60 protein-coding genes and 1 tRNA gene (2 of these 61 only partly in view) are annotated in these 55856 nt (G+C 58.5%); 34 read left to right on the forward strand and 27 right to left on the reverse strand.

What is annotated here, in order from left to right; translation table 11 throughout:
* Positions 1 to 491, reverse strand: the start of a protein-coding gene (locus tag GTF44_RS15260) for a HupE/UreJ family protein (RefSeq protein WP_171560253.1). The gene continues 658 nt to the left of window position 1, outside the view; the window shows 491 of its 1149 coding nt (coding positions 1-491); it begins with the start codon at positions 489 to 491; its stop codon lies beyond the left edge, outside the window.
* Here GTF44_RS15260 and GTF44_RS15265 point away from each other — a divergent pair.
* The 4 genes from GTF44_RS15265 (at position 490) to GTF44_RS15280 (ending at position 4093) form a co-directional block, all read left to right on the forward strand.
* On the forward strand, positions 490 to 1293 hold the full coding sequence (locus GTF44_RS15265) for a DUF4198 domain-containing protein (RefSeq protein ID WP_171560251.1): 804 nt from the start codon (positions 490 to 492) through the stop codon (positions 1291 to 1293). The genes GTF44_RS15260 and GTF44_RS15265 overlap by 2 nt on opposite strands.
* A 61-nt stretch (positions 1294 to 1354) precedes the next feature.
* Positions 1355 to 1960: a 3-isopropylmalate dehydratase small subunit gene (gene leuD, locus GTF44_RS15270; RefSeq protein WP_171560249.1), complete on the forward strand. Its 606-nt coding sequence runs from the start codon at positions 1355 to 1357 to the stop codon at positions 1958 to 1960.
* Positions 1961 to 2216: 256 nt separating this feature from the next.
* On the forward strand, positions 2217 to 3056 hold the full coding sequence (locus GTF44_RS15275; RefSeq protein WP_171560571.1) for a hypothetical protein: 840 nt from the start codon (positions 2217 to 2219) through the stop codon (positions 3054 to 3056).
* Between the two features lie 98 nt (positions 3057 to 3154).
* Complete coding sequence (locus tag GTF44_RS15280) at positions 3155 to 4093, forward strand: endonuclease/exonuclease/phosphatase family protein (protein WP_253261230.1); 939 nt, start codon at positions 3155 to 3157, stop codon at positions 4091 to 4093.
* Here the strand turns inward: GTF44_RS15280 and GTF44_RS15285 are convergent.
* Positions 4082 to 4945, reverse strand: coding sequence for an epimerase (locus GTF44_RS15285; RefSeq protein WP_171560247.1), 864 nt, complete (start codon positions 4943 to 4945; stop codon positions 4082 to 4084). The two genes, GTF44_RS15280 and GTF44_RS15285, sit on opposite strands and share 12 nt — an antisense overlap.
* Before the next feature lie 247 nt (positions 4946 to 5192).
* On the opposite strand from GTF44_RS15285, the gene leuB reads away from it, so the two are divergent.
* The 3 genes from leuB to GTF44_RS15300 all read left to right on the forward strand — a co-directional run bounded on the left by leuB (position 5193) and on the right by GTF44_RS15300 (position 7553).
* Positions 5193 to 6299 carry a 3-isopropylmalate dehydrogenase gene (gene leuB, locus GTF44_RS15290; protein WP_171560245.1) on the forward strand — a complete coding sequence of 369 codons (1107 nt, stop codon included), beginning with the start codon at positions 5193 to 5195 and terminating at the stop codon, positions 6297 to 6299.
* A 75-nt stretch (positions 6300 to 6374) separates the two neighbouring features.
* Positions 6375 to 7367, forward strand: coding sequence for a DMT family transporter (locus tag GTF44_RS15295; protein WP_171560244.1), 993 nt, complete (start codon positions 6375 to 6377; stop codon positions 7365 to 7367).
* Positions 7368 to 7476: 109 nt separating this feature from the next.
* Positions 7477 to 7553, forward strand: a tRNA-Pro gene (locus GTF44_RS15300).
* Positions 7554 to 7714: 161 nt separating this feature from the next.
* Here the strand turns inward: GTF44_RS15300 and GTF44_RS15305 are convergent.
* Positions 7715 to 9139, reverse strand: a complete 1425-nt coding sequence (locus tag GTF44_RS15305; protein WP_171560241.1) for a mannose-1-phosphate guanylyltransferase/mannose-6-phosphate isomerase — start codon at positions 9137 to 9139, stop codon at positions 7715 to 7717.
* A 191-nt stretch (positions 9140 to 9330) separates the two neighbouring features.
* On the opposite strand from GTF44_RS15305, the gene GTF44_RS15310 reads away from it, so the two are divergent.
* From GTF44_RS15310 to GTF44_RS15330, 5 genes are all read left to right on the forward strand, one after another.
* The gene (locus GTF44_RS15310) at positions 9331 to 10161 is read left to right on the forward strand and encodes a flagellar motor protein MotB (protein ID WP_171560239.1); all 831 of its coding nucleotides are present in this window, start codon (positions 9331 to 9333) and stop codon (positions 10159 to 10161) included.
* Positions 10162 to 10264: 103 nt separating this feature from the next.
* On the forward strand, positions 10265 to 11575 hold the full coding sequence (locus tag GTF44_RS15315; RefSeq protein ID WP_171560237.1) for a flagellar hook protein FlgE: 1311 nt from the start codon (positions 10265 to 10267) through the stop codon (positions 11573 to 11575).
* Positions 11576 to 11599: 24 nt separating this feature from the next.
* A complete protein-coding gene (gene flgK / locus GTF44_RS15320) occupies positions 11600 to 13057 on the forward strand; it encodes a flagellar hook-associated protein FlgK (protein WP_171560236.1) in 1458 nt (485 codons plus the stop codon).
* Between the two features lie 3 nt (positions 13058 to 13060).
* Positions 13061 to 14071, forward strand: coding sequence for a flagellin (locus GTF44_RS15325; protein ID WP_171560234.1), 1011 nt, complete (start codon positions 13061 to 13063; stop codon positions 14069 to 14071).
* On the forward strand, positions 14071 to 15171 hold the full coding sequence (locus GTF44_RS15330) for a flagellar basal body P-ring protein FlgI (protein WP_253261237.1): 1101 nt from the start codon (positions 14071 to 14073) through the stop codon (positions 15169 to 15171). Before GTF44_RS15325 ends, GTF44_RS15330 begins: the two co-directional genes overlap by 1 nt.
* Before the next feature lie 110 nt (positions 15172 to 15281).
* Here the strand turns inward: GTF44_RS15330 and GTF44_RS15335 are convergent, their stop codons facing one another.
* Genes GTF44_RS15335 through fliF form a run of 5 tightly spaced genes read right to left on the reverse strand, consistent with a single transcriptional unit; the run spans position 15282 to position 19099 of the window.
* Positions 15282 to 15815, reverse strand: coding sequence for a hypothetical protein (locus GTF44_RS15335; RefSeq protein ID WP_171560230.1), 534 nt, complete (start codon positions 15813 to 15815; stop codon positions 15282 to 15284).
* Between the two features lie 14 nt (positions 15816 to 15829).
* Entirely contained in the window at positions 15830 to 16552 is a 723-nt protein-coding gene (fliP, locus tag GTF44_RS15340) for a flagellar type III secretion system pore protein FliP (protein ID WP_367383386.1), read from the reverse strand.
* Positions 16548 to 16826, reverse strand: coding sequence for a FliM/FliN family flagellar motor C-terminal domain-containing protein (locus GTF44_RS15345; protein WP_171560227.1), 279 nt, complete (start codon positions 16824 to 16826; stop codon positions 16548 to 16550). The genes fliP and GTF44_RS15345 overlap by 5 nt, the downstream gene beginning before the upstream one ends.
* A gap of 15 nt (positions 16827 to 16841) precedes the next feature.
* Entirely contained in the window at positions 16842 to 17444 is a 603-nt protein-coding gene (locus GTF44_RS15350; RefSeq protein WP_171560225.1) for a hypothetical protein, read from the reverse strand.
* Complete coding sequence (gene fliF / locus GTF44_RS15355; RefSeq protein WP_171560223.1) at positions 17444 to 19099, reverse strand: flagellar basal-body MS-ring/collar protein FliF; 1656 nt, start codon at positions 19097 to 19099, stop codon at positions 17444 to 17446. The genes GTF44_RS15350 and fliF overlap by 1 nt, the downstream gene beginning before the upstream one ends.
* A gap of 125 nt (positions 19100 to 19224) precedes the next feature.
* Between fliF and fliL the strand changes: the two genes are divergently transcribed.
* The 10 genes from fliL (at position 19225) to GTF44_RS15405 (ending at position 29024) form a co-directional block, all read left to right on the forward strand.
* Positions 19225 to 19722 (forward strand): flagellar basal body-associated protein FliL, encoded by a 498-nt coding sequence (fliL, locus tag GTF44_RS15360; protein ID WP_171560221.1) that lies wholly within the window; start codon positions 19225 to 19227, stop codon positions 19720 to 19722.
* On the forward strand, positions 19722 to 20240 hold the full coding sequence (locus GTF44_RS15365; RefSeq protein WP_171560219.1) for a hypothetical protein: 519 nt from the start codon (positions 19722 to 19724) through the stop codon (positions 20238 to 20240). The genes fliL and GTF44_RS15365 overlap by 1 nt, the downstream gene beginning before the upstream one ends.
* Positions 20237 to 20857, forward strand: a complete 621-nt coding sequence (locus tag GTF44_RS15370; RefSeq protein ID WP_171560218.1) for a MotE family protein — start codon at positions 20237 to 20239, stop codon at positions 20855 to 20857. The genes GTF44_RS15365 and GTF44_RS15370 overlap by 4 nt, the downstream gene beginning before the upstream one ends.
* Before the next feature lie 48 nt (positions 20858 to 20905).
* Positions 20906 to 21778, forward strand: coding sequence for a flagellar motor stator protein MotA (motA, locus tag GTF44_RS15375; RefSeq protein ID WP_171560216.1), 873 nt, complete (start codon positions 20906 to 20908; stop codon positions 21776 to 21778).
* Positions 21775 to 23925 carry a hypothetical protein gene (locus GTF44_RS15380; RefSeq protein ID WP_171560214.1) on the forward strand — a complete coding sequence of 717 codons (2151 nt, stop codon included), beginning with the start codon at positions 21775 to 21777 and terminating at the stop codon, positions 23923 to 23925. Before motA ends, GTF44_RS15380 begins: the two co-directional genes overlap by 4 nt.
* Positions 23926 to 24255: 330 nt before the next feature.
* Positions 24256 to 24738, forward strand: coding sequence for a transglycosylase SLT domain-containing protein (locus tag GTF44_RS15385; protein WP_253261229.1), 483 nt, complete (start codon positions 24256 to 24258; stop codon positions 24736 to 24738).
* A complete protein-coding gene (gene flhA, locus GTF44_RS15390) occupies positions 24738 to 26822 on the forward strand; it encodes a flagellar biosynthesis protein FlhA (protein WP_171560210.1) in 2085 nt (694 codons plus the stop codon). Before GTF44_RS15385 ends, flhA begins: the two co-directional genes overlap by 1 nt.
* Positions 26819 to 27595, forward strand: a complete 777-nt coding sequence (locus tag GTF44_RS15395; RefSeq protein WP_171560208.1) for a flagellar biosynthetic protein FliR — start codon at positions 26819 to 26821, stop codon at positions 27593 to 27595. Before flhA ends, GTF44_RS15395 begins: the two co-directional genes overlap by 4 nt.
* Positions 27595 to 28686 carry a flagellar type III secretion system protein FlhB gene (flhB, locus tag GTF44_RS15400; RefSeq protein WP_171560206.1) on the forward strand — a complete coding sequence of 364 codons (1092 nt, stop codon included), beginning with the start codon at positions 27595 to 27597 and terminating at the stop codon, positions 28684 to 28686. Before GTF44_RS15395 ends, flhB begins: the two co-directional genes overlap by 1 nt.
* Positions 28683 to 29024 (forward strand): hypothetical protein, encoded by a 342-nt coding sequence (locus GTF44_RS15405; protein WP_171560204.1) that lies wholly within the window; start codon positions 28683 to 28685, stop codon positions 29022 to 29024. Before flhB ends, GTF44_RS15405 begins: the two co-directional genes overlap by 4 nt.
* On the opposite strand, the gene GTF44_RS15410 is transcribed toward GTF44_RS15405, so the two are convergent.
* Genes GTF44_RS15410 through GTF44_RS15450 form a run of 9 tightly spaced genes read right to left on the reverse strand, consistent with a single transcriptional unit; the run spans position 29012 to position 33590 of the window.
* Entirely contained in the window at positions 29012 to 29515 is a 504-nt protein-coding gene (locus tag GTF44_RS15410; RefSeq protein ID WP_171560202.1) for a flagellar basal body-associated protein FliL, read from the reverse strand. The two genes, GTF44_RS15405 and GTF44_RS15410, sit on opposite strands and share 13 nt — an antisense overlap.
* A 9-nt stretch (positions 29516 to 29524) precedes the next feature.
* Positions 29525 to 30241 carry a flagellar basal body L-ring protein FlgH gene (gene flgH, locus GTF44_RS15415; RefSeq protein ID WP_171560564.1) on the reverse strand — a complete coding sequence of 239 codons (717 nt, stop codon included), beginning with the start codon at positions 30239 to 30241 and terminating at the stop codon, positions 29525 to 29527.
* A gap of 41 nt (positions 30242 to 30282) precedes the next feature.
* Positions 30283 to 30711: a flagellar basal body P-ring formation chaperone FlgA gene (flgA, locus tag GTF44_RS15420; protein WP_171560200.1), complete on the reverse strand. Its 429-nt coding sequence runs from the start codon at positions 30709 to 30711 to the stop codon at positions 30283 to 30285.
* Between the two features lies 1 nt (position 30712).
* Positions 30713 to 31498 (reverse strand): flagellar basal-body rod protein FlgG, encoded by a 786-nt coding sequence (flgG, locus tag GTF44_RS15425; RefSeq protein WP_171560199.1) that lies wholly within the window; start codon positions 31496 to 31498, stop codon positions 30713 to 30715.
* Between the two features lie 22 nt (positions 31499 to 31520).
* Entirely contained in the window at positions 31521 to 32243 is a 723-nt protein-coding gene (locus tag GTF44_RS15430) for a flagellar hook-basal body complex protein (RefSeq protein ID WP_171560197.1), read from the reverse strand.
* Complete coding sequence (locus tag GTF44_RS15435; protein WP_171560559.1) at positions 32243 to 32512, reverse strand: flagellar biosynthetic protein FliQ; 270 nt, start codon at positions 32510 to 32512, stop codon at positions 32243 to 32245. Before GTF44_RS15435 ends, GTF44_RS15430 begins: the two co-directional genes overlap by 1 nt.
* Positions 32509 to 32811, reverse strand: coding sequence for a flagellar hook-basal body complex protein FliE (gene fliE, locus GTF44_RS15440; RefSeq protein WP_171560196.1), 303 nt, complete (start codon positions 32809 to 32811; stop codon positions 32509 to 32511). The genes GTF44_RS15435 and fliE overlap by 4 nt, the downstream gene beginning before the upstream one ends.
* Positions 32812 to 32828: 17 nt before the next feature.
* The gene (flgC, locus tag GTF44_RS15445; RefSeq protein WP_171560194.1) at positions 32829 to 33218 is read right to left on the reverse strand and encodes a flagellar basal body rod protein FlgC; all 390 of its coding nucleotides are present in this window, start codon (positions 33216 to 33218) and stop codon (positions 32829 to 32831) included.
* 18 nt (positions 33219 to 33236) lie between these two features.
* Complete coding sequence (locus GTF44_RS15450) at positions 33237 to 33590, reverse strand: FlgB family protein (protein WP_171560192.1); 354 nt, start codon at positions 33588 to 33590, stop codon at positions 33237 to 33239.
* A gap of 89 nt (positions 33591 to 33679) precedes the next feature.
* Between GTF44_RS15450 and GTF44_RS15455 the strand changes: the two genes are divergently transcribed.
* Positions 33680 to 34996: a FliI/YscN family ATPase gene (locus tag GTF44_RS15455; protein WP_171560190.1), complete on the forward strand. Its 1317-nt coding sequence runs from the start codon at positions 33680 to 33682 to the stop codon at positions 34994 to 34996.
* 129 nt (positions 34997 to 35125) lie between these two features.
* On the opposite strand, the gene GTF44_RS15460 is transcribed toward GTF44_RS15455, so the two are convergent.
* From GTF44_RS15460 to GTF44_RS15490, 7 genes are all read right to left on the reverse strand, one after another.
* Positions 35126 to 35923: a DUF1217 domain-containing protein gene (locus GTF44_RS15460; protein ID WP_171560189.1), complete on the reverse strand. Its 798-nt coding sequence runs from the start codon at positions 35921 to 35923 to the stop codon at positions 35126 to 35128.
* Positions 35920 to 36324, reverse strand: a complete 405-nt coding sequence (gene flbT / locus GTF44_RS15465; protein WP_145214462.1) for a flagellar biosynthesis repressor FlbT — start codon at positions 36322 to 36324, stop codon at positions 35920 to 35922. The genes GTF44_RS15460 and flbT overlap by 4 nt, the downstream gene beginning before the upstream one ends.
* Positions 36321 to 36695 (reverse strand): flagellar biosynthesis regulator FlaF, encoded by a 375-nt coding sequence (gene flaF / locus GTF44_RS15470; protein WP_367383381.1) that lies wholly within the window; start codon positions 36693 to 36695, stop codon positions 36321 to 36323. Before flaF ends, flbT begins: the two co-directional genes overlap by 4 nt.
* 80 nt (positions 36696 to 36775) lie before the next feature.
* On the reverse strand, positions 36776 to 38341 hold the full coding sequence (locus GTF44_RS15475) for a flagellin (protein ID WP_171560187.1): 1566 nt from the start codon (positions 38339 to 38341) through the stop codon (positions 36776 to 36778).
* Positions 38342 to 38562: 221 nt separating this feature from the next.
* Positions 38563 to 38910: a hypothetical protein gene (locus GTF44_RS15480; RefSeq protein WP_171560186.1), complete on the reverse strand. Its 348-nt coding sequence runs from the start codon at positions 38908 to 38910 to the stop codon at positions 38563 to 38565.
* Positions 38907 to 39221 (reverse strand): rod-binding protein, encoded by a 315-nt coding sequence (locus GTF44_RS15485; RefSeq protein ID WP_171560183.1) that lies wholly within the window; start codon positions 39219 to 39221, stop codon positions 38907 to 38909. The genes GTF44_RS15480 and GTF44_RS15485 overlap by 4 nt, the downstream gene beginning before the upstream one ends.
* A 565-nt stretch (positions 39222 to 39786) precedes the next feature.
* On the reverse strand, positions 39787 to 39975 hold the full coding sequence (locus GTF44_RS15490) for a hypothetical protein (protein WP_171561123.1): 189 nt from the start codon (positions 39973 to 39975) through the stop codon (positions 39787 to 39789).
* Positions 39976 to 40237: 262 nt separating this feature from the next.
* Here GTF44_RS15490 and GTF44_RS15495 point away from each other — a divergent pair, with 262 nt between their 5' ends.
* Entirely contained in the window at positions 40238 to 40894 is a 657-nt protein-coding gene (locus GTF44_RS15495; protein WP_171561125.1) for a flagellar hook-length control protein FliK, read from the forward strand.
* 15 nt (positions 40895 to 40909) lie between these two features.
* Positions 40910 to 41578 carry a flagellar hook capping FlgD N-terminal domain-containing protein gene (locus GTF44_RS15500; RefSeq protein ID WP_171560180.1) on the forward strand — a complete coding sequence of 223 codons (669 nt, stop codon included), beginning with the start codon at positions 40910 to 40912 and terminating at the stop codon, positions 41576 to 41578.
* Positions 41579 to 41583: 5 nt separating this feature from the next.
* Here GTF44_RS15500 and ubiB read toward each other — a convergent pair whose 3' ends face one another.
* Together ubiB and ubiE are read right to left on the reverse strand one after the other, a co-directional pair.
* On the reverse strand, positions 41584 to 43113 hold the full coding sequence (ubiB, locus tag GTF44_RS15505; protein ID WP_171560178.1) for a 2-polyprenylphenol 6-hydroxylase: 1530 nt from the start codon (positions 43111 to 43113) through the stop codon (positions 41584 to 41586).
* Positions 43114 to 43866: a bifunctional demethylmenaquinone methyltransferase/2-methoxy-6-polyprenyl-1,4-benzoquinol methylase UbiE gene (ubiE, locus tag GTF44_RS15510; RefSeq protein ID WP_171560176.1), complete on the reverse strand. Its 753-nt coding sequence runs from the start codon at positions 43864 to 43866 to the stop codon at positions 43114 to 43116.
* Between the two features lie 90 nt (positions 43867 to 43956).
* On the opposite strand from ubiE, the gene mutM reads away from it, so the two are divergent.
* The 9 genes from mutM (at position 43957) to GTF44_RS15555 (ending at position 55520) form a co-directional block, all read left to right on the forward strand.
* Positions 43957 to 44820: a bifunctional DNA-formamidopyrimidine glycosylase/DNA-(apurinic or apyrimidinic site) lyase gene (gene mutM, locus GTF44_RS15515; RefSeq protein WP_171560174.1), complete on the forward strand. Its 864-nt coding sequence runs from the start codon at positions 43957 to 43959 to the stop codon at positions 44818 to 44820.
* Between the two features lie 67 nt (positions 44821 to 44887).
* Entirely contained in the window at positions 44888 to 45664 is a 777-nt protein-coding gene (locus GTF44_RS15520) for an enoyl-CoA hydratase (RefSeq protein WP_171560172.1), read from the forward strand.
* A 217-nt stretch (positions 45665 to 45881) separates the two neighbouring features.
* Positions 45882 to 46148 (forward strand): 30S ribosomal protein S20, encoded by a 267-nt coding sequence (rpsT, locus tag GTF44_RS15525; protein ID WP_145214431.1) that lies wholly within the window; start codon positions 45882 to 45884, stop codon positions 46146 to 46148.
* A gap of 689 nt (positions 46149 to 46837) precedes the next feature.
* Entirely contained in the window at positions 46838 to 48229 is a 1392-nt protein-coding gene (dnaA, locus tag GTF44_RS15530) for a chromosomal replication initiator protein DnaA (RefSeq protein ID WP_216365044.1), read from the forward strand.
* A gap of 133 nt (positions 48230 to 48362) precedes the next feature.
* Positions 48363 to 49481, forward strand: a complete 1119-nt coding sequence (gene dnaN, locus GTF44_RS15535; protein WP_145214424.1) for a DNA polymerase III subunit beta — start codon at positions 48363 to 48365, stop codon at positions 49479 to 49481.
* 100 nt (positions 49482 to 49581) lie between these two features.
* On the forward strand, positions 49582 to 50688 hold the full coding sequence (gene recF / locus GTF44_RS15540; protein WP_171560170.1) for a DNA replication/repair protein RecF: 1107 nt from the start codon (positions 49582 to 49584) through the stop codon (positions 50686 to 50688).
* Positions 50685 to 51311 carry a LysE family translocator gene (locus tag GTF44_RS15545; protein WP_171560168.1) on the forward strand — a complete coding sequence of 209 codons (627 nt, stop codon included), beginning with the start codon at positions 50685 to 50687 and terminating at the stop codon, positions 51309 to 51311. Before recF ends, GTF44_RS15545 begins: the two co-directional genes overlap by 4 nt.
* A gap of 72 nt (positions 51312 to 51383) precedes the next feature.
* Complete coding sequence (gyrB, locus tag GTF44_RS15550) at positions 51384 to 53801, forward strand: DNA topoisomerase (ATP-hydrolyzing) subunit B (RefSeq protein ID WP_171560167.1); 2418 nt, start codon at positions 51384 to 51386, stop codon at positions 53799 to 53801.
* Between the two features lie 264 nt (positions 53802 to 54065).
* A complete protein-coding gene (locus GTF44_RS15555) occupies positions 54066 to 55520 on the forward strand; it encodes a HAMP domain-containing sensor histidine kinase (protein ID WP_171560165.1) in 1455 nt (484 codons plus the stop codon).
* A gap of 11 nt (positions 55521 to 55531) precedes the next feature.
* Here GTF44_RS15555 and GTF44_RS15560 read toward each other — a convergent pair whose 3' ends face one another.
* Positions 55532 to 55856 carry the final stretch of a rhodanese-related sulfurtransferase gene (locus tag GTF44_RS15560; RefSeq protein WP_171560163.1) on the reverse strand. Its footprint extends 587 nt past the window's final position, so only the last 325 of its 912 coding nucleotides appear in the window; its start codon lies off the right edge, out of view; it ends in the stop codon at positions 55532 to 55534.

Here is a 55856-nt window from a genome sequence, read left to right on the forward strand (position 1 = left end):
AAAACCAAGGTGCCATAACCGGCATCCCATCCGATCTGGACCGGGGCCGACCCCTCGGGCAAATCGGCGCGGAGGATCAGCACCGAATCCCGTGGCAGCTCAACATCGCCCACGTCAGGGACAGTCATGCCGACGATCTCGGGCGACATGCGGGTCCCGCCCACATCAATCACAATGCCCCCAGAAATCCGCTCCCAGGCCGCGCGGAACGCCGCCTCTAGCGTTGCCGAGTCCTGCGCCCGCAATTGATCATAAATCGCGGCCTCGGGCGCGGCATTGGTGTCCTCCAACCCCTCCAGGTTGATCCCGGCGATCAGCGGCTCCAGCGTCAAGCGCAGGCTCATCCGCACCTCGCGCGCATCCACCTCCACGTCCGCGATGGTGGGGCGAATCTCATGTGCGCTCGCCGCAATCCCGGCCAAAAGCAGCGCCATTGACAGGATCAACGAACGCCCCAAGCTATAAGCCCACGGTAAAAGGACCTGGATCATGCGGCATCTCCTTCTTGCGCTCACCCTCGCGCTGACGCTCGGCGTGAGCAAGACCCAAGCGCATGAATTTTGGATTGAACCCGAAGGTTTTCAGATCGCACCCGACGATAACATCACCGCCTATCTCCGCGTCGGCCAGGAGTTCTCGGGCGTCACGATCTCCTATTTGCCCCGCAACTTCACCCGATTTGACGTGATGCAGGGCGACATACTGACCAATGTAGAGGGGCGTTTGGGTGACAACCCGGCGCTCGACATGGGTGGGTTTAACGACGGCTTGGCGATCATCGTGCATGAGACCACCGCCAATCGTCTGACATATGATGAGTGGGACAGCTTCCTCAGATTTGCGGCCCACAAAGATTTCGGCGATGTCGAAGCCCGGCACGATGCGCGCGGCTTACCCCGTGAAGGATTCCGCGAGAGCTATATCCGCTATGCCAAGAGCCTGGTCGCAATTGGCGATGGGGCTGGCCAAGATCGGCAGGTGGGCCTGGCGACCGAGATTGTGGCGCTGGCCAACCCCTATACTGATGACGTGAGCGCGGGCCTGCCGGTTCAAGTGCTCCTTGATGGTGCACCCCGGGTGAATGCGCAGGTGGAACTCTTCGACCGCGCTCCGGATGGAACGGTTGAGATCACCCTTCATCACACCGATGAAGCCGGCATCGCGGTTCTACCCGTCACTGCCGGGCACGAGTACCTCGCCGATGCGGTCGTGTTGGAGCCGCTCGATGCGCCCACCCCCTCCGATCCGGTTTGGCTCTCCCGATGGGCCTCGCTCACCTTCTCTGTACCGTGAGTCCCGCTTGCCCCCAACGCCGGGGCGCGGTATCTGCTCTGCGGACTAAAGGAGACGCCAGATGGATAAGTTCACAACGCTGACGGGCATCGCGGCCCCCATGCCGATGATCAATGTCGATACTGACATGATCATCCCGAAGCAGTTTCTGAAAACCATCAAGCGCTCCGGCCTCGGCGTGAACCTCTTTGACGAGATGCGTTATGACGACGATGGCAAGGAAATCCCCGATTTCGTGCTGAACCAGCCCGCCTATCGCGAGGCCGAAATTCTGGTGGCCGGCGACAATTTCGGCTGCGGCTCGTCGCGGGAACATGCGCCTTGGGCGATCAAGGATTTCGGCATCCGCTGCGTTATTGCGCCGAGCTTCGCGGACATCTTCTTCAACAACTGCTTCAAGAACGGCATCTTGCCAATCGCATTGCCGCAGGAGCAGGTCGATCTGCTAATGAAAGACGCGGAGAAGGGCGCCAATGCCCGGATGAGCGTCGATCTGGAGAGCCAGACCATCACCACATCCGAAGGCGAAGTTATCAGCTTCGAAGTGGATGCGTTCAAGAAACACTGCCTTCTGAACGGGCTGGATGATATCGGCCTGACGATGGAAAAATCCGCCTCCATCGCCAGTTTCGAAGCCAAAGCGAGCGCCGAGCGCCCCTGGGTCTGACCCCGAAGCCACTACATCTTGCGGTCGGATAATACGGCCCTGCTAGCCCTGAATGCAGGTGATGCAATCGGGCGACACCTGTTACGTGAAAACAGCCGTTTCGATTCCATGACTGGAATCAGAGGGTTGCCTCAGGATGTGAATGTGGGCAAGATTGTGGCAATCGAGGCATCCCAACGGCAGATTGGGGCAAAAACGTGGAAAAAGGGGCGCAAGAATAGGTCCCGTCCAGGTTGAGGGTTGAGTGTTGAAGGCAGTGATTTCACAGCTTGTTGGCGCTGTGGTCAGGGCGATCCTGGTGTTGGTCGTCATTTCCACGCCATCCCTGCTTATACCAGGGACAAGCGAGGAGACGACACAAATCGTCACGTTGATCGGCCTCTTCGCCGCTGTTTTCACCTTTTCCGAATACGCCTCCACTTATCCGGGCTTGATCGAATTTCGCGATGCTCAGCCGTACAATCGCGTGCGCATGGTCTCTGTTTTCATCGCCCTTTTCGCGCTCAGCGTTGTGGTCTCGGCGGGCGATGTGTCGACTCTGTCGCTGGTGATCAATGCAACCGGCTTCATCATCGCCGAGGCGCTCGATTTTCCATTTAGCCCACTGCGAGTGCTGATGGGGCAACTGCCGCCAGATGTAGACCCTCGGACTGCGGCGGAGATAGAAATTATGGCTGGCCTCTCGGCCCTGATCGGGCTCCTGACGTTGTCGATCTTTGCGATCCTGGTCAGGTTGCAACAATGGCCGAACCGACGTTCGGCCTTCAACGTCTGGATCAACTTGCCGACATTCGATCCGACAACGGGCGGCGATATCGTTACGCGGCTCCTCCGGGATGCCCGCGTTAACATAATATTAGGCTTCGCTTTGCCATACATCCTCCCGGTGCTCGCATCGGTCGGTGCTGCGCAACTGGAGATGTCGATCCTCGACTCGCCGCAAACCCTGGTCTGGACGATCACCGCATGGATGTTCCTGCCCGTCACGATGTTTATGCGCGGCATGGCCATGGGCCGGGTGGCCGACATGATCAACAGTCGACGCAAACGTCTGGTCGCCAAACTCGATCCAAACGACGGCTACGCTGCAGCCTAGCTTTTCTGTTTTTTGCAATCCTTTGGCCAAGTTCTCTCGTTGCAGAGACGCTGCGCCTTGTCGTATTTCACAGCGCGCTGTCCCACGACGGGCCGGGTTTGCTACTAGCCGACCTGGTGGATGAAGACCCTGACCCTGATATCGCGGCCACGCTGGATGTCATCGTGGCAGCCAACGCCGATATCCTTCTCATTCTGGGCATCGATTATGATGCCGAGGGGCACGCCCTCGCCGCACTCACCAACGCACTCGCTGCGCGCGAGATCTCTTACCCTCATCTGTTCTCGCGCCGCCCCAATACGGGGCGGCCCACCGGCGTCGACGTGGATGGAAATGGCCGCTTGGGTGAACCACGCGACGCCCAAGGCTATGGCCGGTTCAATGGCCAAGGCGGCATGGCACTGCTCTCACGTTTGCCGATCGAGACCGACCAAATCCGAGATTTCACAGATTTCCTCTGGGCCGACCTGCCCGAAAGCGCCGCGCCCCGGGTGTTGAGCCCCGACGCGGCGCAGGTTCTTCGCCTTGCCACCGTGGCTGCCTGGGATATCCCGCTGCGCCGAACAACCGGAGCGACTTTCCATATCCTCGCTTTCCATGCATCGCCGCCGGTGTTCGACGGGCCGGAAGACCGGAATGGCTGGCGCAACGCTGACGAATTGCGGTTCTGGCAACTTTATCTGGATGGGTGGTCGCCCAATGGTCCGGCCTTCACCGCTGAAAACTTTGCTTTGATGGGCACGCTGAATGTGGACCCGGACCGTGGTGAAGGGCATCGCGAGGTCGTGCAAACTCTCTTGGACCACCCGGCCCTACAAGACCCGGCCCCGCGAGCGCCGGATGGCCGTCTGGTCACCACCGATTGGGACGAACCAACGCCCGGCAATCTCAGGGTCGATTACATCCTTCCCGCAGCCACGCTCAACGTCACAGATAGTGGTATCCTCTGGCCAGACTCCGAGACGGCGACGCCCCCAAGATCGGCGGTCGCGGCTGCATCGGATCATCGATTGATCTGGGTCGATCTAGAGTTCTAACGCCGCTCGTATCGCGTCCTCCACGGGCGTTTGCGGCAGGTCAGGCAGCAATGTCGCAAGCGCGGTTCCATCCAGTTCATGCGGCTGGTCCCAAAGATAGCGCATCTCCAGGAGGTACCGCGCCTCGGCCCAAGACGGGCGCGCGATCTGGAGCGGCAGCCATGACATACGAGACACGGTGACCTCCCGCCCAACAGCAGCTCCGCAAGCCGTCGCCAACTCCTCACCCGTCAGCGTATACCCACCAAAGGCCAAATCCGTGAACTGGCCCAAATCCGCCCGCATCTCGGCCAAGGGCGGCAAGGCAGCGGTCATATCGGGCAGGAACGCCCAAGAATGCGGCTGATCCAGCGCCCCGGGATAGCTGAGCTTCCCCGTCGCGGCGTCCTTGGCGATGATCCGGTCGAACCAACCGGCCGAGGCCTGATTGTCGAGGAAATCTCCGCCTCTGAGCAAGATCACTTGCACATCCGCATCGCGATAGCTCTGCTCCATCTCGATCCGCAGCCGCCCAAGCCCGTTCGTTGCCCGCTGCGGCACCTCCGGCCCAACGACACGGGGCATCGCGTCGCGAAAGCCATATACATAGACATTCGCGGGCTGCATGACGGTCGCGCCACTTGCCTTCGCCGCTTCGATCACCTGCCGCGTCAACCCCGGCAAGAGCGCGGCCCATTTGCTGTATGGCGGGTTCCAACCATTGACGATCACATCCGCACCGCTTGCCGCGTTCAGAAGGTCGCCCTTCGTGCGGTCATAAAGGCGCAGGTCCCACCCGGCCTCGCGAAACGCGGCGCTGGCGTTGCGGCCAAACCGACCGGTTGCTCCAAGGATAAGCGCTGTTTGGGTCATCTGACTTCCCCAGTACCATGAACCTGCTCCACATACACCATTCGGGTGTTTTCGTGGCAGTTTCATAAACCGGACACGCGGGAGAGATCGACGATTAGATCACCGGGTTTCTCCGACAACGGCTTGGACAAGACCCAGACACCCAGCATCACCCGCGTTCTGCAGCACCTGTCACCCATGGTTTCTTGACCCTCCCGGGCGCAGCCGTTACCGCAGGGGCAGTGATTTTCCGAAGGACGCCCTGACCATGACCAACCCCTCCCTCCTGATCCTGCCCGGCGACGGCATTGGCCCCGAAGTGATGGCCGAGGTGCGCAAAATCATCGACTGGATGGGGTCAGCGCGGGGGCTGCACTTCGATGTGTCCGAAGATCTGGTCGGCGGCGCCGCCTATGACGCCCATGGCACGCCGCTGCATGGCGACACGATGGCCAAAGCCCAAGAGGTCGACGCGGTTTTGCTCGGCGCCGTCGGTGGCCCGAAATACGATGTGCTTGATTTCAGCGTGAAGCCCGAACGCGGCTTGTTGCGCCTCCGCAAAGAGATGGACCTTTTTGCAAATCTCCGCCCCGCGCAGTGTTTCGACGCCTTGGCCGATTTCAGCAGCCTGAAGAAAGACGTGGTGGCCGGGCTCGACATCATGATCGTGCGCGAACTGACCTCGGGTGTCTATTTCGGCGAGCCGCGCGGCATCCATACCGAAGGCAATGAACGCGTCGGGATCAATACGCAGCGCTACACCGAAAGCGAGATCGATCGTGTGGCGCGCGCCGCTTTTGAGCTGGCCCGCAAACGCTCCGGCAAGGTCTGCTCGATGGAGAAGGCCAATGTGATGGAGAGCGGCATCCTCTGGCGCGAGGTGGTGCAAGAGATCCATGACAAGGATTATGCGGATGTGGAGCTCAGCCACATGTATGCCGACAATGGCGCGATGCAGCTTGTCCGTGCCCCCAAACAGTTTGACGTGATCCTGACCGACAACCTGTTCGGCGATATCCTGTCCGATTGCGCCGCGATGCTGACCGGCAGTCTTGGCATGTTGCCCTCCGCGTCGCTTGGCGCCCCGATGGAGAATGGCCGCCCGAAGGCGCTTTATGAGCCGGTCCATGGCTCCGCCCCTGACATCACCGGCCAGGGCAAAGCCAATCCGATCGCCTGTATTCTCAGCTTCGCCATGGCGCTGCGCTATTCCTTCGATCAGGGGGATGAGGCGGACCGGCTGGAGAAAGCGGTCGAGGATGTCTTGGCCGATGGGCTCCGCACCGCCGATCTTCTGGGCGAAGACGGCGCGACACCGGTCAGCACCTCGGAAATGGGTGACGCAATTGTCGCGAAACTGAGCGCTTCGGTCTGAAGATCGGCCGATTTCGGGCCGCATTCCGGCTCCGGCCTTGAGATATGGCCCCGATAGAGTATCGGTAAGCCTAGTATGTCAGAGCAGAACGCCAATCTGCGCGGCGCGCTTTTCGCGCTGCTTGCCTTCGGGATATTTGCCAGCCACGACGTGGTGATTAAATATCTCGGCGGCAGCTATTCGCCGTTCCAGATCGTGTTTTTCAGCGTTCTCTTCGGCTTCCCGATTGTCACCTTCCTACTGATGCGCGACGCACGCCCCGGCAATCTGCGCCCAGTCCACCCCTGGTGGACCGCCGCCCGCACGGTCGCGGCGGTGATCACGGGTGTCTGCGCCTTCTATGCGTTCTCCACCCTCCCGCTCACCCAGGTCTATGCGATCCTCTTCGCCGCGCCTTTGTTGATCACGCTCTTGGCCATTCCGATGCTGGGCGAAAGCGTTGGTTGGCGGCGGGGCTTGGCGGTCATCGTTGGACTGGGCGGCGTGTTGGTCGTTCTGCAACCGACGACCGCGACGCTGGAACTTGGCCATGTCGCCGCACTTGCCGCAGCCTTTGGCAGTGCCTTCGCCTCGATCATCGTGCGGAAGATTGGTCGTGACGAGCGCTCCGTCGTTCTGATCCTCTACCCGATGATGGCGAATTTCGTGTTGATGGGCGCGGCACTGCCCTTTGTCTATCAACCGATGCCGCTCGTCGATATCGGCGCCTCGGCTGTGATCTCCGCCATGGCGCTGACCGCGACCGCGTGTTTGATCATCGCCTATAAGACCGGCCAAGCGGTGATCGTCGCCCCGATGCAGTATTCGCAGATCATCTGGGCCAGCCTCTTTGGCTTTTTGTTCTTCGACGAAGGGATCGACCAACCCACCTTGATCGGAACCGCGATCATCGTGGCGTCGGGGATCTACATCGTGCTTCGCGAGGGCCGCGGCGACACATCGCGGACAACACCTGTCCTGCGCACCCGCTCGCGCGCCGGAACGCCAACCGCCCCTCGAGTGGCCAACTTCCTGCCCAAAGGTCAACGCGGCCCACAGGCACCCGATCATCCAACGGAAGAAAGATAGGTTACAAAAATCCGCCCAACCTGCGTTTTCTGTAACCTGTTCATCCCCCAGACCCACACATCCCCCTCTTGCAAAGCCTCCGATCCCCCGCTATCCCGCCGAGCACGGTCGGAGTGTAGCTCAGCCTGGTAGAGCACTGTCTTCGGGAGGCAGGGGTCGGAGGTTCGAATCCTCTCACTCCGACCAAGTATTCCAGTATTTCCCTTTTGTGGCGTGAGTCATTTCAGGTGTTTTACCCCAAAAGACGTTGCCACAATACAATCGCCCAAGAAGACCTTAACGCGCCACTATCCGTAGGGCGGACAGGTTTGGGAAAGACCTTGCATCTCAGGGAAAAGCGGCCCCAATCAGTCCCGAGCATAGAGGTCATCATAGCGAATGATGTCGTCTTCGCCGAGATAGCCGCCGGTTTGCACTTCGATGAGAACCATTGGCAGTTTCCCAGGATTCTCAAGCCGATGTTTCGCGCCAACGGGCACGTAGATCGACTGGTTCTCTGAGATCAATCGCGTCTCGCCATCTAAACTGACCTTCGCGGTGCCCTCCACCACAACCCAGTGCTCGGCGCGGTGGTGGTGTGATTGCAGGCTGAGTGATCCGCCGGGATGTACGACAATGCGTTTCACGCGAAAACGTGGTCCGGTTATCAGGTTTTCGAACCAGCCCCACGGACGATGTTCGCGGGGAAATTGCTCGGCTTGCACCGCTCCTCGCGCCTTTAGAGCGCTCACCGCGTGCCGCACGTCTTGTGCCGCAGATTTCCGTCCAATCAAGACAGCATCTGACATCGCGACGGCAATGATATCGTCTAGGCCGATGCCAACCACCTCAAGACCTTCGCTGTCGGCGCGAAGCAGCGTATCGTTACAGTCAATCGCAGTGGCATTTTGGGAGCAGACATTGCCATTCTCGTCTGGCCCGGCTTCGGCCCAAACGGCGTCCCAACCGCCGAGATCAGACCAACCAATGTCCAAGAGCATCACACCCAAATTGGGCATCTTCTCCATCACAGCATAGTCGACGGAGATATCCGGCAACCGCTCCCACTCATCGGCGCCGAGCCGGGTAAAGCCGAGATCAGTTTCCGCCGTTGCAAGCGCGGCGTTAACGCCGCCAACCAACTCAGGCGCGTGCTCTTGATAGGCCGCAATCAGTGTCTCAGCCCGGGCCAGGAAAATACCGGCATTCCACAGATAGCTTCCTTCGGCGATCATCTGCGTCGCCTTCGACACCTTGGGCTTCTCCACAAAACGCAGAAGCGGGTGCGGCTGGCCTGACGCGAGATCGGCTGCCCGGTCCAACTCAAGATAGCCATAGCCGGTCTCGGGGCGGGTCGCGGGGATGCCAAAGGTGATGATTCGCCCTTGAGAAGCCGCCTCTTGTGCGGCGTTGACCGCTGCTTGAAACGCTTTGGAGTCGGGAATGGCATGATCCGATGGCACGACCAGCATCAGGGCCGATGGATCACGCGCGGCCTGCCAGAAAGCCGCTGCCAGAATAGCGGGCGCTGTATTTCGTGGAACAGGCTCCAGTAAAAGCCCGGCGGGCGCGACTTGGATCGACGCCAGATGCTCAACCGCAATGAAACGGAATGGCTCGGCTGTAACAATAATCGGCGCCGCGTATCCCGGCCCCGAAACCCGACGGGCTGCGGCCTGAAACAAGCTTTCATCGGCGATGAGCGAGGCGAATTGTTTTGGATAAGATCGGCGTGACACTGGCCAAAGCCGCGTACCGGCGCCGCCGCAGAGGATAACAGGGTGGATTATCATTCAGTTGGACCTCTCGCTGCGACGCAGCTTACGTTTCGCCCATCCAATCCGGCCTCGCAGTTGGATGCAACCAATGCGCCATATCTAAGTAGGCTTCTCCGGCGAAAGGGGAACATCCAAAGGTGGTCTCATTAAGCAGGTTTTCAGATTTCTCCGCTATCGGTCTGCCAATGCGACAGAACGAGGCCGCCATGTCCGGTCAAAACAACATCCGCCCCATCATCAAGCGCAAGCGAGTGATCGTCAAAAATGGTCACTACGGCGGCGCTTGGAAAGTGGCTTATGCGGATTTCGTAACCGCGATGATGGCGTTCTTCCTGCTCATGTGGCTCCTCAATGCAACGACGGAGCAGCAGCGCAGAGGTCTTGCGGATTACTTCAGCCCGAGTGTCCCAATCGCCCGCGTTTCGGGCGGGGGGGACGGCGCTTTCGGCGGCGACAGTGTGTTCTCTGAACGGACCGAGGCGCAAAACGGCACCGGCGCGACAGATTTGCGCCCAACCGAGGGCCGCCAAAGCATGGGCCTGCTTGGCGTCAGCCACCGTGACGAAGACGACGCGGCCCTTGCCGAGATCGAAGACGCGCTGATGGGGCAAGGCGGCGACAGTTTGGTTTCCGAGTTGACCTCGCGCCATGTCCAGACGCGATTGACGGATGTCGGCCTGATCGTCGAGATTTATGCGCGCCCCGGCGCACCGCTCTTTGATGAACAAACCGCCGCGCCAGCCGATTGGTTGATCAATTTGTCTGATGTGATCGTGAGCCTTTTCAATACGGTGAGCAATCACGTCGCAATTGACGGGCATGTCCGATCCGAACCCATCATTGTGGCCCGAGAAAGTCGTTGGACCAGTTCGATCACGCAAGCGCAAACGGTGCGCGGCTTGCTGGAAGCCGCTGGGCTATCGACCACAAGAATAGATCGGGTCACAGGCCACGCTGATCGGCAGCCGATGGCGCGCGATCCCATGGCGGTCCGCAACGACCGGATCGAGATCATCTTGCTGCGCAATCGGCTCTGACGGTCGAGAAACTAGCTCAGATTTTATCTGTTAGCCTGTCTTTAAACCGCCCCTGCCAAAACTGTTTCAAGATCAATGAATGCAGCAGAAGGGCGCATTATAAATGACAATTTCTTCATCGCTGAACGCTGGCGTCGCTGGCCTGAATGTGAATGCCACACGCCTGGCCACAATCTCTGACAATATCTCCAATGCCGGCACGTACGGCTACAGACGCGCGGTCGCGGATTTCAATTCGATGGTGGTGAACCAGGGTCAAGGCAGCTATTCGGCCGGGGGTGTCCGGGTCACCGTGGGCCGCTTGATTGAGCAACGCGGCAATTTAATCACGACGGACAATCCGACCGATTTGGCCGTCGGCGGGCGCGGCATGTTGCCGGTTACTTCCATCACATCATTGGACAACCAGAATGGTAATATGCCCGTCATGTTGGCAACAACAGGATCGTTCCGCCCGGACGCGGACGGCGTCTTGCGGACCGATACCGGTTTGGTCTTGATGGGATGGCCGGCAGCATCCGACGGCACGGTCGGCAACTTCCCTCGGGATTCCTTTGATGGTTTGGAGCCCATTCGAGTTAACAATAATCAATTCTCTGGCGACCCGACAACGCGCATGGAATTGAGCGCAAACCTGCCCGCCGCATCGACGGAAGCCGGGGCGACCGGCGACGTCCTGACGATGTCGGCGGAGTATTTCGACAATCTTGGGAAATCGCAGAGTCTCGATATCACTTTCACACCGACGGTGCCCGCCAGCGGCTCCTCACATGAATGGACAATGGAAATCCGCGACTCCGCCACCGGGGCAACACCGATTGGCGAATATACGCTGACGTTTGACAGTGCGCGCGGCAACGGCGGTAACCTGGATGCCGTGGCCTTGGTCGCGGCGGCCGCGGGTGGCGCGTACGATCCGGCAACCGGAAGCATCACGGTAAACGTTGCCGGTGGGCCGTTAGAAATCTCGATCGGCCGCCTTGGTGATCCGGACGGTCTGACACAGCTATCCGATACATTTGCACGCGCCCCGGTCGTCAAAAATGGCTCGCCGGTCGGCAACTTGACCACGGTCGAAGTCGACCTCAATGGCAATGTGAATGCAATCTACGACAGCGGTTTCACACGGGTCATCTATCAGGTTCCTGTCGTAGATGTTCCCAATCCGAATGGGCTGGTCTCACGCAGCAACCAAACCTATCAGGTCTCTTCCGCCAGCGGACCTTTCTTCCTTTGGAATGCAGGTGAGGGCCCAACGGGCGATGTTGTTGGATTTACCCGAGAAGAGTCCGCCACTGATGTTGCCGGTGAACTCACGCAGTTGATCCAAACTCAGCGGGCCTATTCATCCAACGCCAAAGTCATCCAAACCGTGGATGAGATGCTGCAAGAGACGACCAATATCAAGCGCTGATCAACTTGATCCGGAGGCCAAATCATGAGCATCTCTAACGCCCTGTCAAATGCCCTGTCGGGTTTGACCGCGACCAGTCGTGCGGCCCAAATCGTTTCGTCCAACGTCGCCAATGCGTCCACAGAGGGATATGGCGTCCGGAGGCTAGCGACCGCGGCTCAGGTGACAGGCAATCAAGGCAGCGGCGTCAGAATTGTGGGGGTGGACCGCCAGGTGAACCCCCTTTTGATCGGTGCTAGGCGGGAGTCTGACGCATCGCTCGGCCAAAATACAGTGCTGGCCAATTTCACGCGGCGCATCGAGACCGCGATCGGCACACCAGATTCCCCGTCGAGTCTCACCACTCTATTTACGGCGTTTGAGGGGAGTCTGATTTCGGCGGCAAACCGCCCCGAAAGCCAAACGCGGCTTACGGCGGTGGTCGACACCGCCGCGCGCCTAGTTAGCAAACTCAACACGCTTTCTGACACAGTTCAAACCGCTCGGTCACAAGCCGACCAAGGTATCGCCAGCGATATCATGTTCTTGAACGAGACGCTTTCGCAAATCCATGAAATCAACATCCAAATCCGTAACAACCAGGGTAGCGGACGCGGCAATGCCGCTTTACTGGACCAGCAACAGGCATTGATCGATGGGATCGCACCCCTCATTCCTCTACGTGAGCTGCGAGACAACATCGGCCAGGTTGCCCTTTATAGCGCCGACGGCTTGGCCCTTCTCGATAGTCGTCCTGCAGTCTTTGAATTTGATCGAGCAGCCGTTATGGCCCCTGACTTGACTCTAGCCAATGCAGGGCTTTCCGGCCTTCGCATGAACGGTCGTTTGCTGGATTTTGACGGCCCGTTCCCTGCGCTTCAAGGCGGCAGACTCGCTGCCCAATTCGCCCTGCGAGATGACAAAGCGATCACTGTCCAGTCCCAATTGGACGCCGTGGCCCGCGATCTGGCCGCACGGTTTGATGCACCTGGGCTCGATCCGACAATCACCGCGGGCGATCCAGGGCTCTTCACCGATGGCGGTAGCCTAGTGGATGCGGCAAACGAGGTCGGTTTGGCAGGGCGATTGGCAGTCAACGCCTCGGTTGATCCTGATCAAGGCGGTGCAGAATGGCGCTTGCGTGATGGGCTTGCCGCCGCGACCGAAGGGATCGCCGGGAACACCGCACTTTTGGACGATATGTTAGATGCATTGAGAGCGGTTACGCCTACTCAATCCGGCGGCTTTTCCGGCGCCGGTCGGAGCATGGGCACACTCGCTGCTGATATGGTCTCTCTCGCCGCTTTGGCGCGGCAGTCTGCCGAGCTTGATGAAGGTTTTGCAGCGACCCAATACACATCACTTCGCGAGGCCGAACTCCAGACCGGCGTCGATACTGATCGCGAGATGCAAGAACTCTTGGTGATTGAGCAGGCCTATGCGGCCAATGCCAAACTAATTCAAACCGTCGAAGAGATGCTCGACCAATTGATGAGGATTTAAATCATGACTCTGACATCCATCGGCGATATGGCCCAGACCTTTCACCTCCGCCATCGAACCACAGAAATCAAAAACGAGATGCTGCGCCTCACTCATGAGTTGAGTAGCGGCAAGAAGGCCGATCTAGGCGCTGCACTTGGCGGCAATCTCGCAAATCTCGCAAACGTGGAGAGCGGATTGCAACTTGCCCGCGTCTATCAGTCCGCTGCGAGTGAAGCGGCCCTTCACACCGGTGCGATGCAATCCGCACTTGAAACGATCCAAAAGCAACTCACCGAAACCGGGCCGACTTTGCTGACCGCAGCAAACACCGGTGCGCAATCCAAGATCGACAGTGTTGCCGCAGATGGCGCATCCAAATTCGACCTCGCCGTTAGTGCACTGAACAGCCGCATTTCAGGCCGCAATCTGTTTAGTGGCGATGCCCCAAATCAATCCGCCCTAATCACCGGCAAGGAAATGCTTGCGGCCTTGGAACCCTTGGTCAACGCCGCAACCAACGCCCAAGACGTCATCATGATCGTGGAGGATTGGTTTCTTGCCCCCGGGGGTGGTTTTGAAACCATAGCCTATCAAGGTGGAACCGGGCCTGCCTCAAGCTTCACTGTCGCGCCCGGAGATGTCATCAATCTGGACATCTCGGCAGCATCCACTGAGATCCGCGAAGCGCTTATCGGCTTCGCTTTGAACGGTCTGATTGGCAACAATGTCGGGCCAGGGGGAGATGCAGATCGCCGCGCCCTTCTGGAAGAAGCGGGGACTAGGATGATGACAAGCCAATCTGGAATCTCTGAGACCCGCGCGCGGATTGGGACCGCGGAAGAGAGAATTGAAATCGCACGGGTGCGCAGCGCTGCGACCGAAACAACACTCTCCATAGAGCACAACCGGATGGTCGGTGTTGATCGCCCTACCACCGCAACCGAATTGGAAGAAATCCAAATGCAACTAGAGAGCCTTCTGGTTCTGACTGCAAGGACAGCACGCCTCAATCTAACGGAGTTTCTGAGATGATGCGCGCGGTTCTCTCCGCGATCCTCGTCCTGGTCCTGGCGGTTCAGGCCGCAGCCTCCCCCATTCGGATTCGTGACCTGGTCGAGTTTGACGGCGTGCGTGGCAATGATCTGGTCGGGTATGGCTTGGTGGTCGGCCTCAACGGCACCGGAGACGGCATTCGCAACGCACCATTTACCGAAGAGATCATGGCCAACATTCTCGAACGCTTGGGTGTCAATGTAACCGGAGAACAATTCCGACCGCAAAATGTAGCGGCCGTCTTTGTCACCGCCGTCCTGCCGCCGTTCTCCCGCGCCGGCAGCCAGATCGACATCACTGTCTCCGCGATCGGCGATGCCGATAGTCTGCTTGGTGGGACGCTGGTTATGACTCCCCTCACTGCCGCAGATGGTGAGATTTATGCCGTCGCGCAAGGGACCGTGATTTCTGGTGGGGCATCAATCGAGGGCGAGGCCAGTCGCGTCGTCCAAGGTGTCCCAACCTCGGGTCAGGTGCCCGCAGGCGCTCGGGTCGAACGAGAAATCGACTTCGAATTCGGGGCACTGCAAGACATTCGGATGGCGCTCCGGACCCCCGACTTTACAACCGCCGCGCGGATCGAACGAGCGATCAATGCCGATTTCGGGCGCAATGTGGCCGTGATGTTGGATGCGGGCACGGTGTCACTCAATGTCGCGGCGACGCGGGCACAATCGCCAGCCCATATGATAAGCCGCGTAGAAAACCTTTTCGTCGAACCAGAAACACGGGCTCGGGTTGTCGTCGACCAACGCTCCGGCACGATCGTGATGGGCGAGGATGTGCGCATTTCGCGCGTTGCTGTGGCGCAAGGTAATCTCACCCTCCGAATAGAGGAACGTCCGATCGCGGTGCAGCCAAACCCCTTTGCGGAAGGGGAAACTGTTGTTGTTCCGCGCACAAATATCGACCTTGTTGAGGAACCTGGCACAGGCCTCGCGGAGGTCAGCGGAGGCACATCCCTGTCTGAGGTAGTCGCCGGCCTTAACGCCCTTGGTGTTTCGCCCCGCGATATGATCGACATCCTCAACAGCATTCAAGCTGCAGGTGCGCTTCACGCAGAATTCATCGTGAGATAACGCAAGACCAACAAGCGTAGAAACATTAAGCCGTGCTAATCTGCACAGGCTTGCTGTTTGCTTGAGCATCGCATTTAGTGGCACCCATCTGGGGACGTTGAGGCGGGCAGCTAAAGCAGCCCGATATAGCGCATCACAGCGCGCGCATGTGGTCCCGGTAAGTCTCTTAGAATCTGTGCACGCAAAGCCGTATTTTGAGACTTGAGCAAATGCGCAATGACAGCCGGATGTTCGCTCGCAATGGTAGAACGGTTTAGATTGGCCGCGAGCCGCGCGACCAGGCTTTCAGCCCCCATAGGTGACCGAATCTCATTAACCGCCTTTGTGATGTTTTTTGTTTCCAGAGTAGCTAATGGATCAATCTTCGTGGCAGTAGTGGACAACGGCTCGGCCAGGCTTGGTTCGCCACCCAGCAACCCACGTTCACGAAGCCTCTGAATCAACCGATTCCTTTGCCACGCCAGAGTGTCATCCGGCGCCTCAGCGCTCTTGACGTCGTCGGCCTCCATTTCGGGCGCACCGAAGCCGCTTTGCCTCAGTGCTTCAAACCGATCACGTCCGAGCAGTGACAGCAGCGCGCGGGCCTTCTCGGCCTTTACCATGCTCGACCGCGTCGCAAGACTTGGATCAGGGAGTTTCGGCATCAAAGCCTCCTTGGTTAGAAATAGCTTCGCACGAGCGCACCCGTGATGAGGACCCAACCATCAGCGACGACGAAGAACGCCAATTTGAAGGGCAACGAGACAATCGCTGGCGGCACCATCATCATCCCCATCGACATCAAGATGGCTGCCACGACCAAATCTATAATGAGAAATGGAAGAAAGATGAGGAAGCCGATCTGAAAGGCGCGCTCGACCTCGCTGAGCATGAAGGATGGGATCAGGATGGATGGGTCGGGGGTCGTATCGACCGGCAATTCTCGGAGCGCCATCATCCCTTGCAAGGTATCCGGGTCGACACGGGCCTCCATGAAAAGGCGAAACGGCGCATAGGCCAACGGGATGGCCTGTTCCGGGGCAATCATCCCATCGATCAGTGGGGCAATACCTTCTGCGTAGGCTTCTTGAAAAACCGGCGCCATCACAAAGTAGGTCAGGAAGAGCGCGAGGCTGACGATCAGCATATTGGGCGGTGATTGCTGTAGGCCGATGGCTTGCCGCAAGATCGATAGGACAGTGACGACAAAAGGGAAGCACGTTATCATGATCGCAAGCCCGGGGGCTAAGCTGAGCACTGTAATCAGCGCGATAATCTGAACAGCACGGGCGGTCAAAGAGTCACCGTCTCCGAAATCGAGGGAGATTTCTTGAGCGCTGGCGCCACCTGCGAAAGCGGCGATAGACCCCACTACGACAAGGCCAGCAACGAGCTGTTTAATCGGCATAGCCTGGATCCACGACCTTGGTGACACGAATCGCGAGTTGCCCCGCCTGATCGCCTTCGAGTTCGACCAACTCGCCGGTCGCCACCAATCGATCACCGACGATGACCTCCACCTCATCCTCGATGCGACTATCCAATGGTAAGATCGCGTCACGTTCCATGTTCAAAAGCTCCGAGATCGTCGGACGCGCTCGACCAACGCAGACGCGGAGATCAACAGGGACATTGCGGAGCGCCCCATTGCGAATTTCGGCACTCGTTTCGGTCATTGGGCTATCCTTATCTTAGATATCAGTCTGATCGGTGGCTGTGTCGGAGAAGTCGCGGATCGCCTCAGCAATACGAGCGCTGGCAGCATCCAAGTTGATCTCTCGCAGTTCGGTGCCGAATCGGAGCGTCACATGGCCCTCGGAATAGGAGGCGTCGGGCAGGACGGTCAGATCAACTGAGACGCTATTGGCGACAAACGTCTCCAATGTGGGGCAGATCGACGGGGCGGCAATCAACTCGCAAGATCCATCAGGCAAATCACCAAGGATTTCGTCCAGTTCCGCACGGACTGTTGGCACCAATGCTTCGGCAACAATAGCTGGCAACATTTGCTCAACTATCCCGTTGAAAAGGGGCTGAAACGCAGTCAGGACTTGAGCTCTTGCGTCGTCATACGTGAGGGTCAGATTCTTGAGCGTCTGGCTCAAGTCTTCACCGATCCGGGATCTGTTCTGTTTTTCGGCGGTGATGCAATCATCCCACCCGTTACGATACCCTTCTTTGAACGCGTCAAGCTTCAACGCCTCCAAATCCGCATCCGGCAGTTCTACCTTCACCTCAGACAAACCCTTGGAGGAGGGCGTTCCGAATTCTTCAAGCCTTAGCGCGCGTTCCATTAGGCTGGCTCCTCATCTTCTTCCATCCAACCGCGCAAAATCTCGACGGTCTCGTCTTGGCGCTCATCAATGAGTTTCCTCAGGCGATCTACCGGATCGACCAGGGGCTCGGTCGGAGCGGGCAGCGCCGGGTCCATTCTGTCGGGGAGAAGCTCGCCATCTTGCGACCGCAACGTCGCCGACTGTGGAGGCGCTTGCTCGGATCGCGCAGATGGGGCTGCGTCGTCGGCCGATGATGTGAGAGCATAAGCGGGCGCGACATCGGGCAAAGCGTTGTTAGTTTCCGACCGGGCCAGCGCAGCAACGGACTGTCCGCGTAAGATCGGGCGCACCACACCAAATGCAATCGCTAAAGCGACCGCAGCCAAGAGACCCAGATATAAAAGGCGCGCGAGATCCAATCCGGTCCAAAGGTTGGAGGTGCTGACCTCTCCGACCCCGGAGGCTGCTTCCTCCTCAAACACCATAGATTGAATTGTCACCTGGTCACCGCGCTCTGCATCGAACCCAATGGCCGATCGGACCAATTGCTCAAGCGCCGCAATTTCTTGTTCACCGCGCGGCTCAATGACTTCAAGGCCGTCCTCATTGATCCGAGGCACACCATTGACCAACACGGCAACGCTGATCCGGCGTATACCGCCCGGGCCGGTTTCAACCTCGCGCTGCATCTCCGAGACGTCAAAAGTGACTCGCTCGCGGCTCTCGCTGTTCTGACTTGATGACGTGTCTCCTTCACCTTCAGCAGCATCCCCATCCGGCAGATTAGAGGCCACCGTCACGGCTCCAGACGCGCGATCTTGTGCGGTGTTTGATCGCTCCTCGGTGTCCGTGGCGATGATGATGCGACTTTCGGGGTCGATCCGCCGTTCGACCAAAGTCTCATGTGCTGTGTTCAGATCGACACTAACCTCAACGACAGCGTTGCCTTGACCAACCCGCGCCGTCAGCAAGCGCCCGATATTTCGACGCAAATCCTCAGCGCGTCCCGCAGAATCGGCGCCGGGCATGTCCAGGCGATCCCCACCAAGGAGCTGTCCGCTATCGGCATCAATCACAGTAACGTTCTCGGGCAACAAGCCGGGAACAGAAGACGCAACAAGATAGCGCAAGGCTTCCGCATGACCGGAGCCGATCCCAACGGCGGCCGGGCGTATGGCCACAGAAGCGGTCACGTCCACACGGTCTTGAAACGGATCATTGCCAGGATTGGCCAGGTGCACGCGGGCGGCGCGAATTCGAGGGCTGGCAAGAATGGTCCGGGCCAGTTCACCTTCCTTCGCCCGCCAATAGGCGGCATCAAACATTTGCGAGGTCGTCCCGAAGCCTGAAAGCGAATCGAGCAGTTCGTAGCCGGCGGCTCCATTCGCGGGGAGACCTTCACCTGCCAAGCTCATGCGCAATTCATCGCGGTGCGCCTGATCAACGAAAATCGCGTCACCCCGCACCGAATGGGGCACACCGCGCGCCTCCAAAGCGGCGATCACCTCACCCGCGGCCGTCGGCTCTAGACCCGAATACAACAAGACGTAGCTGGGCGCGGTGGCCAAACGCGACAGGATAATAAGGGTGACAATCAGAGCCGCCACCCCACCGAGAAGAAGCGCCTTCCTCCGGGTTTCCAGCGCCATCCAATAAAGACTGAGCTGTTGCACCTGTCACCTCATCATTGCGCCATTCTGGCCCGTTCGATCTGGGTAATAGGCTTGCGGCGATTAACATTCGGTTAGTGCAGGCGAGCTAGAACAAACGGAGATCAAATCTGTAGGAGACGGACAGAATGGCCGTGTTAGCTGACCCAGATTCAACCTTGGCCCGAAAGAAACGTGGCCTGCTGATGCCGTTTCTGATTGGGCTGATTTTGGCCGCCGCCGCCGGCGGTGGCGGGTATTGGGCCGTGACCAATGGACCGCTGGCCGCAATGTTCACCCAAGCTGAGGAAGACGATCAGCCGGCCATGCGGCCCGCGGAATATGTGCCGGTCACGTTCGTTCCATTGGAGACGCTCATCGTTTCTTTAGGTTCAGAATCATCCGGTCAGCATCTGATCGTCACGGCACAGCTTGAGGTGGATCCGGCCTATGCCGATGAGGTTATGACCCTGTCGCCACGGGTTCTTGACGTGCTGAACAGTTATCTCCGCGTCGTGGAGATCGACGAACTGAGCGAGCCGACCAGCTTGCTTCGATTACGGGCCCAGATGCTGCGCCGCGTGCAAATCGTCACCGGCGAGGGCCGCGTCCGTGATCTTCTGATAACGCAATTTGTGGTGAACTGATGGATATGGCTCTGACTTTTTTGGCGGATATGTTGATGGTGGCGGCTGCGCTCGGCGCGGCGGTTTATTGTTTTGTGCTCTCCCGACGCGTGAGCAATCTAAACAGTATTGATAAGGGTCTCGGCGGTGCGATCGCTGTTCTATCGGCGCAAGTCGACGACATGAACAGAGTCCTTGAGGCCACTAAGTCCGACTCCGATATTGCCGCGGCTCGCATGGAGAGTTTGACGCATCAGGCTCGCGGCATCGCCGATAATCTGGAGACGATGATCGCCGCCTGTCATGACCTCGCCGATCCGGTCCTGGCACCAGGACCCGCGTTGCGCGGCGATGACACAATCACAACCAAGATAGATGATCTAGATCTGGCAGATGACGAGACCCAAGACTCTTCTCAGTCGGCGGCAATTCCAACACCGCTCTTTAGCACGCCGGCCCCGCAGCTGACGGAGCAAGACACTCAAGAACACCCGACTCTTTGCCATGCTGACGCAGAAATAGCGGAAGCTCAGCAATGAGCGTTCGAAAAACGAGAGGCGAGAAGCGTTGGCGGCGGCGAAGCCTGCTGCTCTTACTCTGCGGCGCATTCGGGTTGTCAGGTGTTCTGCGTCTTGGCACGCTGGAAGTGGCATGGGCGTCGACACTGGATTCAGGTGCCTCGCCGATTGCCATCGTAGATGCCGAGATGAACTGCCCGATGACGGCCCCCGTCGAGGAGGCGTTAGCCATGATCCGGGAAAGGGCTGAATTTCTCGACGCGCGCGAGGCAGAGCTTGACGGGCGTGAGCAGGCCGTCATCGCGGCACGCGCCCTCATCGAGGATCGGCTGGCGGCCCTGGAAGAGACCGAAGCACGATTGCAGGCACTTCTTGCCATGTCGGACAGCGCGGCAGAAACAGATCTGCAGCAGCTTACGCAGTTGTATGAGACCATGGATCCCGAAAGCGCTGCCCCGCTCTTCGAGCAAATGGACGTCAGCTTCGCTGCGGGCTTTCTGTCGCGAATGCGCCCTGAGGCAGGTGCCGCAATACTGGCCGAGTTACCGCCTGAGACCGCTTATTCGATCTCCGTTCTCCTTGCGACGCGAAACGCCACTGCACCTCGTTTTTCGGAGCCGGTGCCCACGGAAAATTAAACCTTCTCCCCGAAAACGGAGAAAACCCTATCACATGAGGCGCACTGCATGATTGGTTTGATCGGTATTCTCATCGTGTTTGTGACCGTGTTCGGTGGCTATATGGCGGCGGGTGGCAAAATCTCCGTCATATTGCAGTCGCTCCCCTATGAGTTGACGATGATTGGTGGAGCGGCCGTTGGCGCCTTCATCATCGCCAACAATGGCTCCGGCGCGAAACACACCCTGAAAGATATCTCTAAAGTCTTCAGGGGGCCGCATTGGCGATCTGATGATTATCGGGAGCTTTTGTGCCTCCTTTTCGAATTGATCCGTCTCGGCCGTCAGAACACGGTCGCTCTAGAGGAACATATCGAAGCTCCCGATGCGTCGGAGATTTTTGGTCGCTATCCGCGCATTCTGGCAGATCAAGAAGCAACCGATTTGATCTGCGATACGCTGCGATCCGCGTCCATGAACTATGACGACCCGCACCAGGTCGAAGAAGTATTGGAGAAGCGGCTCGAGAACAGACTGCAACACGCAATGCATCCAGCGCATGCGATGCAAACCGTGGCTGATGCGCTTCCTGCACTGGGCATCGTCGCTGCGGTATTGGGCGTGATCAAAACGATGAGCTCGATTGATCAGCCGCCGCAAATCCTCGGCGGAATGATCGGTGGCGCCCTGGTCGGGACCTTTCTTGGGGTATTCTTATCCTATGGATTTGTGGGGCCGTTTGCGACGCGGCTTAAGACAGTTGTTGAAGAAGATCATCATTTCTATGCTCTGATACGGGAAGTCTTGGTCGCCAATCTGTTCAACCATGCCACCAATATCTGCATCGAGGTGGGGCGCCAGAACACGCCAACCCACATCCGGCCAGCGTTCAACGATCTTGAAAAATCGCTAAAATCTCTAAAACAACCGGCGGCGGCATGACTCGTTTTGCGCTGATCATTGCGCTGCTTTGGGTGTTGCCAAATCATGCGATGGGTCAAGCGGTCGTGATCCGCTCCGGTGAACATGACGAGTTTACTCGCTTGGTTGTTCCAATAGGTGCAGAGCGAAGCTGGGTGCACGAGCAACAAGATCGACGTCACAAGTTGACCTTTACCCCGCCGATTCAAAACTATGACCTAAGCGACGTCTTTACGCGCATCCCTCGGAACCGTCTGGTCGATATCGGTCAATCGGATGGGCTTGAGCTAAGCCTCGCCTGTGATTGCGAGGTTCGTCTGTTTCGCTTCCGAGACCGATTTCTCGTCATCGATATCGCGGACCGCGACACCGTCAATACAAGGTCAACACCCCGAGCAATGCGACCAATCTTCCGTCCGACCATCGAGGATCAGCGCCCAATTCCGCGGAGGGCCGCCGAGCCGGTCGGTCTTCCGAGCCCCTTTGACAGGCCACAGTTGAGCTTGAGTACCGAAGAGTTGCCGCCACCTGCCGCAACAAACCCGCCGGAGATAGATGGTGCAGCGCTCAATAACGCCGCAGATCACCTCGCTGAGCAAATGGCCCGCGCCCTCGCCACCGGCCTTCTCGAAGCAGCGCCTGGACAACCCTTGTCAGCCGGAGATCCGCTTCAATCGACGACAGTTGAGCAGGCTGCCTCGGACCGGGCAAACGCATCAAATCTCGAAGAGGAGTTCATGCCTCCGGCGATCGGCACCACCGACCCCGGCCCGGCAACGCCTGGTATCGCGCTAAGGGCTGAAACCGCATTTGACACAATCCGGCAAGGACTGGGCGCAGCTATATCTGCCCAACCTCCGCTGTCTTGCGATCCAGAAACCGAGTTGGCGATTTCGACCTGGTCTAACGGTCTGGGATTTGAGCAAGAGATCGGCTGGCTCCGCGCACAGATCTATGATGATCGCGATCAACTCATCCCAGACGCTGTCATCGATTTGGCGCGTTTTTACATCTATTATGGCTTTGGTGCCGAAGCGATGTTTTGGTTGCACCAACTGCCATCAGCACCGGAAACGGAGTTGGCAATTGCCCGGTACCTGAATGAGGAGCCTGGGTCAGCCTTTTCGCCAATCGAAACGATGGCAGCCTGCAACGGAATGGAGTTGTTGTGGCGCTATTTAGATGATCCGAACACTACACAGCTAAGCACGGAAACTCTTGGACCCGTCTTTCAGGCGTTCACGCGTTTGCCACCCGAACTCCGGGACATTCTTGGCCCCGAACTGGCACGCCGCTTGCAAGAAGACGGCGAAATCGACACGGCACAAGACGTGCGCAACGCAGTTGCGCGTGGTGGTCGACTAACAGAAAGTCGGCAGATCTTGTTGGATATGGATCTGGATCAGCCCGCCGCTCCCGATCACGCAATCGCCAGTCTTGAAGAGGTGATGCACCGCGAAAGCAGCTCGATACCCGACGCCATGCTCCACTATCTCCGTGTGCACCGAGATGAAAACCGTGTTGTTCCGATCGAACAGCTCATCGCCGCAGACGCTCTTTTGCGCGAAGCCTCTGACCTGCCGGAGCAAGGCGGGTTGTGGCACGAGATGGTCTTCGCCAACGCCAGGGCGGATAGGTTGGGCCGGGCGTTGGACCTCCTTGATCAAACAAACGACACCCCCCTTGAGCAGAGTGTCTTAACGGACCTATTTGCCAGCTTTCTCCGGCGCAACGACGATGCGTCACTGATGATTTTGGCGGCGGCGCGCGCTGATCGTTGGCGCCGCCTCGCCAATACAATGCAACTGCGCCGCGAGATTGCCGGACGATTTCTCCGAGACGGATTGCCGGAGCTGGCCTTCCGGATTGCACCTAGAGGTCAACCGATCGAAGCATGGGTGGTCGACGCGCCCGACAACTCTGATCCAGAACAAGGCGAAGTTCTATCCCTTTGGCAGCGCGGCGATTGGCAATCCCTGGCGCAGACATCGACCGGCCCACACGCCGTGTTTGCAGAGCAGATCGTGGCTATAGAAGATTCGCCTTCGACGAGCGCCGACCCAAATGATCTACGCGCGATCCAAGAAACCGTGGCCGACAGCGCCGCTATCCGTGCGCTGGTAGAGGCCGCGTTGACCACGCCGCCCACGCTTTCCTCGGCTGACTAACGGATTGGTAAACTGTTCAGCCTAATCTGGTCTCCATCGACCGCCTTGCAAGAATTGCGAGCCCTCAGAATGCGCCTCATTCCTTCGTGGGGAAACCGCAGATGCCCTTTGCCAGTTGTTGTGGTGATGGCCGTTCAGGTTTTGATTTTCTTATCTCACACGTCGAATGCGTCAACCGCCACAATCGGCGGCTCCGACCAATGCGATTTAGCCGCTCGACAGTCCGCGGTTGAAACAGCGGTCCCGATCACAGTGTTGATGGCGATCTCACGAACAGAGACAGGGCGCACACGAAACGGACAGGTTTCTCCATGGCCTTGGACCGTCAATATGGAAGGCCAAGGCATCTGGTTTGAAAGCCGTGAAGAGGCCCAAACCTATATCCTTGCGCGTCACGCAGACGGCGCGCGCAACTTTGATGTCGGTTGTTTCCAGATCAATTATCGCTGGCATGGCGCACAGTTCGCCTCGATCCAGATGATGCTCGACCCGCTGACTAATGCAAGGTATGCGGCGCAGTTCTTGGCTGAACTCCACGGTGAGTTTGGCAGTTGGGAAGCCGCTGCAGGGGCATATCATTCGCGCACGGACCGTCATGCCAGGCGCTATCTAACAACCTATCGGCGCCACTACGCCGCCTTAGCCTCAGGTCAAGACGCGCGGAGCGACGTGTCCCCCTCTCGAAGACTGAACGAATCTGTCCGGGAAAACACCTTCCCACTTCTGCGCTCAAACAACCTGCCGCCGACCGGTCTTGGGTCGCTCATGCCCCAGACTGTGCAGCACGCCGGTGTGCTTCTGGAGGCCATGTAATGGCAACATTGCGGACCATTTTTCAGCCGACAATCCTGCTCGCGCTGGCCCTTATGGCGGTCATCGTGATGATGATCTTGCCCGTCCCATCCTGGATTTTGGACATCGGGCTCGCCGCGTCTTTCGGGCTGGCGATCTTGATCTTCACAGTCACCCTTTTCGTCGAGCGTCCGCTCGACTTTTCCTCGTTTCCGACGATCCTCTTGGCCTCTTTGATGCTGCGCCTGTCGCTCAATGTGTCATCGACGAAGTTGATCATTGGCGAAGGCCATACCGGCACATCCGCAGCGGGCGGCGTGATCGAAGGCTTTGCGATGTTCGTGATGGGCGGAAGCGTCGTCATGGGCCTGGTGATCTTTGGCGTTTTGTTGATCGTGAATTTCATCGTCATCAATAAGGGTGCCGCCAGGATGGCTGAGGTCGGCGCGCGTTTCGCCTTGGATGGCATGCCGGGTAAGCAGCTCGCGATTGATGCGGACATGTCAGCCGGCGCCATCGATCACACAGAGGCCAAAGAGCGCCGCGAACGCGAGCAGGCTGAAACAACTTTCTTTGGATCTCTTGATGGCGCCTCCAAATTCGTCAAAGGTGACGCGATTGCGGGCCTACTGATTACCCTTCTCAATCTGGTTATGGGCCTGATCATCGGCACCGTGATCCACGACATGCCGCTTGGGCAGGCATTTGAAACGTATTCAATCCTGACGGTTGGCGACGGGCTGGTTTCTCAAATTCCAGCTGTGATTATTGCCATCGCATCGGCATTGCTTTTGGCCCGCGGCGGCGCAACGGGCGCAACCGATAGCGCTTTGGTTGGCCAACTGGGCAAACACCCATCTGCGCTTGCCACTGTGGCGGTCTTGATGGCGGTGTTCGCCCTGGTCCCGGGGCTACCTTTCCTGCCGTTTCTGATCGGCGCCGCGGCCCTCGGGACCGCAGCGGCATTGAAATTCTCGGCAATGCGGCGCGCCTCTCGGGCCGAACCATCCCAAGGCGACAAAGCAACAGAGGCTCCGGCAGAAGAGAAGATCGGAGATGTACTCGACCTTGATGAAATCCATGTCGAATTTGCACCCGATCTGGTTAGCCTCGCGCTTGATCCTGCGACGGGGCTAGATGCGCGTATCCGCAATATGCGCGATCACGTGGCGCGCAACTTCGGCGTGATCTTACCTGAAATGCGCCTGACGGATCGAGCCGACCTATCGCCGGGCACCTATGCGATTCGTATACAAGGCGTCGAACACGCGACTGACTGGCTGGACACAAACGGCATCCTCGTTCTGAAAGGCGATGGTGACGCAACCCTGCCTCCCGGCCAGGATGTCGACGAACCGGTCTACGGCGCGCCGGCCCGTTGGGTCTCAACCGCTGATCGGGAGCAAGTAGCGCTCTTGGGCCTCACTACAGTGGCACCATCTGAGGTCTTGGCCACGCACCTGCTGGAAGTTCTCAAGCGCAACCTCTCACGCCTCTTAAGTTTCAAAGCCCTCCAGCGACAGCTCGATGCTTTCGTAACCTTAAGCGATCCTGCACGTGCAGAAGAAAACCGGCGTCTGCTGGAAGAGTTGATCCCGGACAAAGTTCCGTTGGATCTTCTGCATGCTGTTCTGCGGCTGCTACTGGCCGAACAAGTCTCAATCCGCAATCTGCCGCTCATCCTAGAAGCGATCGCCGAAATCCGCCCCGCAACGCCACAACCTGATCTAATCTGTGAACATGTCCGCCAACGCCTCGGTTTCCAGCTGATTGCCGAGTTGCGTCGTCCCGATGGCAGCCTCCCACTAATCCAACTGGCAGGTCAGTGGGAGGATGTGTTCCAACAACACCAGATGCCGGGCGAAGCAGGGCTGCCAGAGATCGCGTTGCCACCGGAGACTTTTAACAACCTCGCCAAAAGCATTGGCGACAAGGTCACCAGTGCGAGTGAGAATGGAACCTATGCCGCCGTGGTTACGTCGGCCCTCAGACGGCGATTTGTTCGAACCGTTCTTACGGCGCGTGGCATCACCAATCCCGTGCTGTCATTCGAAGAGATCGGTCTTGATGGAAAGCCAGCTTTGATGGGGCTGGCCGCGCCATGATCGCGGCCCTGGCAGATCTGTTTCCCACATTGCAAACGTGGCTGGCTTTGGTGGCTGCTGTCTTCCTCAGGGTCGGCGCGGCATTCCTTGCCCTTCCTGCCTTCGGCGAAGCATTTATCCCAGTCCGCGTCCGACTCGGTGCAGCATTGGCCTTTACCATGATCATCGCGCCAGCTCTTAGTGCCGATATGCTGGGTTTGACTCCTGGCGAGATGCCCCCTACCCGATTTTACTTCACCGAAGCCACCTCCGGCCTCTTAATCGGAATTGCGCTGCGGCTGGTGGTTCATGGCCTGCAGATCGCGGGTGTCATCGCGGCTCAAGCCACCTCGCTTTCGCAAATCATGGGTGGAGCTTTGCCAGAAGCGCAGCCGGCAATGAGCAATCTCCTCATGTTGGCCGGGCTCACGCTGGCGGTGATGTCGGGGCTACATGTCCACTTAGTTGAAACGTTCTTGCAATCTTATAGCATCTTGCCAGCAGGTGTTTTCCCCTTGGCCGGTGACACCGCAGCTTGGGGCGTTGCACGGGTCGCCGCGACATTTTCGCTGGCATTTTCGCTCGCTGCGCCGTTTCTGATCGCCTCTCTGCTCTACAATGTGGCCCTTGGCGTCATCAACAAAGCCATGCCACAGCTGATGGTGGCTTTTGTGGGTGCCCCCGCGATCACGTTTGGTGGCCTTTTCCTCCTGCTGATCACCGCGCCGTTCATTCTCCCCTTATGGTTCGCGGCCTTTGAAGCAGCGCTTTCTGATCCATTTTCTGTGCCGTAATGAACGACGACCAGCCCCCTGGCGACAAGCCATATGACCCGACGCCGAAGAAACTGGAAGAGGCGCGCCGAAAGGGAGAGATCGTGCGCTCCGCAGATCTCAACACAGCGGTGATCTATGGCGGTATGCTTTTGGGTGCGGCCCTCTTTGGGCAGACAATTGGCAGCGATCTGGGCAACCTGACAAAAGTTACCTTCGGCCAAGCAGACACCCTTGCCGCGCAGATACTGTCGCCGGGCGGCGCGAGTCTGTCTGGCGGAATGATCTCCATTACCATGACGGTCTTATTGACGATGATCGCAGTGCCGACCGGTCTCCTGATCGCCTCACTTTTCGCACAACGCGCCATACTCTTCTCGCCATCCAAGCTCGAACTGAAGCTGTCGCGTATCTCACTCATATCCAACGCAAAAAACAAATTTGGCGCCAATGGACTCTTTGAATTCGCGAAATCGAGCGCGAAACTGTTTATCTACTCTGTCCTCTTGGCGGTTTTTCTCTGGGCCCGATCTGACAAGATTTTGACCTCCATCTATGCCTCGGATGGCCAAGTCTTGGTGGCACTCGGACAACTCATTATCGAGTTTTTGGCCTTTGTTTTCCTCATCTCATTATGTGTCGGAGGCGTCGACTACCTGTGGCAATGGGCCGAGCATCAGCGCAAAAACCGGATGAGCTGGCAGGAGGTGATGGATGAAACCAAGCAAAGCGAGGGCGACCCTCATATGAAACAACAACGCCGCCAACGCGGTGTCGATCTGGCAATGAACCAGATGTTGCAAGATGTACCAACGGCCGACGTGGTGATCGTGAACCCGACCCACTATGCCGTAGCGCTCAAATGGGAACGTGGGCGGGGCACCGTCCCGATTTGTATCGCGAAAGGCGTCGACGAAATCGCCGCGCGTATTCGCGAACGAGCCTCCGAGCATGGCATACCGATTTTTCACGACCCACCGACCGCGCGCGTGCTCCACGCCACCATCGAGATCGGCGCAGCTATTGAGCCCGATCATTTCAAGGCCGTCGCCGCCGCCATCCGCTTTGCTGACACCATTCGACAGAAAGCCAAAACGGCGATCGCCAGATGAGCAAGATAGATCAGAGGCTTGTCAAACTCTCGCGCATAGCGAGCCTGTTGGCGGATCGCGCGTGCCAAGAACTGGCCGAGGCAACGAAGGCGTGCCAGATCATCGAAGCCGAACTGGCAGCGATGGCCGACGCACAAGCACAAATGCTATCTCGACCTGCTACTGTGCAAGACGGGGCCGTGATCGCAGGCCTACAAGCCCTGCATCATCGCCGCCGTATGCAACTGTTACAGCAGCTTGCGGCCTGGCAAGCCGTACGACTTGAGAAGCTGACGCTTGCACAAAAGGCCGAGGGGCGCCGACAGGCATTGGACCAGTTGCACGATCAGGCGTCTTGACGCCCGATATCAATGATCAGCACATCCACGACCAAATCGCCAAGTACCTCGGCAGCCGCCTCTCGAAGACCTTCACGCAGAGGCATCATCGCGTTTGACGACGTGAAGCTGCCATCAAACCCGCCTGAATTCGCATGCGCGAACATGACCCTCAGAAGCGCATCTCGCAACCGCGGCTCCCTCTGAAAAACGACATCGCTTTGCCCCTGCAGCACTTCAATTGTTAGCGACAGGACAACCATCGAACGGACCGCGCCATGGCGCACGACTGGGATCATGAACTGATTGTTGAGCCGGACATACTCGAGGCCAGAGGTTGACGCAGAGCGACCATCTCGCGACTCCAACTGATCATCCGGCGGGATGGACTCTTGGGCAAGGTTTTGCGCTCCTACTGCGGGATTGCCTCTGTCGGCCATCACCACACCGGCAGCGATCCCGCCGCCCAGACCGAGCAGCATTAAGATAATGGGAAGCAAAATGCGGATCATCGATGTATCTCAGAACGGAAGAAGAATATCTGCGATCTGCTGACCATAGCGGGGCTGTTGCACATCCGTGATTTGCCCCCGTCCGCCGTAAGAAATGCGCGCCGCCGCGATCTTGTCATAGGTGATCTCGTTTTGCCGTGAGATATCTTCTGGCCGCACGAAGCCGGAAATCAGAAGCTCGCGGATCTCGAAATTCACTCTGACTTCTTGTGACCCTTCGATCCGCAGAACGCCGTTTTGAAGTACCCCCGTGACAGTCGCTGCGATACGCAAAGTGAGCTCCTCATTCCGGCGTACGGAACCATCACCAGCGGAACTGCTGGACGACGTGGTATCGACGGCCTCGGCCATGTTGGCGCCGTCCGGCAGTGCCTCGTCGATCCGCTGCGGAATCCCGAAAAGGGAAGGGAGTGAAAGCCGCTCGGACCCGCTCCGGGAACGTGCCGTGCTGTTGGATATCTCGGCGCTTTCATCGATCTCAATGACAACGGTGACAATATCGCCGCGATTTTCTGCCCGACGGTCGCCCAAAAGAGACTGCCGACCTGCATTCCACAAAGACGCAGAATCACGCAAATCGACCGACACTACATCCCTGGGAAACGGCGCAGACGTCATCGCCATGATCTCGTTCCCGCTTATAGGCGAACTGAGTTCCGGCGCTTGCCCCACATTTTGCAGCCTGCTGCACCCCGACACGACCAGGACCACAGCTAAGACACCCATGAAACCAAGACGGAAAGTTGGCTTCGACATATTTAACGTCTTCATTGCAGCACTCCGACCCCGACCAATCCCGATGATAAAACCGTGCCAGTCACGGTATTGCGGGATGCCAAATTTATGACCCGCAACCGATCCCCCACGCCCGCGCGTTCAAGCGCTCGGCCTTCGGTCACAATCAGCAGGCCATTTCGATGATATTGCAGCGTAATGATTTCATTTCGGTCAACGACCGCGGGTGCCCGCAAATCTGCGGCACGGACCGGGCGGCCGGGATAGAGATTTACCCGCGCCTCCATTCCGATGGCCATCGCCGGATCGCTGAGCGCGCCGGGGACATGCCCTTCGATCAGCACCACATCGGACGGTCCAATCACCGACTGGCTGCGGATCGTTCCGGTGGCGACCAGGGTTTCGGACCATGCCTGCCCGGTCAAACTGAGGAGAGCCAAGATCAGGAGGAAGCGGATCATTTTAGCGCATTTGCGTTGTAGCGCTGAGCATCTGATCGGCGGCAGTGATCACTTTGGCGTTCAACTCATATCCGCGCTGCGCTTCGATCAGGTCGGTGATCTCGCGCACGGCGTCGACTGAACTATCCTCTAGATATCCTTGGCGCAGAGTTCCCAACCCGTCCTGCCCAGGCTGCCCAACAATCGCGGGACCAGACGCGGCCGTTTCCACGAAAAGGTTGGACCCAATCGCCTCCAAGCCGCGCTCATTGGAAAAGCCCGATAAACTCAGTTGACCAAGGAACTCAGGTTCGACCCGATCAGAGAAATAAGCATAGATCTCGCCGTCGCCATTGATCGAGAGGCTACGCGCATCGTCTGGGATCGTGATGCCAGGCGCGACCGGGTATCCTTCTGCATTGACGATCAATCCATCGCCGGTGCGCTGCAAGCCGCCATCGCGGGTATAGGCAGGCAGGCCGGAGGGCAGAGTGACCTCAAGATATCCGGCCCCCTCAATCGCGACGTCGAGGTCACCGCCGGTTTCTGACAAGCTGCCTTGCGCGAGATTGACCGACACAGCGGCGACGCGCACCCCCAATCCGAGCTGCACACCAGACGGCACGATGGTCCCATCTGCGGCATTGATGCTGCCAGCGCGGGTCATCTGTTGGTAATGCAGGTCGGAGAATTCAGCACGCCGAGCGTTGTAGCCCGTGGTGCTCATATTTGCGAGATTGTTGGAGATCACCTCCACCCGCATTTGCTGTGCGCTCATGCCGGTTGCGGCGATGTTTAGGGCTCTCATCTCAGCAGCTCCTTATCTTGGCTTATGTCCGTGCGCCAACGGTGCGCAGGAAGGCACGCATCCGCTCGTCTTCCTTGTCGAGAAAACTCTGGCCCAACTCGTAAGAGCGCTGGACCTCAATCATGCGGGTCATCTGCGCGATCGGGTTGACGTTGCTCTCCTCCAGAAACCCCTGCAGGAGCGTGGCGGGCGGGGCAGGTTCGGCCCCTCCTTCGGCCACAAATTGGACGCCATTCTGATGACGAAGATCATTTGGATCAATCGGCTGCCAGAGACCAAGAACCGTTAACGGTCGTCCATCAGCACTGAGCGTTCCATCGCTGGCCAATTCAATGCTCCGTGCATCCGGCGGGATAAAAATCGGCGCACCCCCAGCGTCCAGCAGGAATTGGCCATCGGCATTCACCAATTCCCCTTCGGCATTCGGCATAAAATGCCCCGCCCTGGTCAGCGCTTCACCATCGGCGGTCTGAAGCAAGAAGAAACCATCACCTTCTATCGCGAAGTCCAAGCTGCCGCCGGTCTGGGCAAGGGCTCCTTGCTCCATCCGGATGTGCCGCCCAACCGCGGCGGCCATGGACAAGCTATCATGGTCCGCACCAAGCGCGGCCACATGCTCCGCGAAAATCACGCCTTCGCCGCGAAAGCCTGTCGTCGAGATGTTCGCGATATTGTTTGCCACTGTCTGCATTTCACGCAGTAACCCCGACTGGCGGGTCAGTGTGGCGTAGACTGCATTGTCCATTACATCGCCTCGATTAGTGGGATCAAGCGATCCGAGAAGTAAGAGGTGAGGCTTTCGGTCATAAACCCCATTGAGATCCAGAAGACCGCCACAATGGCCCCCAGTTTAGGCACGAAGGTCAGGGTCAGTTCCTGGATCGAGGTCAACGCTTGAAACAAACCCACAATGATGCCTGCCATCAGGGCAACAAAGAGGATCGGCGTCGAGATGACGACGGAGATCCACAGACCTTGGCGTAACGTGTCATAGAAGACCACGTCCTCCATCAGACCGGCATCCTCAATATCTCCTGATACGCCTCGACGACGCGGTCGCGTACAGTCACTGCGGTTTGCACGGCCAGTTCGGTCTGCGCGAGCGCGGTGACCAATGAATGCGGGTCGGCCCCAGTGGTCAGCGCGGCCTGAGCAGTCTGTTCCCCGTTCCGCACCGTTTCCGTGAAGTTGCGGATCGCTTCGGAAAACGCTTCGCCTGGATCATTTTGCACCGGAGCTCGACCAGGCGCCGGGCGAGTCACCTCTTGCGCCAAGCCATAGCCATTTGCCGCGAGTGCACTGCGAATATCCATCTCAAGATTCCTTTATCTTAGCGTCGCAAGAGGTCGCTGAGTGATGACGACATTTGTCGAACTTGGTCGAAGATTCTGAGGTTGGCCTCATAGCTGCGCTGCGCCTCGCGGGAGTCGGCCAACTCGATCACCAGATCCACATTGGATCCTTCATAGTGACCGCTCTGATCTGCCATCGGGTGGCTTGGGTCATAGACTTGCGGCAGAGCGGTTTGATCCAGCCGCACCGGACCCGGCGCAACGACACCAGGCGTGCTCGCCCCACGATCCACCTCGAAACTGGTCAGTTTGCGGCGATAGCCGGGCGTGTCCGCATTGGCGATATTCTCAGACAGGTGCTGGATGCGATGGGTTTGGCTACGCATACCGCTGGCAGCGACAGAGAGGGCAGTGCTAAAGTCGGTCATCGGTTTCTCCGATCACTCCTAACGACCCAAAGACGTCCGAAGGACGGTCAGGGCAGATTGATAGACAGTAAGCGCACGGCTATGGGCGCGCTGAGCTTCGACAGAGCGCAGCATCTCGGCCTCCAATGATACGGTATTTCCATTGGGAGACGCGGCGCCACGGGCATCAAATGTGGTGAATTGCATGGCGCGAGCGGCCTCCGCCGCCGAGCCGCTGCCGCGGGTGAAAACCCTTTCGAAAGCGGCGATATCTTGCGCGCGATAACCAGGCGTATCGGCATTGGCCACATTGGTGGCCGTCACCGCTTGACGGGCAGCTGCGTGACGCGCGCGGGCCTGAGCCAGGCCAAAGATCTCGATATTGTCGAGCATCGGGGTTTCTCCCTCGAGGACATGCACCAAGGCTTAACTGTGATTCCTTTAGAAACGGTAAGTGCAGCCACACCTGGACAGGAGATCTTATGCCGCAGGACGTTTTTGACCCCCTGGTCGCACGCATCCAACAAATCCGCCCCTCGTTTTCCGTCGGGCAGGTCGTCGAAGTTTCGGCAAATGCCCTTCGGGTGATCGGTTTGAATCGGGTCGCGGCCTTGGGTGATGTCGTGACATTGGAGGACGGCCTGCAGGGGGAGGTCGTCAAAGTTGAGCCGGCGGGATGCCTTGTCATGGCTGAGGGGAGCGCGGCCGGTTTGCGGTTGGGCGCGCGGGCGACCCACTTGGGTCCACGGCTAATTGCGCCCGGCAAACACTGGATCGGCCGCGTTGTCGATCCAAATGGGGCACCAATCGACGGGCGACCCTTGTTTCCCGGCCCGAAACCACGCCCGCTTTATGCCGCGCCACCGCCACCAACGGAGCGACGTGGATTGGGCCGACGGCTCGACACTGGCCTCGCGGCTTTCGATACAGTTTTGCCAATTGTGCAGGGGCAGCGCATTGGCCTCTTCGCGGGTTCCGGCGTGGGGAAATCCCAGCTTTTGTCGCGTCTGGCCCGGGGGGTCACGGCCGATGTTGTTGTCATTGGGTTGATTGGTGAACGGGGTCGAGAGGTGCGAGATTTTTTGGAAGACACGCTCGGCCCCGATGGCTTGGCCCGTTCGGTCGTTGTGGCGGCAACATCGGATCGATCGGCACTTACGCGGGCGCGCGCAGCGCAGACGATGATGACGGTTGCGGAATACTTCCGTGACCAAGGCGCCCATGTCTTAATGCTCGCCGACTCCATCACACGGTTCGCGGAGGCACAGCGCGAAGTCGCGGCCGCGACAGGCGAACCTGCCAGCCTGCGCGGCTTCCCGCCCTCCATGGCGCAGCAGGTCATGTCTCTTTGTGAGCGCGCGGGCCCCGGCGCGCACGGCCAGGGCGATATCACGGCGATCCTGTCGGTCCTCGTAGCTGGGTCAGACATGGAGGAACCGGTCGCTGACGTCATGCGAGGCGTTTTGGATGGCCATGTGGTGCTGGACCGTAAGATCGCTGAACGTGGCCGCTATCCGGCGGTCAACCTCTTGCGATCAGTCTCGCGGTCCTTGCCCGCAGCCGCAAGTGAAGAAGAGAACCGCCTCATTGCATTGGTCCGGCGGTATTTGGGCGCCTATGATAAGACCGAGCTGATGCTGCAAGCCGGGCTCTATGCCGAGGGGAATGATCCAGTAACCGACACGGCAGTTCGTCTTTGGCCAGCTCTGGATGCTTTCTTAGCCTCCGAAAGCCCTGGCGGCGCGGTCACAGCTTTCGCATCTCTGCAAAAACTGCTTGAGCCAGAAACCATCACTTAAGGACACCGACTACGCATCGGGTCCTTCCCAGCCGATGTAACAACCGGAAAGCGAGCCATCTCAAACATACCCTGCGACTGCCGAACAGAGTGACATTTTTGGCCGAAGAGGCGTGAGGGCTCAACGATTTCAGCCGGCGCCTTGAAGCAGAGTCAACGCGATCGAGGCCGACGTACTCACCCCGCCAATATTCGCGATCAACGCACGGCTCAGAAAAGTCTGAACGAGGTTTTCGGTCACGATTGGGTCGCTGAATTGCGACAGATCGGCGCTACCCAAGACCTGATCTGCGCGATCGCGAAATGTTGTAAGCTGTTGGTCCAAACTGATGCCGCCAATGCTTGCCGGCAGGCTAAAGGCGGTTTCGAAGACTCGCCGTAGCGGCGGGTTGCCCAAAACGGTCAGCCAGGCCGCGTCGTTCGATAGGCCGCGCGCCGCAATTTCGGGCAGTTCCCGGGCAGCGGTTAAGGCCAACCGCATATCTGCGTCTTGATCCCCGACTGCGATCTCGAACTCTTGGCGTTCGAACCCAGACAATATCTTATTGGCAAATCCCGGATATCCAGTCTTCGGTGGCAAGGTTGTGCCAAATCCAAAGGCTTCAGAAAACGCCCGATACCGTTTGTCAGTTAGCCGGTTCGCCAACGCGCCTTCAGCCACAACGCCATCTTCGAGAACACGTTTTATGAAAGCCTTGTTCTGAATGTCTTCTTGTAGCCCAAAGGCCCCAAGCGCGACACGCAGCAACCGGTAGTCTTTCACAAGCTCATCGGCAGTTTTGACCTGGCCAATTTTTTCGCGAAAATATTCCATATCTCGCTCAAGCGCCGGGGATTGGGAGAATGCCGCCGACTGCTCCGCCATCGTACGGTTCAGAAACGTCCAGCCAGAATAACCGGACGACGGAATGACCGGTTGGTAAGTCATGCCTTGTTTGCCGCAAGATAGCGGTCTTCCCGTGGCAACAAGCTACGAAGGGACTTCAAAGCCTGATATGTCTGACCGTTGACCAGATGATCTGTCGCCATCGCCAACTGTGCCCGGCTGTCGGGATCGGTGAAGACTTGGCTCAACTGCTCCATACCTCTGAGGATCTGCAGCTTCGCGACTTCAAAATCCGTATCACCTGACAACACGAGCTGCGCGATGTAACAGACCCGCCGAACCGGTGTATTGACCTCGTCAGGATGAATGGCATCCCGAAGCCGCAATATATGCGCGTTGGGAGTTACGATGCTCAACCGTGACCGCCGATCACCATTCTCGATCACTGCGCCATTGATCAACACGCGCTCCTTCGGGCTAAGTTTCAAGACAAGACCGCTCATGCCGACCCGGCCTCGCCACGCAACCCCCGCATGACCGCTGTGTTAACTTCGATGAGAGGGGCAATCGAAACGCCATCATTCAGAATCTTGCGGCTGTGCGCCAATGTGAACTCACATAAAAAGAAAATCTGCGCTCTCAGCGCTTGCGGCAACAGATTGTCTTCGCTGGCGACATCGGACGCCAACAGGGTCCATAATCGGCGGTTGTCATGGATCGCCGAGATTTTTTCTTTGACCGAGCTCCCCGGTTTGGACGCTTGGGTCAGTCGCGCGTTAATCTGTTCAAAGATCGCATGTTCCATCCCACGATCAGTGCGCACCGGAGATGTTGTTTGACCGTATGCTGAATGGGCCAAATGAGATGTGTTCACGAGGAAATCCTTTCCGGAGGCGACAGTGTCATTAGATCAATGATTGCCGAGGCCCATCACGGGCCCCGGCGGGGTTTGTCTTACCGGAAGAGAGACAAGATGCTCTGTGGGGCCTGGTTTGCAATCGAGAGCGACTGCGTCGCCAACTGCTGCTGCACCTGAAGAGCCTGCAATCGCGCCGAAGCTTCCTCCATATCCGCATCGACCAGCGTGCCGATCCCGGACTTCAAGGAGTCAATCAACTGACCCACAAAGTTCGACTGAGTTTCGATCCGTCCTTGAGTCGAACCGAAGGCCGCCGCCGCATCGATCGACGTCTGGATCATCGTTTCGATGTTATCCAGAGCGGCGTTGGCGGCTTCGGTGGTGGTCACGTCAATCGCGCCGAGACCGAAAAGGCCACCCGATGCAGTGCCGCCGTCCATACCCGCAGTGGCGAGTACCAAGTCTGCGCCACTATTGTCGATTTTCAAACTGGCCTGCCCCGTGGCCGGATCGATCGCCACCTGTGTCGACACACCGGTCAAACCAGCGCTGTCGATTGCGGTTTTCAAGCCGCGTGCAACATCTTCAAAGGTCTCACCTTTGCCAGCGGTATAGAAATAAGCTGCCCCCCCAACCGAAGCTTGGTAGCTATTTCCTTCCGCAACGACAGCAGAGGTCGAAAAAAAGATCTCCTCTGCACGTTGCTCCACCGTGCCCGTATCTGTGGTGGTGTTCCCGGTTGCAACCGCGTTGATCGATTGGATATAGGAGTTACCGTCGCCACCTACGACAGAGTCGCTGACGCCGATATCAAGGCTGTCAAAGGACCGTGTCGACGTAATAACGATCTGGTCTGTACCGCCCGACGCGAAGGTGACATCCTCAAGATCCAGCGCTTGCAAACTGGTCAAAAGCGCATCTCGCGCTTGCGTCTCAGTCTGGTCTGCGGCTGCCGACGTGTAGGTAACGCTCAAACCGGCAACGTTGATGGTCGTCGCATCGCCAGCGTCCCAGCCGTTTGTCTGAGCGAACTCGATCACGGCCGTGTTGCCAGCGGCGGACAGAGTGCCGCCGCCATAAGCTGAACCGCTGGCGGCATCCAGGATTTGACCGGACAAATCTGTACCCCCGGTTCCAACGCCATTTGTCCCAGCAGCTGTGCCCAAATCCTGTCGGTTGATCGTAATGTTCGATGCGTTGACCGTATTGCTACCGGAGCGATCGAGCGATGAGAGAATCTTCACATCCTCCGTACCGGAGACCAGGTTCAAGCCGTTAAACTGTGCCGCACCAACGACCGAGTTGATCTGGTCGCGCAGGGCATCAATGTCGTCTTGAATCTTGTTGCGGTCGACGTTTTCCTCCTGCGAGTCAACGATCTTACCCTTAATCTCGATCAGCAGATCCGTAACACTTTCGGCGGCGTTCCGCGCCAAAGCCACAGAGGATTCACCCAAGCCCAAGCTGTCCGAAATCGCTTGGAACCCCTTCACATCGGATTCCATCACCTTGGAAATCGCCCAGACCGCAGCGTTGTCTTTGGCCGAAGCGACCGATTTACCCGTGGAGATCTCGCCCTGCACCGTTTGCAGATTTGTGTTAACCGCTTTGAGCGTTTGCAGTGCAACCATTGCACTGTTGTTCGTCAGAATACTGGACATATCTTGCCCTTCCTTTTGCGTTCATGGCGCATGTTTTGCGCCGGGGTTGTCGAATGCCCTCGCGGGCAATGCGGAACGTCTTTCTGACGTATGCGATCCAGTCATTGACCAGATCACGCCACCGGTTGGTGCAGGACAACCATTCGGGCAAAGCGCTAATAAGCTCCTAATATATCGCACTGTTTCTTGTGCATTTTAGGCAAACGCCGAAGAGTTCGATCTCAACTGCGCCGCTCTACGCGCGGGCGCGTCGCCCCGATCTCGGAAGAGCGGCCAAGTGCATCATAGCCTGTGAAACTGGCCGGTGATGCTTGCTCCAAAACGGCCCGCGCGGCCTTGATCCCACGAAGCGCCGCCGCGATGAGCTGCGTATTGTGTTCAGCCGTTTGCCGAAGGTTCAACAAATGCTCTTCATCGCCGCTCTCGACCGGTGCGCGGCTCAGCGTGTCCATCGCACGCGTGAGGACCGGAGCCATTTTAACCAAATGCGCCAGATCACCACGACGAAGGTCATCAGCCTGACGTCCGAGGTGTTTGGTCACCGACTTCACATGATCCGCGACACTCATTGGCCTCCTCCATTCTCATGCGCGCGCGCAACCAGCGATCGAAAGAGGTTTTCGGCCAATCCGACCCCTCCGGCAGCCGCCATATGACGGGCATGTTCCATACGCAAAAAAGAAGAAAACTGCTCTTCTCCGGCCCCGCCTCCGAACGCCCCACGCGTTTCTCCAAACCGGGCTTGTTTCAGCATTTCCGACAAGAAGCTCGCCTCCAGATCTTGGGCAGCTTGGCGCAGTTGCTCCTCCTGCTCGGATGGGAGAGACGGCGACAACGTGACGACGCGGCTGGAAGGGATCTGGACGGTGGGTGTGCTCATGGGGATGCAATCAATTCGATGTATTTCCGGACCATGATGACCGATCCGAGTAAAGAATTGGTAAGGCCGAACCGCGATGATCCTCACAACATGACCCAAATAGGACCGCATAGAACATGCATCCTTCGCAGATATCCGCTGGCCCCGCTGCCCAAACGCGCGCGACCGGCCCAGAGACATCAAACAGTCCAAACCCCAATGGGGAGGCGTTCTTGCGCGTCTTGGAGTCGACGCAAAAGCCGACCTCAAACCAGCACGAATCGCGCGCGACCCTCGTGGAGCGCAGCCGTTCGAGCGAACAGGGAGATATCGCTGAAACCTCGCCCCAGGAACAAGCGGGGCAAAATGAGCCGGTGGCAACCGACGGCGCGACACTCTCCAACGATGTGGAGTCTCTGCAAAACGAGGAGGCGGTCGGCATGAGCCTCGTTGGGGGGGCCGGTCAGTCGAAAGCGGTCGAGGCTCAAAGCGCGCTGACACTGCCCGGCGCGAAGGCGGCTTCTACAAAACATGGCGCCATCGCGGGAGGCTCAGGCGACTCAGCCGGACAACAGGCCGCAGCCAATCAAACACTGCCTCTCGCCAAATCCAATTCGGCAGACGACACAGCAGCACCAAGTGATCCCAAACGGAACACCACATCGACCACGAAACCGCCGGTCGAAATGCCCAACTCGCCCGCGACACGGTCCGATAGCACCGCGCAGCCCGTCGCCAATGGCGCCGCCGCCTCGAAAGCCAGCACCCCAGGCACGATGAACCATCTCGTTGGTACTCCCGGCAAGACGGCATCACCGCCCGGGGGCGGGGCGCAAAAGGTTGCTGGCGACGGGATGGCGTGCAAAAATTCGCCCTCTCAGAAAGCCGAGCCGTCGCTTGCGGTGACCCCGAAATCGGTGTCGATAGCGACACAAGGTGCCCAGGCTTCCACGTCACCAACAGGGCCTCCGACAGTGCAGGCGGCATCATCGTCGCAAACATATCGCGAGGGAACGTCGCCCACATCACGCCAGACCATGGACATAACGCAGACAGCTTTCAGTCCACATTCCGCCACGATCAATGCCGGGCAGACCGGGCATCACCTTCCGGCAAACCGTTCCTCTTGGGGCACAGTCTCAAACGAAGGATTGGCGACACCTGCCGGACAACTCGACCCCTTGATGGGAGACAAAGCCTTCGCAGACTCTGACCTCCCGCCGCAACTTGGCACAGGCGCGGCGTCCGCCAAAGCACAGGTGATCGGTCTACCTGCCGCAACGCCCGCGATGGCTCAGAACGCGGCCGCGCAGATGGCTGCCGCGATGCAGGCCCAGTCAAATTCGGCGCTTCGCGATCAGCCGACGGAGATCGCCCTTGATCCGCCAGAACTGGGCCGGGTCCGTATGGTGTTCAGTCTTGTGGAAGGGGCTCTCACCCTCTCGATCACCGCAGATCGCCCTGAAACGCTCGACCTCATGCGCCGTCATATGGATCTCCTTTCGCAAGAGTTCAGCCGCGCCGGGCTGGGCGGCACCGCGTTCAGTTTCTCTGGTGGTGAAGAAAATCCTAACCTGCCGCAATCTAGCCACCAAACAGTAGCAACGGACGATCCGAGCACCGTCACCGATCCAACATCCTCGATCCAACAACAAACGCGCCAGCATAACGGTGCCCTGGATCTGAGACTCTAAAGAGGAGCCTCCTATATGGACGCCATTCAATCGACTCAACAACGCGCCCAGACCTCGTCGGCCAACCGAAACGACGCGACAGCGGACGATTCCATCGTGTCGGCGGATTTCCAGACCTTTTTGACCATGCTGACCACGCAGATGGAGAACCAGGATCCGTTAAATCCGATGGAATCGACCGATTTCGCCACGCAACTCGCGACCTTTTCGGGCGTCGAACAACAAGTGCGCACCAATGAACTGCTGAGCGGGCTGCAGTCAGGGATGAACCTGATGAGCATGGGGCAACTCGCCGGTTGGGTCGGGATGGATGCGCGCGCCGAGATGCCTGCGGCCTTTGCCGGCACCCCGATCACGATGGCCGCCCCTCCCCACAATCTGGCCGACCGGATGGAACTCGTGGTTCGCAATGAAGCGGGCGAAGAGATGCAGCGGATTAACCTTACCGTTAGTGAAGAACCCTTTGCCTGGGCAGGTGTCGACGCCGATGGTCAGCCTTTCCCTGAGGGTGTCTATAGCTTCACCGCCGAGGCTTATGACGGAGAGACATTGCTCGAAGAACGCCCGGCTCAGGTCTATGCCCGGGTTGAAGAGGCGTTGATCCGCGACGGCGAGACCTGGCTCAATATGCCGGGTGGCGTCAGCATTCGCGCCGATTTGGTCCAAGGTATCCGCAACCCGTGATCAGGTCAGAGTTGTGTTGCCAGAATCGCCAGCCCGATACCAATAGCCAGCCCGAAAAGCACATAGAGAACACGGTCGCGCCAACGTGACGGCTCGGGTTCAGGTTTCGGATTGCTTTGCGCCATCAAGGCCGCTTCGGCCAGTTGCGGCAGACGCGGGCCAAAACGGGAGAGAACGCGTGCCGTGCGGAACAAATCGGTGAGCAGTGCTTTCGGTCCGATGTTCCGGGTGATGTAATCCTCGACGACGGGCCGGGCGACATCCCAGATATTGATATTCGGATCCAGCGACCGCGCCACGCCTTCGACCACCACCATCGTGCGCTGCAACAAGATCAACTCGGTGCGGGTCTCCATCCCGAATTGTTCGGTGACATCAAACAAATACGCGAGCAATCGCGCCATCGAAATCCGGCTGGCATCCATGCCGAAAATCGGCTCCCCAACGGAACGCAAGGCTTGGGCAAACTCGTCAATATCCCGGTCGGCAGGGACATAGCCGGCCTCGAAATGCACCTCCGCAACGCGCCGATAATCCTTGCGGATGAATCCCATCAAGATTTCGGCATAGACCCGGCGGGTGTACTCATCCAACCGCCCCATAATCCCAAAATCGAGCGCGACGATCTCACCGGTCGGCCCGACTTTCAGGTTCCCCTGATGCATATCCGCATGGAAAAACCCGTCCCGCAGGGCATGGGTCAAGAACATCTGCAAGGTGCGCGCTGCAATGGCCTTGTTGTCATGCCCGGCCGCGATCACCTCTTCGGCTTCACCGTAAGGGATGCCATTGGCCCAACCCAACGTCATCACCTGTCGCGAACACAAGAACCATTCGACCGACGGCACATGAAACCCTTCGTCCTTGGCCGTATTGGCGGCAAATTCGCCGGCCGCCGCTGCCTCGATCCGCAGGTCCAGCTCGCGCAGCACGACGCCTTCGAAATGAGCGACCACATCGTTGGGTCGCAAGCGCCGAGAGGCGGGCGAGAGAGTCTCGACCAACCATGCAATCAAGTAAAACGCATCGATATCCTTGCGAAACGCCCGCTCGATATTCGGGCGAAGCACTTTGACAGCTACCTCGTGCCCCGTTTCGGCCAATCGCGCCCGATGCACCTGGGCGATCGAAGCCGCCGCAACAGGGTCGGAAAACTCCGAAAACAGCACCTCAACCGGCATTTCCAACTCGGAGGCGACGACCCGTTTGGCGCGCTCGGTCGGAAAGGGCGGCAGCTTGTCTTGCAACACGCGAAGTTGCGTCGCCAGATCGCCACCCACCACATCGGGCCGTGTCGACAGGATCTGACCAAATTTGATATAGGCCGGCCCCAGCGCGGTAAGCGCGCGGGTCACCGGCGGCAGGTTGATATCGCCTTTCAGCCCCAGCCATTTGAATGGCCAGCCCAAGATCCGCGCCGCGATCCGCAAACTGCGCGGCGCATCCATCGCTTCCAGTGCCACGCGCATCGCGCCCGTTCTTTCGAACGTCGCGCCCGTGCGGATCACCCGCCAAATATTGTGAGGACCGCGCACCTAGAGCTTCCACCCCGAATGCAGCGCGGCGATGCCCATGCTGAGATTGCGGTATTTCACCTGCTCAAACCCGGCGGTGCGAATCATCTCGGCAAACACCTCTTGTTCCGGAAATTTGCGGATCGATTCGACCAGATATTGATAACTATCCCGATCATTGGCGATCGCTTGCCCCATGCGCGGGATCACGTTGAAAGAGTAGAGATCATAGAGCTTCTGTAGCCCGTCATTCGGCAGTTGGCTGAACTCCAACACCATCAGCCGCCCGCCGGGTTTCAGCACTCGGAACGCCTCGGACAACGCATCGGGAATGCGCGTGACATTCCGAATGCCAAAACTGATCGTGTAAACGTCGAAGGTGTTGGCCTCGAAGGGGAGCGCCATCGCATCGCCGACAACCCAGCTCAGTTTTTCGGCCAGATGCGCCGCCTCGGCACGTTTCTGCCCCTCGACCAGCATTGATTCCGTCATATCGAGCACGGTTGCCCCGGCTCCAGGCGCCCGTTTCAGAAACCGAAACGCGATATCGCCCGTGCCGCCGGCCACATCCAGCAAGGCTTGGCCATCGCGCGGAGCCAGCCAATCCATCATCGCGTCTTTCCAGACCCGGTGGATGCCAACCGACATGACATCATTCATCACATCATAGCGCGAGGCGACATTGGTGAAGACACCGTGGACCATGCCCGCCTTGTCCTTTTCGCCCACAGTTTGAAAACCGAAATGGGTGGTGCGGGTGTCTTTCTCGCTCATGGGCTCTTGCCCTCCTGGTCTTGGTGTCCTTCAAAGAGAAGGCCGCGCCCACGCGGATACACCGCCCTGCTATGACAAGGAAAGCCCGCTTTGCCAGAACTTCCAGAGGTCGAGACAGTGCGTCGCGGGTTGGCCCCCGTCATGGAGGGCGTCCGGATCGCCAAGGCAGAGGCGCGGCGGCCCGATCTACGCTGGCCCTTGCCAGAGAACATGGGCGCCCGGCTGACCGGCGCGACGGTAACGGCGCTTCGACGACGGTCGAAATATATCCTGGCCGATCTTGATACCGCAGAGACACTGATCATCCATCTGGGTATGTCAGGGCGGATGCTGATCTCCGGCGTGGCTGGCCGCGATATGCCGGGGCAGTTCCACCACGTGCATCCGGCCCCGGAGAAACACGACCACGTGGTGATCGATATGGCGACCGGCGCGCGGGTCACATTCAACGATGCCCGGCGGTTCGGCGCGATGGATCTGACCCCGACGGCGCATGTGGACGATCATTGGCTGATTGCCAATCTTGGGCCGGAGCCGTTGAGCAATGCGTTTAATGAAAGCTATCTCGCGGACCGCCTGGCCGGACGCAGAACCCCGATGAAGACAGCGCTTCTGGATCAGCGGATCATCGCGGGGCTTGGCAATATCTATGTCTGCGAAGCGCTACACCGAGCCGGGATCTCCCCCAAACGCCTGGCCGGGAATCTCTCGCGGCACCGCATCGCCAAGCTGGTGCCGGTGATCCGCGATGTGATTTCCGAGGCGATTGAGGCAGGAGGCTCTTCGCTGCGCGATTACCGGCAAGCCGACGGAGAGTTGGGCTATTTTCAACATAGTTTTCGGGTCTATGACCGCGAAGGCGCACCTTGCCCAACCCCCGGATGTCAGGGGGAAATCCGCCGAATTGTGCAATCGGGCCGATCCAGCTTTTACTGCGCGTCATGCCAAAGATAGCTTGAACCCCCGGGTCAGGCTGCTAACCCTACGGCCTGAAGTTCAACAATCGAGGGCCCGCCCCCACATGGCTTACGAGACCCTGATCGTCGAGATCGAAGACCATATCGCACTGATCAAACTAAACCGCCCCGACGCAATGAATGCGCTGAACAGCCAAGTGCTGGGCGAATTGTCGAAGGCTCTGAAAGCGGCAGAACAGAATGATAAGGTGCGGGTGGTCGTGCTGACCGGGTCCGACAAGGCCTTTGCCGCAGGGGCCGATATCAAAGAGATGTCGGAGAAGACATTTGTCGAAGCCTTCACCAGCGATCTCTTCGGCGAAGATGTTGAGCAACTCCTGAAATGCCGCAAACCGATCATCGCCGCCGTGGCGGGCTATGCACTTGGCGGCGGCTGCGAGTTGGCGATGATGTGCGACTTCATCATCGCGGCGGATACGGCGAAATTCGGTCAGCCAGAGATCAATCTCGGCGTGGTTGCCGGGATTGGCGGGACGCAGCGCCTGACCCGGTTCGTCGGCAAATCGAAATCGATGGATATGCATCTGACCGGGCGCTTCATGACAGCCGAGGAAGCCGAGCGATCCGGCCTCGTCTCGCGCGTCGTGCCGGCCAAGAAACTGATGGAAGAGGCGATGGGCGCGGCGGCGAAAATCGCCGAGAAATCCGCATTGACGGCGATGGCGGTGAAAGAAGCGGTGAACCGCAGCTATGAGACGACGCTCCGCGAAGGGTTGCTCTTTGAACGCCGCCTGTTCCATGCGCTCTTTGCCACCGAAGACCAGAAAGAAGGCATGGCCGCGTTCCTCGAAAAACGCGAGGCGCAGTTCCGCGACAAATGAGCGACCGCCATCGGGAGCCCTAGAGGAAATCGGCTCCGCGTTAGGATACAGGACCGCCGCGCCAAAGGGGCTTTCCTTCCCGGCCCGAATCCCTTAAACGGCGCCGATACATGCGCGTGAGGCCCGCTTTGGCCAGATTTGCCCGGTTCGCAAAACCCGGGGCGCGGTCTCGCAATGCGCTCGACATTTGAACAGACCCATCCGAAGGGAAACCGACATGGCAAATTCGCCTCAAGCCAAGAAACGCGCCCGCCAGAACGAGCGTCGCTTCGCCATCAACAAAGCCCGCCGTTCGCGCATCCGCACCTATCTCCGCAAAGTCGAAGAGGCCATCGCCTCCGGTGACCAAGCGGCAGCCCAATCGGCGCTGCGCGAAGCTCAGCCCGAACTGATGCGCGGCGTCACCAAAGGGGTGTTGCACAAGAACACCGTTGCTCGAAAAATGTCGCGCCTTTCTGCCCGTGTGAAAGCCCTGGGTGCCTAAGCGGCGGTCTCAATACTTCCTTATTTTAAAGGCGCTCCAACTGGGGCGCTTTTTTTTGTTTCAAAAATATGACGCCGGATCAAAGGGCTAAATTCCCCCACCGAGATTCGATTGCTGGAATGGACAGAGTCAAGAACGAAGAGATGTTGCGAGACGCGCGTGAGTCCCGCTAGCTTACCCCAGTGATTCAGATTGTCTGGGGGGACAGAACGGATGGGCACGGACCGCGGTTCGTGTATCAAAAAGCTACGGCCAAATGATACATGGGTGAGCGTTAAACTCACCGACGGGGTCACCACCATCGACATGAAGACAACAACCGAACGGGCACTTGTCGGTTGGTCTGATATGTCGCCGTGCGACATGGGAAGCGATGATGCTTTCCCGGTGGCGCGGCCAGAAATGTCTCAATACCCGCACCGCGTCTAAGTGGTGCTGTTTTGGCGCTAACCTTGGGCAAACCAAGGGTGGGTCAGATAGCAACGCTGTGGCGCTTGGCTGGCGCCTTTTCGGGTCGGCCGCGTCCTTCGCCTCTCCGGTGGCTGGGCATGATGTGTTTTACATCAATGCCGCCGTTGGGCACCCAGGTCGATCTTGTCACACGTGAACTCATAACCGTGGCTGACCGTTTGGGAGGCCTGAGGATTGGCTTGGCAGCGATCCGAGATAAAAAGAACGACGGGTACAAAATGACGAATGAGACTTGGGGACATGTCCGCAGCGAATTGATGAAGTCCATTGGGAAGAATAATTTTTCAGCTTGGATAGAACCGATTATTTTTGACAGTTTTGAAGACGGCACCGTGCGATTTCTCGTGCCAGCAAAGTTCATCGGCTCTTGGGTCTCACAGAATTTTGGCGATGTGATCCTTCGCCATTTGATCTCCGCCGGCATTGGGGCCGATCGGATAGAATTCGATGTGGACCCCGCCGCCGGCGCCGCCGCTGGTAACGCCAACACCGCCCCAAATGCAGACCCGTCTGAGAAAGCTCCCAATGGACACGCGCTCAATGGCGCGGCGCCAACCGAAAACAACGGACTGCCAAACGCCTCGCTCAACCCGAACTTCACCTTCGATGCCTTCGTTGTGGGCAAGCCCAATGAGCTGGCCCATGCCGCCGCGCGCCGCGTGGCCGAAGGCGGCCCGGTCTCGTTCAACCCGCTCTTTCTCTATGGCGGGGTCGGCCTCGGGAAGACCCACCTGATGCATGCCATCGCTTGGGAGTTGCGCACCCGGCAGCCGCAGCTGCGCATTCTCTACCTCTCCGCCGAACAGTTCATGTATCGCTTCGTCCGCGCGCTGCGCGAGAAGGACACCATGGGCTTCAAGGAAATGTTCCGCTCGGTCGATGTGCTGATGGTGGATGATGTCCAATTCATCTCCGGCAAGAACTCGACCCAGGAAGAATTCTTCCATACTTTCAATGCTTTGATCGAAATGGGCAAGCAAATCGTCATCTCCGGTGACCGCGCGCCCGTCGACATGGAAGATCTCGACAACCGGATCGCCTCGCGCCTGGCCTGCGGCTTGGTGGTCGATTTGCATCCAACCGACTACGAGCTGCGCTTGGGCATCTTGCAAACCAAGGCCGAGGCCTATCGCGAGCGCTATCCGAACCTGCAGATCGCGCCCGGCGTGTTGGAGTTTGTCGCCCATCGCATCTCGACCAATGTCCGCGTGCTTGAAGGCGCGCTGACCCGGCTCTTTGCCTTTGCCGATCTGATTGGTTCCGAGATCACCATGGATCTGACCCAGGAATGTTTGTCAGACATCCTGCGTGCCACCGACCGCAAGGTGACGATGGATGAGATCATCAAGAAAGTCTGCGAGCATTACCATATCCGGCAAGCCGACCTGCTCGGCCCCAGCCGGGCCCGGAACAATGCGCGCCCCCGGCAGATGGCGATGTATCTTTGCAAGACGCTGACGACCCGCTCGCTGCCCGAGATCGGCCGGAAACTGGGCCGTCGCGATCACACCACGATCCTGCACGGCGTTCGCAAAATTGAAGAGCTCATGGCCGTCGATAGCCAGATCGCCGAGGATGCAGAGCTTCTGCGTCGGATGCTGGAGGCTTAACTGCCTCATATCGTGAGAAATCGGGCCGAAAGCCATTGACGCGGCGGCCCGATCCGCGACACTTCAACAAAACACTTGAGCCTCCGGGCGGAGCGGCTACGCTCTCCGCCCCGCTATCTGTCGGAGCCTGGGCATGAAAATCTCGATCGAACGCGCCACATTGCTGAGCGCGGTGAGCCAAGCGCAATCTGTTGTGGAGCGTCGGAATACCATTCCGATCCTCGCCAATGTGCTGATCGAGGCGGACGGGGCCGAGGTCTCGTTCCGGGCAACCGATCTGGATATCGAAGTGGTCGACAAAGTCGCCGCGCAAGTGGAGCGTGCAGGCGCCACAACGGTCAACGCCGTCACCCTGCATGAGATCGTTCGGAAACTGCCGGATGGCGCATTGGTCCAGCTCTCCGATGATGGCGCCTCGGGCCGTTTGGCCGTTGAGGCTGGCCGCTCAAATTTCTCTTTGGCGACCTTGCCCAAAGAAGACTTCCCGGTGATGACGTCTTCGGAGTATTCGGCCAATTTCTCAGCCAAAGCGCCCGTTCTGCGTCGGCTGTTTGACAAGTCGAAATTCGCAATCTCCACCGAAGAAACCCGGTATTACCTGAACGGTGTCTATTTCCATGTCGCCGATGCCGAAGATGGCAAGGTCCTCCGCGCCGTCGCAACCGATGGGCACCGCCTGGCGCGGGTCGACGCGACGCTCCCTGGCGGGGCGGAGACGATGCCCGGTGTGATCGTGCCGCGCAAAACCGTGGGTGAGTTGCGCAAGCTTCTGGAAGATGACGAGGCGGAGATCGCCGTCTCGGTTTCGGAGACGAAGATTCGCTTTGCGACGCCCGAGATTACCCTGACCTCAAAGGTGATCGACGGCACGTTCCCGGACTACTCCCGCGTCATCCCGACCGGAAACACCCGCAAGCTAGAAGTGGATGCGAGCGATTTCGCCAAAGCCGTGGATCGAGTTGCCACTGTGTCGTCGGAGCGCTCGCGGGCGGTGAAACTGCAGTTGGATGAAGATCGTCTGGTGCTGTCCGTGAATGCACCCGATAGCGGCAATGCCGAGGAAGAACTGGCCGTGGCCTATGGTGATGAGCGATTGGAGATCGGGTTCAACGCCAAATACCTGCTGGAGATCGCCAGCCAGGTAGATCGGGAAAACGCCGTGTTCTTGTTCAACTCGGCCGGTGATCCGACCCTGATGCAAGAGGGTGGCGACACGTCCGCTGTCTATGTCGTCATGCCGATGCGCGTGTGACAGGGACCCGGAATTTTCAAAAATTCCGAGGCGGAAAACAGATGTTTTCCGCACCGTTTTCTTCCAAGAAAACGGTCGCCCGCGCAAACCGGATGCTCGCATGAAGGCCTTTCTAGACCATCTCATCTTGTCGCATTTCCGCTCGCATCAGCGCGCCGATCTCGCGCTTGATGGCCGCCCGGTCGCTTTTTTTGGTCCTAACGGTGCGGGGAAGACAAACATCTTAGAGGCGGTGTCGCTTCTCTCTCCGGGCCGGGGCCTCCGACGCGCCAGCGCCGATGACATCGCCCGCAAACCCGAAGCACTCGGCTGGAAGATCAAGGCCGAGATCGCCGGGGATCTGTCTCATGAGCTTGAGACCGGGGCCGAGCCGGGACAGAGTCGCAGCCTGCGCATCGACGGCAAACCCGCGCCGCAAACCGCGCTGGCCCGCATTCTGCGCATGGTCTGGCTGGTACCATCGCAAGACCGGCTCTGGGTTGAAGGCGCGGAGGGTCGGCGCCGGTTTTTTGACCGGATGACGATGAGTTTCACGCCGAACCATGCCGAGGCCGTCTTGGCCTATGACAAAGCGATGCGGGAGCGGAACAGGCTCCTGAAAGACATGGTTCGGGATGCGCATTGGTATGACGCCATCGAAACGCAGATGGCAGATGCCGCCGCCAAAATCACCCAAAACCGCCATGCGGCGCTCGCCCGGATCGCCGAGGCGCAAGACGGGGCAGAGACTGCGTTCCCTACCGCTGATCTGACCTTAATTGAGGCCGAGGGCGGAGAAGCGCTGCACGTCCCCGCCGATTTTGCCGCAAGCTTCGCCGCCAATCGGTCGCGTGATCTTGCGGCGGGCCGCACGCTGATCGGGCCGCATCGGAGCGATATCGCAGCCGTCTATGTCGCAAAACACGCCCCGGCGCAGCAATGCTCGACCGGCGAACAAAAGGCCCTTCTGATCTCTCTCATCCTCGCCAATGCCCGCGCACTGAAAGCCGATACCGGCACCGCTCCGCTTGTCCTACTGGATGAGGTCGCGGCCCATCTCGACACCGCGCGCCGGGCGGCCCTGTTCGACGAGATCTGCGCGCTTGAAACACAAGCTTGGATGACCGGGACGGGCCCAGAGCTCTTTGCCGAGCTTGGCGACCGCGCCCAGCATTTCTCCGTTACGGAAACCGGAGGCCGCTCAACCGTCGCCGAGGTCACACCATGACACTCACGGCGGCCCAAATCTCGCTTTATGCCGGGGCGCTCTTCGTCCTCTTCCTGACACCCGGTCCGGTCTGGTTGGCGCTCACCGCCCGGACACTGGGTCATGGCATCCGCGGGGCCGTTCCGCTGATGCTCGGCGTCGCGATTGGCGATGTCGTGTGGTCGCTTCTGGCGATCTTGGGCCTGGCGTGGATCGTCGGCACCTATGAGTGGGTGATGGACGCGCTACGCTGGCTTGCCGTGCTGGTCTTTGCGGGCATGGGTCTGATGCTGCTTCGCCACGCCGACAAACGCATCGATGCCGACACGCGCCTAAATCGCCCGGGTCAGTGGGCTGGGTTTGTTGCGGGCCTGGCGGCGATCCTCGCCAACCCGAAAGCGATCCTATTCTATATGGGGATGTTGCCCGGCTTCTTCGATCTGACCGAGATAACCGCGACCGACATACTGCTGATCGCTGTCATTTCGATGATCGTGCCTTTGATCGGCAATTTCGGCTTCGCGGCTTTTGTGGATCGGGCGCGGCTGTTGATCGCCTCGCCGCATGCCTTGAAGCGGACCAACCAGGTTGCGGGCCTTCTGCTGATCCTTGTCGCTGTGGTAATCGCCATCGCGACCCCCTAAATATGGTGTCACACCCGTGACATCCCCCCCGAAAAACCCTATAAATCTGGCATAAGAACAACAGAGGTCCGCATGGCCGAAAATGCCCCCGCGCCTGAAGATTATGGCGCAGATTCCATCAAAGTTCTCAAAGGCTTAGAAGCAGTCCGCAAACGCCCCGGCATGTATATCGGTGATACCGATGACGGCTCGGGTCTGCACCATATGGTCTATGAGGTCGTCGATAACGGGATCGACGAGGCCTTGGCAGGCCACGCAGATGCCGTCACCGTCAAAATTCATGCCGATTCCAGTGTGTCTGTGCATGACAACGGGCGCGGCATTCCCGTGGGGATTCACGAGGAAGAAGGCGTCTCCGCCGCTGAGGTCATCATGACCCAGCTTCACGCCGGCGGGAAGTTTGACCAGAACTCCTACAAAGTCTCGGGCGGCCTGCATGGCGTGGGCGTCTCGGTGGTGAATGCGCTTTCCGATTGGCTGGAACTGCGCATCTGGCGCGATGGCAAAGAGCATATTGCCCGGTTCGAACATGGCGATACGGTCAAACACCTCGAAGTGGTGGGTGATGCAGGGGATCGCACCGGAACCGAAGTCCGGTTTATGGCCTCGACCGCCACCTTCTCCAACCTCGATTACAGCTTCAAGACACTCGAAAACCGCCTGCGTGAATTGGCCTTCCTCAACTCCGGTGTCCGGATCATCTTGGAAGATGAACGCCCTGCCGAAGCGCTGAAATCCGAGCTGTTTTATGAAGGTGGCGTCCGCGAATTCGTCCGCTATCTCGACCGGTCCAAGACCTCCGCCATGGAAGAGCCGATCTTCATCACCGGTGAGCGCGATGGCATCGGGATCGAGGTCGCGATGTGGTGGAATGACAGCTACCACGAGACGGTTCTGCCCTTTACCAACAACATCCCGCAGCGCGATGGCGGCACCCATTTGGCAGGGTTCCGTGGCGCGCTGACCCGGACGATCAATCTCTATGCGAACTCCTCCGGGATCGCGAAGAAGGAGAAAGTGAATTTCACCGGGGATGACGCTCGCGAAGGCCTCACCTGCGTGCTCTCCGTCAAGGTGCCCGACCCGAAATTCTCCAGCCAAACCAAAGACAAGCTGGTTTCGTCCGAGGTCCGCCCGGCGGTCGAAAGCTTGATGAATGAGAAGCTTCAGGAATGGTTCGAAGAGCATCCGAACGAAGCCAAAACCATCGTCAGCAAGATCATTGAGGCCGCATTGGCCCGAGAAGCAGCGCGCAAAGCTCGCGAGCTGACGCGCCGCAAAACCGCGATGGATGTGGCCAGCTTGCCGGGCAAACTTGCCGATTGTCAGGAAAAGGATCCGGCCAAATCCGAGCTCTTTCTGGTCGAGGGCGATAGCGCCGGCGGCTCCGCCAAACAGGGCCGCTCGCGGCACAATCAGGCCGTACTGCCGCTTCGGGGTAAAATCCTCAATGTGGAGCGGGCGCGGTTTGACCGGATGCTGTCGAGCCAAGAGATCGGCACATTGATCACCGCGCTTGGCACCGGCATCGGGCGCGACGAGTTCGATATCGAAAAGCTGCGCTACCACAAGATCATCATCATGACCGACGCCGATGTCGACGGCGCGCATATCCGCACCCTGCTGCTCACCTTCTTCTTCCGGCAAATGCCAGAGATCATCGAGGGCGGGTATCTCTATATTGCCCAGCCGCCGCTTTACAAAGTCGCGCGCGGCAAATCCGAGGTTTACCTGAAAGACCAAGGCGCGCTGGATGATTACTTGATTCAACAGGGCATCGAAGGGGCGGTTCTGCGGCTCCAATCCAACGAGGAAATCGCCGGCGCGGACTTGGCCCGCGTGGTCGATGCTGCGCGCAATTTCAAACGCATCCTAGATGCTTTCCCGACCCATTATCCGCGCCATATCCTGGAACAGGCCGCGATCGCGGGCGCCTTTGATCCGGGCCGCGCTGACGCCGACCTGCAACGCGTCGCCGATGATGTGGCGCAACGGCTTGATCTGGTGGCCGTTGAGTATGAGCGCGGCTGGCAAGGCCGGATCACCCAAGACCACGGCATCCGGCTTAGCCGCGTCTTGCGCGGTGTCGAAGAAATCCGCACCCTTGATGGTGCCGTTCTGCGATCCGGGGAAGCCCGCAAGCTGTCATCCGTCTCGGTCGATAGCCGAGAGGTCTATCGTGATCCCTCGCATCTGTCTCGCAAAGACCGTGACGTGCTCATCCACGGGCCAAGCGAGTTGCTTGACGCGATTCTGGAAGAAGGTGCAAAGGGGCTCACGCTGCAGCGCTACAAGGGATTGGGAGAGATGAACCCCGACCAGCTTTGGGAGACCACCTTGGACCATGAGGCCCGCACACTCCTCCAGGTCAAAATCGATGACCTGGCCGACGCGGATGACATCTTCACCAAACTTATGGGAGATGTGGTGGAACCCCGCCGGGAGTTTATTCAGCAAAATGCGCTGAGCGTCGAGAATTTGGATTTTTAGGAACAGCCCGGCTTGACGGGCGTCAGCGTCGTACCCATTTGGATTAAGTCTGTGACGGCGGCATTTCCACGTTGCTGGTAAGAGCCGTCGTTGCAATCAAGACCGCCTGAGATGCCTCGCATCTCGGGTTTTTGTAGTTTTTAGTGTGCCGCCGAACAAAGATATGACATATTGATGCCATAGCTTGATCACGGCAATTCCTCATCTATCGCAACAAACCCATAAATTGGGCATGTTTCCTGTATAATTGGAAACAATCGAGTAGTGACGAAAGTCTGTCTCTTGCAGAATGCGTTAAAAGACTTAACCAACACCTTCCTAGGTCCGACGGACACCCAATCTCTCCGCAGTCGGATGCGCGACTATGCGCGAGTGGGGCAACGCCTGTTTATGCAAAGGGTTGTGATCTTTGGATCCGGTATTGCCCTTGCTGCCTATTATTATGACACCACGACCGCGCTAATCTTCTATGCCGCGATCTGGCTCAGTGAACTCTTTGATTTGCGGGTCTTTTTCCTGATACGCAGGCCGCAGATATGGAATGACAAAGCGATAAAAAGCCACCTGCGGTACATCTATCTCGGAACCGTCGTCAGTGCGTCGGTGATCTCTTTATTCTGCATATCTGTTGCGCTCCAGCAGGGGCAAGTCTCGCATTTCATGCCGCTCTTCCTGCTTTTTTCGGCGTCTGTCTTCGCGGCTATCAATAACAACCAGTTCTTACCCGTTCTCGCGTTGCGCCTGTCGATCTATATGGCAGCGATTCTCTTCATCCCCATCTATGACCTGATTGTTTCCGGCGCACCGCTCCGGTCGGAACTGTGGCTACAGTTCTTTACGGTGCTTTTTGTGCTGTCCTTCGTGATCGAATGCGCCAGAAGCTTTCTGGTCGGGTATGTCACCAATCTGCGGCATGTCCGACAGATCGAGAAAGAGCACGAGAAATCTAAAGCCGCATACAAAGCAAAGACGGAGTTTATCTCCACGATCAGCCACGAGCTGCGCACGCCGCTGACTTCCATCAAGGGATCATTGCAACTGCTGGAATCGGGCGTTGCCGGGGATCTCCCTGAAAAGGCAGCACCTCTGCTGACGATTGCCAACCGCAACAGTGCGCGCCTGTCGGAACTGATCGAAGGAATTCTCACGTTCCAAGAGTCTGAAGCCGGTCGCCTCACGTATGATTTTCAGGACCTTGAGCTTAAAAGTCTCACGACCGGCGTCGTTGATCGCATGACCTCTTATGCCGAAGGTCTTGGCGTGCAGATCGAGCAACCCGCCGGCGATCAAGAATATTGGGTCAATGCAGACCCTGAACGACTCGAACAGGTCGTGACCAATATCCTTTCAAATGCTGTCAAATTCTCCCACAAAGACGGGTCCGTCCGCCTCCGTTTCGAGCAGGTAGATGGGATCGTTCGTCTTTCTATCTCAGACGACGGCATCGGCATTCCGGCTGACAAATCTGAACTCATCTTCGAGCAATTCAGCCAAATCGACTCATCAGACGAACGAAGCTATGAGGGATCCGGTTTGGGTATGAGCGTTTCCAGCGCGATTATCGCGGGACATGGTGGGAAGATAGATTTCACGAGTGAAGAAGGCGTTGGAACGACTTTCTTCTTCGAGTTACCGGCTGTGGCCCGCCCCGATATCGAAGCCGCCGACGAGTCTCCAAAGCCGCCGGAGACAGACCTAAGGGTCGCCTCAGCGTCTTGAATGGATGATAGTCATGGGTCGACACGCCCCAGATGACGTTCCCCACGTTTCTTAGCCAGCGCAATCTGCTTCTGCCGCTCCCGGAACCGGGCCCGATCTGCTTCACTATGCTCAGTCAAACACTGGTGGCACGACACCCCTTCTTCATATTCCTCACGACGCAAGTCCGACGGCTCCAATGCCCGCCGACACGCGCGGCATAGAACATGCGGCCCTTCGACCAATCCATGCCCAACCGAAACCCGCTCGTCGAACACAAAGCATTCGCCGCGCCACATGCTCTCTGACTCGGGAACCTCTTCGAGATATTTCAGAATGCCGCCTTTCAGGTGATAG

This window comes from Roseobacter sp. HKCCD6576-2, from assembly GCF_013179285.1.
Taxonomy (GTDB): Bacteria; Pseudomonadota; Alphaproteobacteria; order Rhodobacterales; family Rhodobacteraceae; genus Rhodophyticola; species Rhodophyticola oceani.

Bases quoted from the DNA above. Each gene is read 5' to 3' on its own strand.
- GTF44_RS15545 (WP_171560168.1), top strand. From the start codon at position 50,685: ATGACACTCACGGCGGCCCAAATCTCGCTTTATGCCGGGGCGCTCTTC.
- ubiE (WP_171560176.1), bottom strand. From the start codon at position 43,866: ATGAGCGAGAAAGACACCCGCACCACCCATTTCGGTTTTCAAACTGTG.
- GTF44_RS15310 (WP_171560239.1), top strand. From the start codon at position 9,331: ATGTCCGGTCAAAACAACATCCGCCCCATCATCAAGCGCAAGCGAGTG.
- flbT (WP_145214462.1), bottom strand. From the start codon at position 36,324: ATGAGCGGTCTTGTCTTGAAACTTAGCCCGAAGGAGCGCGTGTTGATC.
- flhA (WP_171560210.1), top strand. From the start codon at position 24,738: ATGGCAACATTGCGGACCATTTTTCAGCCGACAATCCTGCTCGCGCTG.
- GTF44_RS15500 (WP_171560180.1), top strand. From the start codon at position 40,910: ATGGACGCCATTCAATCGACTCAACAACGCGCCCAGACCTCGTCGGCC.
- GTF44_RS15265 (WP_171560251.1), top strand. From the start codon at position 490: ATGCGGCATCTCCTTCTTGCGCTCACCCTCGCGCTGACGCTCGGCGTG.
- GTF44_RS15405 (WP_171560204.1), top strand. From the start codon at position 28,683: ATGAGCAAGATAGATCAGAGGCTTGTCAAACTCTCGCGCATAGCGAGC.
- GTF44_RS15495 (WP_171561125.1), top strand. From the start codon at position 40,238: ATGGACATAACGCAGACAGCTTTCAGTCCACATTCCGCCACGATCAAT.
- leuD (WP_171560249.1), top strand. From the start codon at position 1,355: ATGGATAAGTTCACAACGCTGACGGGCATCGCGGCCCCCATGCCGATG.
- flgC (WP_171560194.1), bottom strand. From the start codon at position 33,218: ATGACCGACTTTAGCACTGCCCTCTCTGTCGCTGCCAGCGGTATGCGT.
- GTF44_RS15395 (WP_171560208.1), top strand. From the start codon at position 26,819: ATGATCGCGGCCCTGGCAGATCTGTTTCCCACATTGCAAACGTGGCTG.
- GTF44_RS15305 (WP_171560241.1), bottom strand. From the start codon at position 9,139: ATGATAATCCACCCTGTTATCCTCTGCGGCGGCGCCGGTACGCGGCTT.
- motA (WP_171560216.1), top strand. From the start codon at position 20,906: ATGATTGGTTTGATCGGTATTCTCATCGTGTTTGTGACCGTGTTCGGT.
- dnaA (WP_216365044.1), top strand. From the start codon at position 46,838: ATGACGAATGAGACTTGGGGACATGTCCGCAGCGAATTGATGAAGTCC.
- GTF44_RS15350 (WP_171560225.1), bottom strand. From the start codon at position 17,444: ATGGAACGCGCGCTAAGGCTTGAAGAATTCGGAACGCCCTCCTCCAAG.
- GTF44_RS15370 (WP_171560218.1), top strand. From the start codon at position 20,237: ATGAGCGTTCGAAAAACGAGAGGCGAGAAGCGTTGGCGGCGGCGAAGC.
- GTF44_RS15335 (WP_171560230.1), bottom strand. From the start codon at position 15,815: ATGCCGAAACTCCCTGATCCAAGTCTTGCGACGCGGTCGAGCATGGTA.
- recF (WP_171560170.1), top strand. From the start codon at position 49,582: ATGAAGGCCTTTCTAGACCATCTCATCTTGTCGCATTTCCGCTCGCAT.
- dnaN (WP_145214424.1), top strand. From the start codon at position 48,363: ATGAAAATCTCGATCGAACGCGCCACATTGCTGAGCGCGGTGAGCCAA.
- GTF44_RS15295 (WP_171560244.1), top strand. From the start codon at position 6,375: ATGTCAGAGCAGAACGCCAATCTGCGCGGCGCGCTTTTCGCGCTGCTT.
- gyrB (WP_171560167.1), top strand. From the start codon at position 51,384: ATGGCCGAAAATGCCCCCGCGCCTGAAGATTATGGCGCAGATTCCATC.
- GTF44_RS15475 (WP_171560187.1), bottom strand. From the start codon at position 38,341: ATGTCCAGTATTCTGACGAACAACAGTGCAATGGTTGCACTGCAAACG.
- GTF44_RS15385 (WP_253261229.1), top strand. From the start codon at position 24,256: ATGGAAGGCCAAGGCATCTGGTTTGAAAGCCGTGAAGAGGCCCAAACC.
- GTF44_RS15380 (WP_171560214.1), top strand. From the start codon at position 21,775: ATGACTCGTTTTGCGCTGATCATTGCGCTGCTTTGGGTGTTGCCAAAT.
- GTF44_RS15480 (WP_171560186.1), bottom strand. From the start codon at position 38,910: ATGAGTGTCGCGGATCATGTGAAGTCGGTGACCAAACACCTCGGACGT.
- GTF44_RS15460 (WP_171560189.1), bottom strand. From the start codon at position 35,923: ATGACTTACCAACCGGTCATTCCGTCGTCCGGTTATTCTGGCTGGACG.
- flgA (WP_171560200.1), bottom strand. From the start codon at position 30,711: ATGATCCGCTTCCTCCTGATCTTGGCTCTCCTCAGTTTGACCGGGCAG.
- flgG (WP_171560199.1), bottom strand. From the start codon at position 31,498: ATGAGAGCCCTAAACATCGCCGCAACCGGCATGAGCGCACAGCAAATG.
- GTF44_RS15285 (WP_171560247.1), bottom strand. From the start codon at position 4,945: ATGACCCAAACAGCGCTTATCCTTGGAGCAACCGGTCGGTTTGGCCGC.
- GTF44_RS15520 (WP_171560172.1), top strand. From the start codon at position 44,888: ATGGCTTACGAGACCCTGATCGTCGAGATCGAAGACCATATCGCACTG.
- GTF44_RS15325 (WP_171560234.1), top strand. From the start codon at position 13,061: ATGACTCTGACATCCATCGGCGATATGGCCCAGACCTTTCACCTCCGC.
- GTF44_RS15315 (WP_171560237.1), top strand. From the start codon at position 10,265: ATGACAATTTCTTCATCGCTGAACGCTGGCGTCGCTGGCCTGAATGTG.
- fliE (WP_171560196.1), bottom strand. From the start codon at position 32,811: ATGGATATTCGCAGTGCACTCGCGGCAAATGGCTATGGCTTGGCGCAA.
- flgH (WP_171560564.1), bottom strand. From the start codon at position 30,241: ATGGGTGTCTTAGCTGTGGTCCTGGTCGTGTCGGGGTGCAGCAGGCTG.
- GTF44_RS15485 (WP_171560183.1), bottom strand. From the start codon at position 39,221: ATGAGCACACCCACCGTCCAGATCCCTTCCAGCCGCGTCGTCACGTTG.
- GTF44_RS15430 (WP_171560197.1), bottom strand. From the start codon at position 32,243: ATGGACAATGCAGTCTACGCCACACTGACCCGCCAGTCGGGGTTACTG.
- flgK (WP_171560236.1), top strand. From the start codon at position 11,600: ATGAGCATCTCTAACGCCCTGTCAAATGCCCTGTCGGGTTTGACCGCG.
- GTF44_RS15330 (WP_253261237.1), top strand. From the start codon at position 14,071: ATGCGCGCGGTTCTCTCCGCGATCCTCGTCCTGGTCCTGGCGGTTCAG.
- GTF44_RS15365 (WP_171560219.1), top strand. From the start codon at position 19,722: ATGGATATGGCTCTGACTTTTTTGGCGGATATGTTGATGGTGGCGGCT.
- GTF44_RS15345 (WP_171560227.1), bottom strand. From the start codon at position 16,826: ATGACCGAAACGAGTGCCGAAATTCGCAATGGGGCGCTCCGCAATGTC.
- flhB (WP_171560206.1), top strand. From the start codon at position 27,595: ATGAACGACGACCAGCCCCCTGGCGACAAGCCATATGACCCGACGCCG.
- leuB (WP_171560245.1), top strand. From the start codon at position 5,193: ATGACCAACCCCTCCCTCCTGATCCTGCCCGGCGACGGCATTGGCCCC.
- fliL (WP_171560221.1), top strand. From the start codon at position 19,225: ATGGCCGTGTTAGCTGACCCAGATTCAACCTTGGCCCGAAAGAAACGT.
- GTF44_RS15410 (WP_171560202.1), bottom strand. From the start codon at position 29,515: ATGATCCGCATTTTGCTTCCCATTATCTTAATGCTGCTCGGTCTGGGC.
- GTF44_RS15450 (WP_171560192.1), bottom strand. From the start codon at position 33,590: ATGCTCGACAATATCGAGATCTTTGGCCTGGCTCAGGCCCGCGCGCGT.
- rpsT (WP_145214431.1), top strand. From the start codon at position 45,882: ATGGCAAATTCGCCTCAAGCCAAGAAACGCGCCCGCCAGAACGAGCGT.
- GTF44_RS15455 (WP_171560190.1), top strand. From the start codon at position 33,680: ATGCCGCAGGACGTTTTTGACCCCCTGGTCGCACGCATCCAACAAATC.